This is a genomic window from Streptomyces sp. 4F14, from assembly GCF_048159485.1.
Taxonomy (GTDB): Bacteria; Actinomycetota; Actinomycetes; order Streptomycetales; family Streptomycetaceae; genus Streptomyces.
Map to the genome: position 1 here is coordinate 169,509 of NZ_JBLRVY010000018.1, position 49,864 is coordinate 219,372.

Annotated in this window: 45 protein-coding genes (1 of these 45 running past the window's edge); 30 read left to right on the plus strand and 15 right to left on the minus strand. The window is 70.6% G+C overall.

What is annotated here, in order from left to right:
* Positions 1 to 264, minus strand: the 5' end (the start) of a protein-coding gene (locus tag ACLZOT_RS29075) for a serpin family protein (RefSeq protein WP_416972071.1). Its footprint begins 900 nt before the window's first position; 264 of the gene's 1,164 nt are visible here — the first part of the coding sequence; the start codon lies at positions 262 to 264; its stop codon lies beyond the left edge, outside the window.
* A gap of 84 nt (positions 265 to 348) precedes the next feature.
* Between ACLZOT_RS29075 and ACLZOT_RS29080 the strand changes: the two genes are divergently transcribed.
* The 8 genes from ACLZOT_RS29080 (at position 349) to ACLZOT_RS29115 (ending at position 9,433) form a co-directional block, all read left to right on the plus strand.
* Positions 349 to 1,542, plus strand: coding sequence for a DUF4190 domain-containing protein (locus ACLZOT_RS29080; protein WP_416972072.1), 1,194 nt, complete (start codon positions 349 to 351; stop codon positions 1,540 to 1,542).
* 154 nt (positions 1,543 to 1,696) lie between these two features.
* Complete coding sequence (locus ACLZOT_RS29085) at positions 1,697 to 2,449, plus strand: GntR family transcriptional regulator (RefSeq protein ID WP_416972073.1); 753 nt, start codon at positions 1,697 to 1,699, stop codon at positions 2,447 to 2,449.
* 297 nt (positions 2,450 to 2,746) lie between these two features.
* Complete coding sequence (locus tag ACLZOT_RS29090) at positions 2,747 to 2,941, plus strand: SPOR domain-containing protein (RefSeq protein WP_416972074.1); 195 nt, start codon at positions 2,747 to 2,749, stop codon at positions 2,939 to 2,941.
* Positions 2,942 to 2,968: 27 nt separating this feature from the next.
* The gene (locus ACLZOT_RS29095) at positions 2,969 to 3,364 is read left to right on the plus strand and encodes a (deoxy)nucleoside triphosphate pyrophosphohydrolase (protein ID WP_416972075.1); all 396 of its coding nucleotides are present in this window, start codon (positions 2,969 to 2,971) and stop codon (positions 3,362 to 3,364) included.
* Positions 3,365 to 3,511: 147 nt separating this feature from the next.
* The gene (locus tag ACLZOT_RS29100; protein ID WP_416972076.1) at positions 3,512 to 3,943 is read left to right on the plus strand and encodes an ATP-binding protein; all 432 of its coding nucleotides are present in this window, start codon (positions 3,512 to 3,514) and stop codon (positions 3,941 to 3,943) included.
* Positions 3,944 to 4,159: 216 nt separating this feature from the next.
* On the plus strand, positions 4,160 to 6,991 hold the full coding sequence (locus ACLZOT_RS29105; RefSeq protein ID WP_416972077.1) for a SpoIIE family protein phosphatase: 2,832 nt from the start codon (positions 4,160 to 4,162) through the stop codon (positions 6,989 to 6,991).
* A gap of 418 nt (positions 6,992 to 7,409) precedes the next feature.
* On the plus strand, positions 7,410 to 8,381 hold the full coding sequence (locus tag ACLZOT_RS29110) for a phosphotransferase family protein (RefSeq protein ID WP_416972078.1): 972 nt from the start codon (positions 7,410 to 7,412) through the stop codon (positions 8,379 to 8,381).
* Positions 8,382 to 8,509: 128 nt separating this feature from the next.
* On the plus strand, positions 8,510 to 9,433 hold the full coding sequence (locus ACLZOT_RS29115; protein ID WP_416972079.1) for a class I SAM-dependent methyltransferase: 924 nt from the start codon (positions 8,510 to 8,512) through the stop codon (positions 9,431 to 9,433).
* A 9-nt stretch (positions 9,434 to 9,442) separates the two neighbouring features.
* Here the strand turns inward: ACLZOT_RS29115 and ACLZOT_RS29120 are convergent, their stop codons facing one another.
* Genes ACLZOT_RS29120 through ACLZOT_RS29135 form a run of 4 tightly spaced genes read right to left on the minus strand, consistent with a single transcriptional unit; the run spans position 9,443 to position 13,311 of the window.
* Entirely contained in the window at positions 9,443 to 10,213 is a 771-nt protein-coding gene (locus ACLZOT_RS29120) for a succinate dehydrogenase/fumarate reductase iron-sulfur subunit (RefSeq protein ID WP_416972080.1), read from the minus strand.
* Positions 10,210 to 12,177 carry a fumarate reductase/succinate dehydrogenase flavoprotein subunit gene (locus ACLZOT_RS29125; protein WP_416972081.1) on the minus strand — a complete coding sequence of 656 codons (1,968 nt, stop codon included), beginning with the start codon at positions 12,175 to 12,177 and terminating at the stop codon, positions 10,210 to 10,212. The genes ACLZOT_RS29120 and ACLZOT_RS29125 overlap by 4 nt, the downstream gene beginning before the upstream one ends.
* Positions 12,177 to 13,010 (minus strand): hypothetical protein, encoded by an 834-nt coding sequence (locus tag ACLZOT_RS29130; protein WP_416972082.1) that lies wholly within the window; start codon positions 13,008 to 13,010, stop codon positions 12,177 to 12,179. The genes ACLZOT_RS29125 and ACLZOT_RS29130 overlap by 1 nt, the downstream gene beginning before the upstream one ends.
* 19 nt (positions 13,011 to 13,029) lie before the next feature.
* The gene (locus tag ACLZOT_RS29135; protein ID WP_409117672.1) at positions 13,030 to 13,311 is read right to left on the minus strand and encodes a hypothetical protein; all 282 of its coding nucleotides are present in this window, start codon (positions 13,309 to 13,311) and stop codon (positions 13,030 to 13,032) included.
* 346 nt (positions 13,312 to 13,657) lie between these two features.
* Here ACLZOT_RS29135 and ACLZOT_RS29140 point away from each other — a divergent pair, with 346 nt between their 5' ends.
* The 8 genes from ACLZOT_RS29140 (at position 13,658) to ACLZOT_RS29175 (ending at position 24,946) form a co-directional block, all read left to right on the plus strand.
* On the plus strand, positions 13,658 to 15,850 hold the full coding sequence (locus tag ACLZOT_RS29140) for an ABC transporter substrate-binding protein (protein ID WP_416972083.1): 2,193 nt from the start codon (positions 13,658 to 13,660) through the stop codon (positions 15,848 to 15,850).
* Positions 15,851 to 16,156: 306 nt separating this feature from the next.
* Positions 16,157 to 18,064, plus strand: a complete 1,908-nt coding sequence (gene typA, locus ACLZOT_RS29145) for a translational GTPase TypA (RefSeq protein WP_416972084.1) — start codon at positions 16,157 to 16,159, stop codon at positions 18,062 to 18,064.
* Positions 18,065 to 18,630: 566 nt separating this feature from the next.
* A complete protein-coding gene (locus ACLZOT_RS29150) occupies positions 18,631 to 20,262 on the plus strand; it encodes a peptide ABC transporter substrate-binding protein (RefSeq protein ID WP_416972085.1) in 1,632 nt (543 codons plus the stop codon).
* A gap of 139 nt (positions 20,263 to 20,401) precedes the next feature.
* Positions 20,402 to 21,334 (plus strand): ABC transporter permease, encoded by a 933-nt coding sequence (locus ACLZOT_RS29155; protein WP_416972086.1) that lies wholly within the window; start codon positions 20,402 to 20,404, stop codon positions 21,332 to 21,334.
* Positions 21,327 to 22,271: an ABC transporter permease gene (locus ACLZOT_RS29160; protein WP_416972087.1), complete on the plus strand. Its 945-nt coding sequence runs from the start codon at positions 21,327 to 21,329 to the stop codon at positions 22,269 to 22,271. Before ACLZOT_RS29155 ends, ACLZOT_RS29160 begins: the two co-directional genes overlap by 8 nt.
* 14 nt (positions 22,272 to 22,285) lie before the next feature.
* Complete coding sequence (locus ACLZOT_RS29165) at positions 22,286 to 23,335, plus strand: ABC transporter ATP-binding protein (RefSeq protein ID WP_416972088.1); 1,050 nt, start codon at positions 22,286 to 22,288, stop codon at positions 23,333 to 23,335.
* Positions 23,328 to 24,476, plus strand: a complete 1,149-nt coding sequence (locus tag ACLZOT_RS29170) for an ABC transporter ATP-binding protein (protein ID WP_416972089.1) — start codon at positions 23,328 to 23,330, stop codon at positions 24,474 to 24,476. Before ACLZOT_RS29165 ends, ACLZOT_RS29170 begins: the two co-directional genes overlap by 8 nt.
* 77 nt (positions 24,477 to 24,553) lie before the next feature.
* A complete protein-coding gene (locus ACLZOT_RS29175; RefSeq protein ID WP_416972090.1) occupies positions 24,554 to 24,946 on the plus strand; it encodes a VOC family protein in 393 nt (130 codons plus the stop codon).
* Here ACLZOT_RS29175 and ACLZOT_RS29180 read toward each other — a convergent pair.
* From ACLZOT_RS29180 to ACLZOT_RS29205, 6 genes are all read right to left on the minus strand, one after another.
* A complete protein-coding gene (locus ACLZOT_RS29180; protein WP_416972091.1) occupies positions 24,886 to 25,893 on the minus strand; it encodes an oligopeptide/dipeptide ABC transporter ATP-binding protein in 1,008 nt (335 codons plus the stop codon). The genes ACLZOT_RS29175 and ACLZOT_RS29180 overlap by 61 nt on opposite strands.
* Complete coding sequence (locus tag ACLZOT_RS29185; protein WP_416972092.1) at positions 25,890 to 26,846, minus strand: ABC transporter ATP-binding protein; 957 nt, start codon at positions 26,844 to 26,846, stop codon at positions 25,890 to 25,892. Before ACLZOT_RS29185 ends, ACLZOT_RS29180 begins: the two co-directional genes overlap by 4 nt.
* Positions 26,843 to 27,727 carry an ABC transporter permease gene (locus ACLZOT_RS29190; RefSeq protein WP_416972093.1) on the minus strand — a complete coding sequence of 295 codons (885 nt, stop codon included), beginning with the start codon at positions 27,725 to 27,727 and terminating at the stop codon, positions 26,843 to 26,845. The genes ACLZOT_RS29185 and ACLZOT_RS29190 overlap by 4 nt, the downstream gene beginning before the upstream one ends.
* The gene (locus tag ACLZOT_RS29195; protein WP_416972094.1) at positions 27,724 to 28,755 is read right to left on the minus strand and encodes an ABC transporter permease; all 1,032 of its coding nucleotides are present in this window, start codon (positions 28,753 to 28,755) and stop codon (positions 27,724 to 27,726) included. Before ACLZOT_RS29195 ends, ACLZOT_RS29190 begins: the two co-directional genes overlap by 4 nt.
* Positions 28,752 to 30,548, minus strand: coding sequence for an ABC transporter substrate-binding protein (locus tag ACLZOT_RS29200; RefSeq protein ID WP_416972095.1), 1,797 nt, complete (start codon positions 30,546 to 30,548; stop codon positions 28,752 to 28,754). The genes ACLZOT_RS29195 and ACLZOT_RS29200 overlap by 4 nt, the downstream gene beginning before the upstream one ends.
* Before the next feature lie 232 nt (positions 30,549 to 30,780).
* Positions 30,781 to 31,320 carry a hypothetical protein gene (locus tag ACLZOT_RS29205; RefSeq protein WP_416972096.1) on the minus strand — a complete coding sequence of 180 codons (540 nt, stop codon included), beginning with the start codon at positions 31,318 to 31,320 and terminating at the stop codon, positions 30,781 to 30,783.
* Positions 31,321 to 31,719: 399 nt separating this feature from the next.
* Here ACLZOT_RS29205 and ACLZOT_RS29210 point away from each other — a divergent pair, with 399 nt between their 5' ends.
* From ACLZOT_RS29210 to ACLZOT_RS29235, 6 genes are all read left to right on the plus strand, one after another.
* Entirely contained in the window at positions 31,720 to 32,070 is a 351-nt protein-coding gene (locus ACLZOT_RS29210; protein WP_416972097.1) for a helix-turn-helix domain-containing protein, read from the plus strand.
* 130 nt (positions 32,071 to 32,200) lie between these two features.
* Complete coding sequence (locus ACLZOT_RS29215) at positions 32,201 to 33,841, plus strand: peptide ABC transporter substrate-binding protein (RefSeq protein WP_416972098.1); 1,641 nt, start codon at positions 32,201 to 32,203, stop codon at positions 33,839 to 33,841.
* 6 nt (positions 33,842 to 33,847) lie between these two features.
* The gene (locus ACLZOT_RS29220; protein WP_416972099.1) at positions 33,848 to 34,771 is read left to right on the plus strand and encodes an ABC transporter permease; all 924 of its coding nucleotides are present in this window, start codon (positions 33,848 to 33,850) and stop codon (positions 34,769 to 34,771) included.
* Complete coding sequence (locus ACLZOT_RS29225) at positions 34,764 to 35,720, plus strand: ABC transporter permease (protein WP_416972100.1); 957 nt, start codon at positions 34,764 to 34,766, stop codon at positions 35,718 to 35,720. The genes ACLZOT_RS29220 and ACLZOT_RS29225 overlap by 8 nt, the downstream gene beginning before the upstream one ends.
* A gap of 6 nt (positions 35,721 to 35,726) precedes the next feature.
* Positions 35,727 to 36,701: an ABC transporter ATP-binding protein gene (locus ACLZOT_RS29230; RefSeq protein ID WP_416972101.1), complete on the plus strand. Its 975-nt coding sequence runs from the start codon at positions 35,727 to 35,729 to the stop codon at positions 36,699 to 36,701.
* Complete coding sequence (locus ACLZOT_RS29235) at positions 36,694 to 37,755, plus strand: ABC transporter ATP-binding protein (protein ID WP_416972102.1); 1,062 nt, start codon at positions 36,694 to 36,696, stop codon at positions 37,753 to 37,755. Before ACLZOT_RS29230 ends, ACLZOT_RS29235 begins: the two co-directional genes overlap by 8 nt.
* Positions 37,756 to 37,965: 210 nt before the next feature.
* Here the strand turns inward: ACLZOT_RS29235 and ACLZOT_RS29240 are convergent, their stop codons facing one another.
* The gene (locus tag ACLZOT_RS29240) at positions 37,966 to 40,125 is read right to left on the minus strand and encodes a prolyl oligopeptidase family serine peptidase (RefSeq protein ID WP_416972103.1); all 2,160 of its coding nucleotides are present in this window, start codon (positions 40,123 to 40,125) and stop codon (positions 37,966 to 37,968) included.
* 184 nt (positions 40,126 to 40,309) lie between these two features.
* Here ACLZOT_RS29240 and ACLZOT_RS29245 point away from each other — a divergent pair, with 184 nt between their 5' ends.
* From ACLZOT_RS29245 to ACLZOT_RS29280, 8 genes are all read left to right on the plus strand, one after another.
* The gene (locus ACLZOT_RS29245; RefSeq protein WP_010350549.1) at positions 40,310 to 40,504 is read left to right on the plus strand and encodes a hypothetical protein; all 195 of its coding nucleotides are present in this window, start codon (positions 40,310 to 40,312) and stop codon (positions 40,502 to 40,504) included.
* 140 nt (positions 40,505 to 40,644) lie between these two features.
* Entirely contained in the window at positions 40,645 to 41,520 is an 876-nt protein-coding gene (mshB, locus tag ACLZOT_RS29250) for an N-acetyl-1-D-myo-inositol-2-amino-2-deoxy-alpha-D-glucopyranoside deacetylase (protein ID WP_416972104.1), read from the plus strand.
* A gap of 2 nt (positions 41,521 to 41,522) precedes the next feature.
* Entirely contained in the window at positions 41,523 to 41,924 is a 402-nt protein-coding gene (locus ACLZOT_RS29255; protein WP_416972105.1) for a DUF6113 family protein, read from the plus strand.
* A gap of 155 nt (positions 41,925 to 42,079) precedes the next feature.
* Positions 42,080 to 44,191 (plus strand): hypothetical protein, encoded by a 2,112-nt coding sequence (locus tag ACLZOT_RS29260; protein WP_416972106.1) that lies wholly within the window; start codon positions 42,080 to 42,082, stop codon positions 44,189 to 44,191.
* 118 nt (positions 44,192 to 44,309) lie between these two features.
* On the plus strand, positions 44,310 to 45,218 hold the full coding sequence (locus tag ACLZOT_RS29265) for an ABC transporter ATP-binding protein (RefSeq protein ID WP_416972107.1): 909 nt from the start codon (positions 44,310 to 44,312) through the stop codon (positions 45,216 to 45,218).
* Positions 45,215 to 45,955: an ABC transporter permease gene (locus ACLZOT_RS29270; protein WP_416972108.1), complete on the plus strand. Its 741-nt coding sequence runs from the start codon at positions 45,215 to 45,217 to the stop codon at positions 45,953 to 45,955. Before ACLZOT_RS29265 ends, ACLZOT_RS29270 begins: the two co-directional genes overlap by 4 nt.
* The gene (locus ACLZOT_RS29275; protein ID WP_416972109.1) at positions 45,952 to 47,094 is read left to right on the plus strand and encodes a sensor histidine kinase; all 1,143 of its coding nucleotides are present in this window, start codon (positions 45,952 to 45,954) and stop codon (positions 47,092 to 47,094) included. The genes ACLZOT_RS29270 and ACLZOT_RS29275 overlap by 4 nt, the downstream gene beginning before the upstream one ends.
* Positions 47,091 to 47,708: a response regulator gene (locus tag ACLZOT_RS29280; RefSeq protein ID WP_416972110.1), complete on the plus strand. Its 618-nt coding sequence runs from the start codon at positions 47,091 to 47,093 to the stop codon at positions 47,706 to 47,708. The genes ACLZOT_RS29275 and ACLZOT_RS29280 overlap by 4 nt, the downstream gene beginning before the upstream one ends.
* A gap of 1 nt (position 47,709) precedes the next feature.
* Here ACLZOT_RS29280 and ACLZOT_RS29285 read toward each other — a convergent pair whose 3' ends face one another.
* From ACLZOT_RS29285 to ACLZOT_RS29295, 3 genes are all read right to left on the minus strand, one after another.
* Entirely contained in the window at positions 47,710 to 48,537 is an 828-nt protein-coding gene (locus tag ACLZOT_RS29285; protein WP_416972119.1) for an isocitrate lyase/PEP mutase family protein, read from the minus strand.
* A gap of 123 nt (positions 48,538 to 48,660) precedes the next feature.
* Entirely contained in the window at positions 48,661 to 49,458 is a 798-nt protein-coding gene (locus ACLZOT_RS29290; protein ID WP_416972111.1) for a tetratricopeptide repeat protein, read from the minus strand.
* Positions 49,455 to 49,864, minus strand: a 410-nt coding sequence (locus ACLZOT_RS29295; RefSeq protein WP_416972112.1) for a GNAT family N-acetyltransferase, incomplete at its 5' end; no start/stop codon positions are given. The genes ACLZOT_RS29295 and ACLZOT_RS29290, both read right to left, overlap by 4 nt.

Sequence of the window (49,864 nt, forward strand, 5' to 3'; positions counted from 1 at the left end):
CCGCGCCCACACCCCGGCCGCGCTGTCCACCCCGGCGGCTTCGCCGAGCCCGCCGAGCAACTCCCGTGCCAGGGACGCCGCCCGCTCCGCCGGCACCCCGGTCGCCGCCGCCAGCTCCTCGCGCGCCGCCCCGCCCGCCCCGTCCGCGAGGAACGCCAGCAGGGGCCATACCCCGGCCGCCGAGAAGGCCGTACCGTGCGAGACGTCCACGGCCTCGGCCCACCGCGCGGTGAGCCCGTTCACCGCCCGCACGACCGCCCGCATACCCGCCCCCGTTTACCGCTCGCTTACGATGCGCCCGCACGCCTGTGTGAAAAACGGACCATCCGAACCAGGAGCACGCTACCCGTGTCGACACCCCCGCCGCCCGACCCCCAGGGGCCTCAGGACAACCCGTTCCGCGCCCCGGAGCCGGGACAGGTGCCGCCGGTCGCCCCGCCGGCGCCGCCGGGCTGGGGCCAGGGGCAGGGCCAGGGCTGGGGACACGGCTGGCCGCAGGGCCCGTACCGCCCGGCCCCGCAGGTCAACGGCGTGGCCATCGCGGCACTCGTCCTCGGGCTGCTCTGCTTCCTGCCCGCCGTCGGACTCGTCCTCGGCGTCATCGCCCTGGTCCAGATCAAGCGGCGCGGCGAGCGCGGCAGGGCGATGGCGGTCGCCGGGGCCGTCCTGTCGTCCCTCGGCCTCGCCCTGTGGGTCCTCGCGCTCACCACGAACGGCGCCTCCGACGCCTGGCAGGCCATCGAGGACATCACCGACACCACCACCGTCTCCGCCCTCGACGTCGGCGACTGCTTCGACCTGCCGCCCGGCGACACGATCGGCGACGACGTGTACGACGTCCACGAGACGGACTGTGAGGGCCCGCACGACGCCGAGATCTTCGGCGTCGTACCCGTCGGCGGCGACGAGTTCCCGGGGCGCGCGAAGCTGCGGGACGTCGGCAACGAGAAGTGCTTCGCCCTCAAGGCCCGCTACACGATGGACCCGTGGGCCGTCCCGGACGACGCCGACTGGTACACGCTGCTGCCCGAGCGCGCGGGCTGGGAGTCCGGCGACCGCGCCGTCACCTGCGTCTACGCGCACAAGGACCTCGGCCGCACCCTCCACGGCTCGCTGCGCCGCGACGAGTCGAACCTCGACGCCGACCAACTCGCCTTCCTGAAGGCCATGTCGGCGATCGACGACGTCCTGTACACCGAGCCCGACACCTACCCGGAAGAGGACCTGGAGCTCAACAAGACGTGGGCCGGCCAGGTCCGCGACGTGCTCGCCCAGCAGGCGAAGGCGCTGGACGCGCACGTGTGGTCCGGCCCCGCCGGATCCGCCGTCGACCTCCTGGCCGAGGACCTGCGCACCGCGCGGGTGGAGTGGCGCAAAGCCGCCGTCGCCGAGGACACGGACGCGTACTACGAGCACTACGACGCCGGGTACGAGTTCGTCGACGGCCCCTCGACCGTCGGCGCCCGCGCCGCGCTCGGACTCGCGGTGACCGCACCCTCGTACGACGACGGCAGTGGCAGTGACAGCGGGTTGGACGTCTGAGGTGTGAACGCGGCTATAGCGGGGAGAAAGTGCCTGCGTAAAGCCCCGCCCCCGGTTTTGTCATCACATCGAGTGATTCTCTGGCCTTTGCTTGCATGGAGGAACCCACGGTTGCCAGGCTGTAGCTGTCTGTAAAACCTGATGGGAGCGGCCAGTGAGTTTCGGTGAGCAGCCGGCGTATCTGAGGGTCGCGGGGGATCTGCGCAAGAAGATCGCCGACGGTTCGCTCCCGCCGCACACCCGCCTGCCCTCCCAGGCGCGGATCCGCGAGGAGTACGGCGTCTCCGACACGGTCGCGCTGGAGGCACGCAAGGTGCTGATGGCCGAGGGCCTGGTCGAGGGGCGCTCCGGGTCCGGGACGTACGTGCGGGAGCGGCCCGTGCCGCGCCGGATCGCCCGCTCCGGGTTCCGCCCGGCCGGCGGGGCGACGCCCTTCCGGCAGGAGCAGGCCGAGGCGGACGTGCGCGGGAGCTGGGACTCCAGCAGCGAACAGACCGAGGCGGACGCCGCCGTCGCCGCCCGCCTCGGGATCGAGCCGGGCGAGCGCGTCATGCGTACGCGGTACGTCTTCCGGGAGGCGGGGCGGACGATGATGCTGTCCACGTCCTGGGAACCCCTCGCGCTCACCGGGCGCACGCCCGTCATGCTGCCCGAGGAGGGGCCCCTCGGAGGGATGGGGGTCGTGGAGCGGATGCGGGCGATCGACGTCATCGTCGACAACGTCGCGGAGGAGGTCGGCGCCCGCCCGGGGCTCGCGGACGAGCTGTCCGCGCTCGGCGGGGTGCCGGGGCACGTGGTGATCGTGGTGCAGCGGACGTACTACGCGTCGGGGAGAGCGGTGGAGACGGCCGACGTGGTCATCCCGGCCGACCGGTACCGCGTGGCGTACCACCTGCCGGTGCGCTGAGGCGGAGGCGGGAGCCGGGGCCGATGCGGGGCCCGGCCCGCGCCCGTGTGCCGTCATTTCCGGTCGTTTCCCGTTCGTCCCGCGGCCGCGCGCATTTCCCGGCCGGGCGGGCGGGAACGGGCGGATCTCCGCGTCGCCGGGGTCGGTCGGGGGGCGTACGCCCCCTCCTGGCTGGCTTGTTGCATGTCTGTTGGTGAAAAGGCGTGTTCGGTGCGTGAAGGTTGGGCGTAGGCTCGGGCATATGCGTACTGCGGTTTCCTCAGCGGGTGGGGCGTGCGGGAGAGGCGGAGGGGCGCGATGACCGACAACAACACCATCTCCCTGCCCTGGCTCGTCATACGACAGGACGACAACGGGAACCGGTACCGCGTGGGGCGTTACGCGACTCGGGCCGAGGCGCAGAAGATCGCCGACAGCCTCGACAACACCGGTCATCGGCAGCTGTATTGGGTCGAGCAGGCGGGGCAGCACGGAGACCCGACCCGGAACTGACCCCCGCGCGGGCGTAGGCTCCGGTGCGTGACTGAGCGGATCGTGGTGGTCGGGGCGGCACTGCTCGACGGGGGCCGGCTGCTGGCCGCCCGCCGCAGCGCGCCGCCCGAACTGGCCGGGCGCTGGGAGCTGCCCGGGGGGAAGGTCGAGCGCGGGGAGAAACCCGAGGACGCGCTCGCGCGCGAACTCCGCGAGGAGCTCGGGGTCGACGCGGAGGTCGGGGACCGGGTCCCGGGGGAGTGGCCGCTGCGGCCGCCGTACGCGCTTCAGGTCTTCGTCGCCCGGCTGCGCCCCGGATCGCCCCGGCCCGCCCCGCTGGAGGACCACGACGAGCTGCGCTGGCTGACGCCGGGTGAGGTGTGGGACGTCGCGTGGCTGGAGCAGGATGTGGCCGCCGTGCGGGAAGTGGTGGGGCTGATGTGAGGCGGGGCGGACCGCGCGGGCTCGGGGGACGTGTGTGCCGGAGTGTGGGTGACGGGGTGTGCGCCGTTCGTGCCATTGTGCGCCAGACCGGGCGGTAAGGGGTATGTGATATCGGGTATGTGGCTATCAAGCCTATGAAACCGGGACATGCTGTACCTCGCTGGGCGGGAAGTGATCGGCGTGATCGACACCGAAGGCGACTGCGCCGAGTGGACGTTCCCCGCGGATCCGGGAGCGGTGCGCGGAGCGCGCGCGGTCGTCCGGAGGCAGCTGCGGGGCTGGCGGCTGGAGAGCCTCAGCGATGTCGCGGTGCTGCTCGTCAGCGAGTTGGTGACCAACGCACTGCGGCACGCCGCCGGGCCGATCGGACTACGGCTGATCCGCCCCGCCGGCCTCGGTGACGTCCTGCTCGTCGAGGTCTCCGACCCGCTGCCGGACCCGCCCAGGGAGCGGGCGGCGCGGCCGGACGACGAGAGCGGGCGGGGGCTGCAACTGCTGGCGTCCGCCGCGAACCGCTGGGGCACGCGCCCCGACGCCACCGGCAAGACCGTCTGGTTCGAACTGGCGGTGCCCGAATGACCTGCGCAAACGCCGGTACGGGGGCCTCGCCGGCGCCGTATGACGATTTTCGGCCACTGACTCGTGATGATTCGGGTGGTTCGAGGGTGTGCTCGCTGGTTAGAAGAGTGGAAGTGTTGGAACGGAACGGTCCAAAAAACGCCTGGACCGTGCTGTGATCGTGAACACCGTGCCGAGCGGCCCCGTAGTGCTGGATACTGCGGGCAGCCGCCCCTGGTGACCGGTACCGGGCGCGGTGAGCTGGAGGGGACGGTTCGCGTGAGCGAGATACCAGCGAAGGCCACGGGGTCGCAGGACCCGTCGGACGCCGCGGGCGCCTTCGGCGATGGCGCCTCCGGAGGGGGGACGGGCCCGACCGGCGCCGGTCACCCGCACCGGACGATGCCGGACGGCATACGGGAGACGGGCACCCCGCAGGACGAGCCCGGCCGCACCGGAACCCCCGCGAGCCCCTCGCGCACGGAAGCCCCCGCCGACGCCTCCCGGCTCTCGCGTTCCGGCAAACTCACCCCCGTCACGCCCTCCGCCCTCTCCGACATCCCGCCCGCCGACGCCGTCTGGCAGAGCAACCCCCCGGGGTCCATCTACGACTACATCCGCGTCGCCTCCTTCTCCATCGGCCCCGACGGACTGGTCGACCAGTGGAGCCTGCGGGCCGAGCAGATCTTCGGGGTCGCCGCCGAGCGGGCCGTCGGCCTGGACCCGATCCAGGCGTTCATCGACCCCGACCTGCGCGAACGCGGCCAGCGGAAGATGGCGGAGATCCTGGACGGCCGGGAGTGGACCGGCGTGGTGCCGTTCAAGGCGCCGGACGGCGGGGAGCGGGGCCTCGCCGAGGTCTATGTGATGCCGACGACCACACCGGAAGGCGACCGGGCCGCCGTCTGCATCGTCGTCGACGTACGCACCCTGCGCAGCATCGAGACCGACCTCGCCGCCTCGCAGTCGATTTTCGGCCAATCGCCGTTCGGGTTCCTGCTGATCGACCCTGATCTGAGGATCCGGCGGGCGAACGAACGGTTCGCGTCACTGTTCGGGGGGACGCCGGACGACCACCGGGGGCACGGGGTCGCCGACTACCTCCAGCGGTCCGAGGCGGAGCGGGTCACCGCGATACTGAAGCGGGTCCTCCAGACCGGCGACTCGATCACCGACATGCACGTCACCGGCTTCACCCCGGGCTCGGAGGAACGCCGGCACTGGTCGATCAACCTGTACCGCGTGCACAGCGGCAGCGGCCGCCCGATCGGCATCGCCTGGCTCGGCATCGACATCACCGCCCGCCGCGCGGCGGCCCGCGAAGCTGCGGCGGCCCGCCGCAACCTCGCCCTGCTGAACGAGGCCGGCGCCCGCATCGGCAACTCCCTCGACCTGGAGACGACGGCCCGCGAACTCCTCGACGTCGTCGTCCCCGGCTTCTGCGACCTCGCGACCGTCGACCTCTACCAGGGTCTCCTGGCCGGCGACGAGACCCCGCCAGGGCTCGCCGACGGCAGCGCCGAACTGCGCCGCGTCGCCTTCGCGTCGGCCGTCTCCGACGTCCCCTTCACCGCGACCGGCGGCACGCCCGTGCCCGTCGGCGCCGTCCACCACTTCCCGTTCACGTCCTCCCGCGCGGACGCCCTGCGCACCGCACGCCCCCAGCACATCCCCGGCGCGGAGGGCGGCCTCGTCCAGTCCACGCTGGCCGTGCCGATGGTCGCGCACGACACCGTCGTCGGACTCGCCCAGTTCTCCCGTACGAAGGGCAGCGAGCCGTTCGGCGACCGGGACAGGGACCTCGCGGTCGAACTGGCCGCGCGGGCCGCCGTCAGCATCGACAACGCGCGGCTGTACCGGCGCGAGCGGGAACGCGCGCTGATACTGCAACGGTCCCTGCTGCCGCCCGGCGACCCGGTCGCGTCGGGCCTCGACATCGCCTGCCGCTACCTGCCGGGCAACGCCTCCACGGGGCGCCCCAGCGAGGTCGGCGGCGACTGGTTCGACGTCATCGAACTCCCCGGGCACCGCACGGCGCTGGTCGTCGGCGACGTCATGGGACGCGGGCTGCGGGCCGCCGTCGCGATGGGCGAACTCCGCACCGCCGTACGGACCCTGGCGCTGCTCGACCTCGAACCCGCCGAAGTGCTCTCCGCGTTGGACGAGATCGCCCGCGGTCTCGGTACGCCGGGAGGCGTCCAGCAGGCGACCCGCGCGGCCCGGCGGCCCCGCGAGGCGGACCTCTCCGAGGTGTACCTCGCGACGTGCGTGTACGCCGTGTACGACGCCGTCACCCGTCGGTGCACGTTCGCCAACGCGGGCCATCTGCCCCCCGTGCTGGTCGAACCGGGCGAGCCCGCGCTGATGCTGGACGTGCCGCCCGGCATGCCCCTCGGTGTCGGCGGGGAACCCTTCGAGGAGGTCGAGGTCGAGCTGCCCGAGGGGGCGTTGCTCGCGCTCTACACGGACGGCCTCGTCGAGTCCCGGGACCATCCCCTCGACGAAGGGCTCCAGGCGTTCGTCGGTGCGCTCACCGATCCCGCGCAGCCCCTGGAGGACGTCTGCGACCACGTCCTCAACACGCTCGACTCCCACCACGGCGAAGACGACATCGCGCTGCTCATGGCCCGGATCCAAGGGCTTCCCGCGGAGTCCGTCGGCGACTGGACACTGCCCCGCGAGCCCCGCAGTGTGGGGCGGGCCCGCGAGTACGCTCGCGCTCAGCTGGTGAGCTGGGACCTCGAACCCCTTGTCGACACGACCGAGTTGCTGGTCAGCGAACTGGTCACCAACGCGCTGCGCTACGGCGAGGGCGAGATCCGGCTCCGGCTTCTGCTCGACCGGACACTGGTGTGCGAGGTGTGGGACGCGGGGTTGGTCCAGCCTCGGCGTCGCCGGGCACGGGACACGGACGAGGGGGGCCGGGGGCTGCAACTGGTGGGCCTCCTCTCCGCCGCGTGGGGCTCCCGCCGGACCCCTCGGGGGAAGACGGTCTGGTTCGAACTGCCGTTGCCGGACGGGGACTCGACGCCGATCGATCCTGCGGAGGCGTTGCTGAGCCTGTTCTAGGGGGTGGATGGGGCGAGTTCGGCGGCTGCGGGCCGGTGGGGCCCATTCGCGCCCACGCGGCGGAGCCGCATATCGATACAGCCCCGCGCCCCTGAAAGACATGCGGTTGCCGCGCTTCGAGAGTTGCCCAGCGACCTTGCACCGCTAAAAGGCGTCCAACCACCACGCTTCAAAACCGACCGACCCCACCCTCCCGAAGGACGGCCAGCCCGCCGGGCCTCAAGCGCTGCCCGTCCCGCGCCGCTCCCGAAGGGCGGCCAGCCCGCCGGGCCTCAAAAGATCCGGTGCCCCCCAAACCCCGTGACTGCCACCCCGTCACGGCTCCCCGAACCCCGGCTCCCGGCGCACGCCGCCCCCCACCGGGCCTAATGCAATAAATCCCTTGGGCCCGACCAGCCCGCTCCGGAAGACTCCGGCGGTGACCTCACCCCGCACCCACCTCACCACCTCCGACCTGACCCCCCTCACTCACGAAGCTTTCGGAAGGCAGCGCCGGCTCCTCCACACCGAACGTCTCCGCGGCGGCACCAAGAAGGGTGTCTACCGGCTCCACTTGGACGACGGCCGCACAGCCATCGCCTACGTCTGGTCCCCCGACGAGAACTACTGGGATCAGACCCGCCCTCCGGACCACCGCCACCCGTTCTCCGCGGCGACGGGCCTCGACCTTCTTGTGGCCGCCCACGACCGGTTGACCGCCGTAGGGGTCCGCACCCCGCGCATTCTGTACGTCGGGACGGACGCGGTCGTGGCCGAGGACGTCACGGGAGGCACCCTGGAGGACGCGCTCCAACGGGACCCCAGGCACCCGGCGTTGGACCGTCTCGCCGACGCCCTGAGGGTGATGCACGCGTACGAGAGCCCGCGCTACGGGAAGGTCGCCCTGGTCGACTCCGGAGGTGTCTCCGACGGGGCATCCTGTGAACAGGTCGTCTACGAAGGGGCGTTGAGGGAACTCGACAAGGGCGTGGCGCTGGAACCCCGCCTCGCCGCCGTGCGCGAAGCACTCGCCGAGCGGATCGAGAACCTCTACGGAGCCGTCCAGCCGCGCAGCGCACACGCGTTGATCCATGGCGAACTCGGCGCGGACCACGTGCTGTTGACGACGGACGGCGAACCGGTGCTGATCGACATCGAGGGATTGATGTACTTCGACCTGGAGCAGGAGCACGTGTTCCTGAGGCTGCGCTTCGGGGACGGGTACGAACGCCTCCCGCACCCCGAACTGGACGTCGACAGGCTCCGGTTCTACCGGCTGTGCATGCATCTCAGCCTGGTCAGCGGCCCGTTGACATTGATCGGGGGAGATTTTCCCGACCAGCGGTTCATGCGGGACATCGCGGAGCACAATCTCGGAGAGGTCCTGCGTCTCCTGGACGACACCCGCTGAAACCGCCGGCCGCAGGCTTCACCGGAAGTTCACACCCGCTTCGCCGCCAGGGATCCACACGTTGGTTGTGCGGCAGATGTGCACGCCCTAGCGTCCACATCTCCGAACTCTGTGAGGGATCCTCCCTGATGCGATCGCTACTCACCAGCAAGGCTGTTCGTCGCGCGCTGCGCCCGGCGGCGGAACTCATCGACCAGCGCATCGAGCGCCAGGTCCGCAAGGCCGTGAAGAGCGCCGGCCCGGCGGCGGACATCCAGCGGGAACTGAAGCAACTGCGCGATCGTCAGCGCCCGATGGAACTGTTCTTCGACGGCACGGGACGCGGTGTCTCCCGGATGCCGGGCGGCGAGCACCTCGACAAGGCGATCAGGGAACTGACGGTGGTGACCGGCGACCGCGAGGGCGCCGAACGGGCCGTCGCGCAGGCGTTCCGGCTGCTGATCGCCGTGGAGGCGCTCGGCGTCGGCCGGATCGCGGGCGGCACGATGAACATCGTCGGCAAGCTCTCCGCCGTCCCCCTCCTGGACCCACCGAACGACGAGATCCTGGAGATCGGCACGCTGTACGGCATGTTCAGCGCGGCCCTGATCCGCATGATGGAGCGCGCGGGCCGCGACCCGAGGCTCACGATCGTCGACCCGCTGGCCGGGACGCAGCTCCAGCCGGGCACGACGATGGGCGACGACGCGACGGGCACCCCGGTGCGCGGCGCGGCCGTCCGCACCAACCTGGCGCTCGCCGGCGACGCGGGCACCTCCGCCCGGATCCAGCAGGGCTTCTCCGAGGACCCCGAGGTCCGTGCGCTGGTCTCCGACCGGAAGTACGGGGCGATCATCGTCGACGGCGACCACTCCGCGAACGGCGTCGCGCAGGACCTGGAGTGGGTGGAGGAGATCATCGCGCCGGGCGGGATCGTCGTCCTCGACGACTTCGGGCACCCCAAGTGGCCAGGGATCAAAGAGGCGTTCGAGAAGCACATGGCCGGTGAGACGCGGCTCGAATTCCTCGGTTCCGTGGCGCACTCGGGGTACCTGCGGGCCAAGAAGGACTAAGAAGCAGGCTCAGGACGTCCTGCGCCGGATCTTGTTCCCGAGCCACACCAGCGGGTCGTACTTGCGGTCCACGGCCCGCTCCTTCAACGGGATCAGCGCGTTGTCGGTGATGTGGATGCCCTCGGGGCAGACCTCCGTACAGCACTTGGTGATGTTGCAGTAGCCGAGGCCGTGTTCGTCCTGGGCCGTGGTCCTGCGGTCCAGGCCGGTCGCCTCGGCCGCGTCCAGCGGGTGCATGTCCAGTTCGGCGACCCGCATGAGGAACCGGGGTCCGGCGAACGCGGTCTTGTTCTCCTCGTGGTCCCGGACGACATGGCACGTGTCCTGGCACAGGAAGCACTCGATGCACTTGCGGAACTCCTGGGAGCGGTCCACGTCCTCCTGCATCATCCGGTACTCGCCGGGAGCGACTCCGGCGGGCGGCACGAACGCCGGAACCTCCCTGGCCTTCTGGTAGTTGAAGCCGACGTCCGTCACCAGGTCGCGGACGACGGGGAAGGCCCGCAGCGGGGTGACGGTGATGGTCTCCGTCCGCTCGAACACCGACATGCGGGTCATGCACATCAGCCGGGGGCGGCCGTTGATCTCCGCCGAGCACGAACCGCACTTGCCCGCCTTGCAGTTCCAGCGCACAGCCAGGTCCGGGGCCTGGGTCGCCTGGAGGCGGTGGATGATGTCCAGCACCACTTCGCCCTCGTTGACCTCGACGGTGAAGTCCTCCAGGCCACCGCCCCCGACGTCACCCCGCCACACCTTGAAACGGGCCTCGTAGCCAGTCACTCGTACAGCTCCTCTTCGGCGAGGTACTTGACCAGCTCCTCCTTGTCGAAGAGGGCGAGCAGGTCCGGGCGGATGGGGGTCGTCGTCTCCCGGGTCAGGGTGATCTGGTCGCGCTCGGTCAACTCGCCCTTGAGGTCGGTGAGTTGGCACAGGAGATTGACGTTGCGCCAGGAGCGCTCCATCGTCGGGTGGTCCTCGCGGGTGTGCCCGCCCCGCGACTCCGTACGCTCCAGCGCCGCCCGCGCGACGCACTCGCTGACCAGCAGCATGTTCCGCAGGTCCAGGGCGAGGTGCCAGCCGGGGTTGAACTGCCGGTGCCCCTCGACGCCGGCCCGGCGGGCCCGGACCCTCAACTCGGCGAGTTTCTCCAGGGCTTGGGCCATCTCGCCCTCACGCCGGATGATGCCGACGAGGTCGTTCATGGCCTGCTGGAGCTCCTGGTGGAGGGTGTACGGGTTCTCGGGCGCCCTCGGTGGGGGCTGCGGGGCGTTCTCCGAACCCCCGGTCCCCGCAAGGCCCTCCGCCGCCCCCTCCTCCGCCGAGAACGGCCTCAGCGCCTCCGCCGCCGCCGCGTCGATCGCCCGCTCCTCCGTCACCGGCCGAGCGTCGAGGTCGTCCACGTAGTTCGCCGCGTGCCACCCCGCCCTGCGCCCGAACACCAGCAGGTCCGAGAGGGAGTTGCCGCCGAGCCGGTTCGAGCCGTGCATGCCGCCCGCGACCTCCCCGGCCGCGAACAGCCCCGGCACCCCGCGTGCGGCGGCCGTGTCGGAGTCGACGGCGATGCCGCCCATGACGTAGTGGCAGGTCGGCCCGACCTCCATCGCCTCGGCGGTGATGTCGACGTCCGCCAGCTCCTTGAACTGGTGGTACATGGACGGCAGCCGGCGCCGGATCACCTCGGCCGGCATCCGGGTGGACACGTCGAGGAAGACCCCGCCGTGCGGGGAGCCCCGGCCCGCCTTGACCTCGGAGTTGATCGCGCGGGCGACCTCGTCGCGGGGCAACAGCTCAGGCGGGCGGCGGTTGTTGTCGGGGTCGTCGTACCAACGGTCGCCCTCCGCCTCGGACTCGGCGTACTTCTCCTTGAAGACGTCCGGGATGTAGTCGAACATGAACCGCCTGCCCTCGGAGTTGCGCAGCACCCCGCCGTCCCCGCGCACCGACTCCGTGACGAGGATGCCCTTCACGGACGGCGGCCAGACCATGCCGGTCGGGTGGAACTGCACGAACTCCATGTTGAGCAGCGGGGCCCCGGCGAGCAGCGCGAGGGCGTGGCCGTCGCCGGTGTACTCCCAGGAGTTGGACGTCACCTTGAACGACTTGCCGATGCCGCCGGTCGCGATCACCACGGCCGGCGCCTGGAGGACGAGGAACCGGCCCGTCTCCCGGTCGTACGCGAAGACCCCCGATATCCGGCCGTCCGGGGACTTCAACAGCCGGGTCACCGTGTGTTCCTGGAAGACCTTCAGGCCCGACTCGTAGTCGCCGGTCTCCTTGTGGTCCTCCTGCTGGAGGCCGACGACGCGTTGTTGCAGCGTGCGGATCAGCTCCAGGCCGGTGCGGTCGCCGACGTGGGCGAGGCGCGGGTACTCGTGGCCGCCGAAGTTGCGCTGCGAGATGCGGCCGTCCTTCGTGCGGTCGAAGAGGGCGCCCCAGGTCTCCAACTCCCAGACGCGGTCCGGGGCTTCACGGGCGTGCAGCTCGGCCATCCGCCACTGGTTGAGGAACTTGCCGCCGCGCATCGTGTCGCGGAAGTGGACCTGCCAGTCGTCGCCGGAGTTGACGTTGCCCATCGCCGCCGCGATGCCGCCCTCGGCCATCACCGTGTGCGCCTTGCCGAACAGCGACTTGCAGATCACGGCCGTCCGGGCACCGCGCTCGCGCGCCTCGATCGCGGCGCGCAGCCCGGCGCCGCCGGCCCCGATCACGACGACGTCCCACTCCTGGCGGTCGACCACGGACATTAAAAGAACCTCGGATCGTCGAAAGCGCCGGACGCGACCAGATACACGTAGAAGTCGGCGGCGGCCACACTGATCAACGACGCCCACGCCAGCAGCATGTGACGGTCATTCAGTTTCCCCACGAACTGCCACGCCTTGTACCGCACCGGATGCTTGGAGAAGTGCTTGAGCTTGCCGCCGACGATGTGCCGGCAGGAGTGGCAGGAGAGCGTGTAGGCCCAGATGAGCCCGATGTTGACGAGGAACACCACCGAACCGAGCCCCATATGGCCCCAGTTGTAGTGCTCGTCGCGGAACGACAGGACGGTGTCGTAGGTGAGGATGCCCGCGACCACCAGAGCGGCGTAGAAGAAGTACCGGTGCAGGTTCTGGAGGATGAGAGGGAACCGCGTCTCGCCCGAGTACTTCGCGTGTGGCTCGGCCACCGCGCAGGCCGGGGGAGAGGCCCAGAAGCCCCGGTAGTACGCCTTGCGGTAGTAGTAGCAGGTCAGCCGGAAGCCCAGCGGGAAGATCAGGATCAGGATCGCCGGGGAGATCCCCCACCAGCCCCCGAACAGCTCGGAGTTGGGCCCCGAGCGCATCGGTTCGCAGTTCTCCGCGAGGCACGGCGAGTAGAACGGCGAGACGTACGGCGCCGCGTAGTAGTCGGCGTTCGCGAACGCCCGCCACGTCGAGTACACGACGAACGCGAGCAGCCCCGCCGCGGTGGCGGCCGGCGCCAGCCACCAGCGGTCGGTGCGCAGGTGGGGCGCGGAGATCGCGGCGCGGGTCGGGGCGCGGACGCCGACCCGGCGCGGATGAGGGTCCGTACCGGGTTCCGTGTCGGTTGCCAAGGATGACTCCCGTCGGTGTTCAGGGTCGGTGGCGGTTGCCTACTCCCTCGTCGTCCGAGTCCGTCCACAGGGAGCTGTCGTACGGGGTGTCGGGGATGGGGACCAGGTCGGGGCGGCGGGCCGCGGGACCCGGGGTCGCCTCGCGCAGGAGCGCCAGGCTCTCGCGCAGGTGGTTCGTGTCGGAGCGGACCCGGCGCAGCTCCAGCGAGCCGGGGTCGCACTGCTTCTCCAGCCGGCCGAGGGCGCGCACCAGATCGTCGAGGCAGCGCTGGACCGACGTGAGTTCGTCGTGCACGGACATGACGCGACCTCACTTCCGTGGGCGGACATGACGTTCATGCGCCTGAGAGTGTTGCGCGTCACACCGGCCGGTGTGAAGCCGTGTGCACGGATTGGGTGACCCATGGGGCGCACGGGGTCGGATTTGCGCCGGAGCGCAGGGCGCGCGGCGCCCGGCGTCGCCGTATGCGCGCGCCCGCGTTTGCGCCGTGCGGGTGAGCTTCCCGCCCGCCCCCGTCGTGTCGGAGGACCTCCCCGCACCCCTTCCTCTTCAGTGGCGGCGTACGTCCGCCTGTACATCCGATCAGGAGTTGATCGGACTTTATGTCGATCCGCGTGAGCGGTCCGCGGAGCCGGAGGTAACAGCGATGTCCTACGACGGCGTCAGCACCCGCGCGGTCATGCGCTCGGTCGCCTTCCTCACCGCGGGGGCGCTCGCGGTCCCCCTCCTCACCGGCTGCGCCGGCGACGACGAGACGCCCAGGCCCCTCGCCGGCCAGCAGACCGGGGCGGCCGGCCGGGACCTCGTCGCCGACGGCGGCACCCTGCGCTGGGCCGTCGACGCGGTGCCCGACACCTTCAACACCTTCCAGTCCGACGCCGACGCCACCACCACCCGCGTCGCCCAGGCCGTCCTGCCGTCGATGTACCGCCTCGACGCGAACGGCCGCCCCGAGCGCGACGCCGACTACCTGGAGTCCGCGAAGGTCGTCGAGACCGAGCCCCAGCAGGTCGTCCTGTACCGCCTCAACCAGCAGGCCGTGTGGAGCGACGGCCGCGAGATCGGCGCCGCCGACTTCGCCGCCCAGTGGCGCGCGCTCTCCGGCAAGGACAGCGCGTACTGGACCGCCCGCAACGCCGGGTACGACCGCATCGAGAAGGTCGAGCGCGGCGCCAACGACCTGGAGGTCCGCGTCACCTTCAGCCGCCCGTACGCCGACTGGCAGTCCCTGTTCTCGCCGCTGTACCCGAAGGACGTCATGGGCACCCCGGACGCCTTCAACGACGGGGCCCGGCGCAGACTCAAGGTCACGGCAGGGGTGTTCGCGCTCACCGCCGTGGACCGCAAGGCCGACGAGATCCGCCTCACCCGCAACGCCCGCTGGTGGGGCCGGCCCGCGAAGTTGTCCGAGATCCGCCTCACCGCCGTACCCCGCGCGAAGCGCTCCGCCGCGCTCGCCGCGGGCGCCGTCGACCTCGCCGACATCGACCCCGCCGACGTCGGTCGCCTCGCCGAGGCCCGGCAGGGCACCGGCGGCCCGCTCGCCGGCGCGGGCAGCGGCCGTACCACCGTGAAGTCCCTGCGCACCGCGATGGCCGAGGCGTCGGCCGCCGCGAAGGCGGAGAGCGACGAGTACGAGGAGGAGGGCGCCGACCGCAAGGCCCGCGCCGCCAAGAAGCTCCGCAAGGCCATCGCCGGGTGGGAGAAGCAGCAGCACAACCTCCAGGGCTTCGAGGTCCGCCGGTCCCTGGAGCCCGCGTACACGCAGCTCGCCATGAACGGCGAGAGCGGCCCCCTCGCCGACGAACGCGTCCGGCGCGCGGTCGCCCGCGCCCTCGACCGTACGGAACTCGCCTCCGCCGTCCTCAAGCCGCTCGGCCTCCCCGTCGCCCCCGTCGGCTCCCACCTCGCCCTCTCGGGCCAGGACGCGTACGCCGACGGCAGCGGCGCCCTCGGCGGCCAGGACACGGCGGAGGCGCAGGCCCTGCTGGCCGACGCGGGGTGGGTGGCCGGGGGACCGGTCGTCGAGAAGAAGCCGGGGGAGAAGGGGGCGGGACCGCAGCGGGCGGCGGAACCGGACGGCGGGGACGACGGGACGTACATCGTGGGCGAGGACGACAAGGCCCCTTCCCGCAAGGCGAGTTCCGCCGGCAAGGCCCCGTCCGGGGACGCCTCGGCCCGCGCCCAGGACGGCAAGCAGTACGCGAAACAGGGCGGCGCCCCCGGCGCGTACGCCCCGAAGGGCACCCCCGCCCCGGGCGGCGCCGCCGGTCCCCTCGCCAAGGACGGCAAGGCGCTCACCCTGCGCTTCGTCGTCCCGTCGGGGCCCGGCTCGGAGTCCCTGCGGACCGTCGCCGAGCGGATCTCCGGGATGCTCGCGAAGGTCGGCATCCGCACGGACGTCACCAAGGTCCCCGACGAGAGCTACTTCAAGGACCACGTCGCCTCGGGCCAGTACGACCTGGCGCTCTACTCGTGGCCGACGTCGGCGTTCCCCGCCACCGACGCCCGGCCGATCTACTCCAAGCCGGTCCCGGCGGCCGACGGCTCCCTCAACGTCGAGCAGAACTACACCCGCGTCGGCACCGACCAGGTCGACCAGCTCTTCGACCAGGCCATCTCCACCCTCGACGCGGACGAGTCCCGCTCCCTCATCCGCAAGGCGGACTCCCGCATCTGGGCCGCCGCCGGCTCCATCCCCCTCTACCAGCGCCCCCAGCTCACCGCGGCCCGCAAGAACCTCGCCAACGCGGGAGCCTTCGGCTTCCAGACCCCGGTCTTCGAGGACATGGGCTTCCTGAAGAAGGGCGCCCGGGTCTCGGCGTCACCGACCCCCTGACCGCTGCGAGGGGATCGTCCACGGCGAGGGAGATTTCCGTTACACCCGAGCCTGCGGCACCTCCGCCCACGGGTACGCCCGCAGCTGGTCCGGCCGCGTCGGCGGGACGCTCAGCTGCGGGAAACCCCCCGACGGCGGGGGTGTCGCCGCTGCCGCCGCGCGTGCTGCCGGGGCCCTCCCGACCCCTCCCGCGAGCCGGGCCTCCGCAATGGCCGTAAAATAGGGTAAGGCCGTGGCATGTCAAGCCCGGCAGGGTCTGTGTCGTAGGCAGAGGCCATCCTCGATCTCCCAGGAGTACGCCGCACTATGGCCACGCGCCACGACATCCGCAACGTCGCCATCGTCGCCCACGTCGACCACGGCAAGACGACCCTGGTCGACGCCATGCTCAAGCAGGCCGGCGCCTTCGCGGCGCACGCCGCCGAGTCGCTCGACGACCGCATGATGGACTCGAACGACCTGGAGCGTGAGAAGGGCATCACGATCCTCGCCAAGAACACGGCGGTGAAGTACCACCCCAAGGACGGGGCGGACGTCGTGACGATCAACATCATCGACACCCCCGGCCACGCCGACTTCGGCGGTGAGGTCGAGCGCGGTCTGTCGATGGTCGACGCGGTCGTCCTGCTGGTCGACGCCTCGGAGGGCCCCCTCCCGCAGACCCGCTTCGTGCTGCGCAAGGCGCTCCAGGCGAAGCTTCCGGTCATCCTGTGCATCAACAAGACGGACCGCCCGGACTCCCGCATCGACGAGGTCGTCAACGAGACGTACGACCTCTTCCTCGACCTGGACGCCGACGAGGACCAGATCGAGTTCCCGATCGTCTACGCGTGCGCCCGTGACGGCGTCGCCTCCCTGACGAAGCCGGAGAACGGCACGGTCCCGCAGGACAGCGACAACCTGGAGCCGTTCTTCTCGACGATCCTGTCGCACGTCCCGGCCCCCGAGTACGACGAGGACGCCCCCCTCCAGGCGCACGTCACGAACCTCGACGCCGACAACTTCCTCGGCCGTATCGCGCTGCTGCGTGTCGAGCAGGGCGAGCTGCGCAAGGGCCAGACGGTCACCTGGATCAAGCGCGACGGTTCGATGACGAACGTGCGCATCACCGAGCTGCTGATGACCGAGGCGCTCACCCGCAAGCCCGCCGAGAAGGCCGGCCCGGGTGACATCTGCGCGGTCGCCGGTATCTCGGACATCATGATCGGCGAGACCCTCGCCGACACCGAGAACCCGATCCCGCTGCCGCTCATCACGGTCGACGAGCCCGCGATCTCGATGACCATCGGCACCAACACCTCGCCGCTGGTCGGCCGGGGCGGCACCGGCAAGGGCGCCGACGCGAAGGCGGCCGTCAAGGACCGCAAGGTCACCGCCCGCCAGGTCAAGGACCGCCTCGACCGCGAGCTGATCGGCAACGTCTCGCTGCGCGTCCTGGACACCGAGCGTCCGGACGCCTGGGAGGTGCAGGGCCGCGGTGAGCTGGCGCTCGCCATCCTGGTCGAGCAGATGCGCCGCGAGGGCTTCGAGCTGACCATCGGCAAGCCGCAGGTCGTCACGAAGGACGTCGACGGCAAGACGTACGAGCCCGTCGAGCGCATGACGATCGACGTCCCCGAGGAGCACATGGGCGCGGTCACGCAGCTCATGGGCGTCCGCAAGGGCCGAATGGACAACATGTCCAACCACGGCTCCGGCTGGGTCCGCATGGAGTTCGTCGTCCCCTCGCGCGGCCTGATCGGCTTCCGTACGGAGTTCCTGACCGGGACGCGCGGCACGGGCATCGCGCACTCCATCCACGAGGGCCACGAGCCGTGGTTCGGCACGCTGTCGACCCGTAACAACGGTTCGCTGGTCGCCGACCGCGCGGGCGCCGTCACCGCGTTCGCGATGACCAACCTCCAGGAGCGCGGCGTCCTGTTCACCGACCCCGGCACCGAGGTGTACGAGGGCATGATCGTCGGCGAGAACTCCCGCTCCGACGACATGGACGTGAACATCACCAAGGAGAAGAAGCTCACCAACATGCGCTCCTCCTCCGCGGACTCCTTCGAGGCGATCGTCCCGCCGCGCAAGCTGTCCCTGGAGCAGTCCCTGGAGTTCTGCCGCGACGACGAGTGCGTCGAGGTGACCCCGGAGGCGGTCCGCATCCGCAAGGTGGTCCTGGACCAGCGCGACCGCGCCCGTACGGCGAGCCGCGCGAAGCACAACTGACGCTCGGTCCGATCGAGCCGGGCCTCCCGCGGCGAGCGGGGGGCCCGGCTCGTGTGTGTTCGGTGGGGCCGAAGTGAAAAGCGTGACCGTAAGGGGGACGTAGGGAAAACCCTTCATCCTGCTCAGGAGGGAACGCGCGGGGTCTTTTCCCTATTAATCTGCTGGGAGCGAGAGTGTTCCGCGCGGCTTCGACGCGCCTCTTGCAGACGGTGACCGTAGCCGCAATCGATTTTTCTCCCGAGACTGTCCGGAATGCGGACGCCTGCCTCCGATAGATGTGTAACAAGTCCGTTTCGCAGGGATCTTTCTGCAAACCGTTTGTCCGGATTTTGGAAGAAGTACACGTCAGGTGTGATCGAACCGAGACCTTATGGGTGTGGTTCGGCCACTGCCGATGGCAGATAGTTAGGCGCGTAGAGCTCGGATCAACGGGTCTCGGCGTCTTCAGGTGACGCCGCTCGGCTCGCGAGCGCTGGGGGCACAGACCACTTAGTCACCGGAGACGGTGACCTTGTGCTGTGTGCTTGCCGTCGAAGAATCATCAGGACTCTCTGGAGGAGGAACCCATGCGCGGTGCGAGGAGCGCCAAGTGGGTCGCGATAGCCGCGGTTGTGGCGCTGGCCGCGACCGCCTGTGGTGGTAGTGACAGCGACAGCGGCAGCGGCAACGACAAGGCCGCCGTCGACCCGAACGGCACGTTCACCGTCGAGTCCGGCGAGCCGGAGAACCCGCTTCAGCCGGCGAACACGATGGAGTCCTACGGCTCGATCGTCATCGACTCGCTGTTCACCCCTCTGGTGACCTACGACGCCAGCGGCAAGATCGTCATGGAGAACGCCCAGTCCGTCGACACCACGGACAACAAGACGTTCACCGTCAAGCTGAAGGCCGGCTGGACCTTCCACGACGGCACCCCGGTCACCGCCGAGTCCTTCGTCAAGGCGTGGAACTGGGCCGCGAAGCCGGACAGCAAGCAGACCAACAGCTTCTGGTACTCGGACATCGAGGGCTACGACAAGGTCGCCCCGGCGGAGGGCAAGCCCACCGCGACCGAGCTCTCCGGTCTGAAGGTCGTCGACGCGAGCACCTTCACGATCACGCTCAGCAAGCCGATGCCGTACTTCATCTACAAGCTCGGCTACCGCGGCTTCGACCCGCTGCCCGAGTCCTTCTTCAAGGACCCGGCGGCGGCGGGCCAGAAGCCGGTCGGCAACGGCCCCTACAAGTTCGTGAGCTGGGAGCACAAGAAGTCGATCCAGGTCGCCAAGTTCGCCGGCTACAAGGGCGCCAACCCGGCCAAGAACGGCGGGGTGATCTTCAAGAACTACTCCACCCCCGAGACGGCCTACGAGGACCTGAAGTCCGGCAACCTCGACGTCACGACCCAGATCGCGACCAAGGACCTCCCGGTCTACAAGACGGACCTCGGCAAGCGCGCGATCGACCAGCCGTACTCCGCGATCCAGTCCATCGCCCCGGCGTTCTACGGCGCGCAGTGGAAGAACGCCAACCCGAAGGTCCTCCAGGGCCTCTCGATGGCGATCGACCGGAACACCATCACCAAGACGGTGCTCCAGGGCACCCGTGAGCCCGCCACCGGCTGGGTCGCCAAGGGCGTCCTCGGCTACCAGCCGAACGCGGCCGGCGACGTCACGACGTTCAACCCCACCAAGGCCAAGCAGCTGATCAAGGAGGGCGGCGGCGTTCCGGGCAACGCCATCTCCATCCAGTTCAACTCCGACGGCGGCCACAAGGAATGGGTCGAGGCGGTCTGCAACTCGATCACCAACGCCACCGGCGTGAAGTGCACGGGCGAGGCCAAGCCGGACTTCCAGGCCGACCTCCAGGCCCGCAAGGCCAAGCAGGTCAAGTCCTTCTACCGCTCGGGCTGGGTGCTGGACTTCCCGATGAACGCCAACTTCGTCCGTGACCTCTTCGGCACGCGGTCGGACGGCAACCAGAGCGGGTTCTCCAACGCGACCCTCGACAAGGAGATCGCCGCGGCCGACTCGGCGGCGAACCTGGACGCCTCGGTGAAGGCGTACCAGGAGATCGAGAAGCAGCTCCCGAACTACATGCCGAGCATCCCGCTCTGGTACTACAAGGTCAACGCGGGCTACTCGGAGCGGGTCCAGGGCGTCGCCTTCAACCAGCAGGGCGACCCGATCCTGACCGGCGTCGAGGTCAAGAAGAAGTAACCACCAGCCCGAACCCCGGGGCGCGTCTGCCCGCGCCCCGGGCAACGGCAGTGGCCGGGGGGCCCCTTCCGCGCGCACCATTCAGGGGTGCGCGCGGAAGGGGCCTGTTGGCGCTGCTGTGACTTTTTATGGAGGCACGATGGGGCGCTACGTCGCACGACGACTGCTCCAGATGATCCCGGTGTTCTTCGGGACAACCTTGCTCATCTTTCTCATGGTCTACGCACTGCCCGGTGACCCCGTGGCGGGCCTGTTCGGCGACAAGACGGGCAGCCCCCAGGTGATCGCCGCGCTGAGACACCAGTACGGCTTGGACCAGCCGATCTGGGAGCAGTACTTCAACTACATGAAGGGGATCCTCCTTCACGCGGACTTCGGTACGCAGATCGCCAGTGGCCGCCCGGTCACCGACGTGCTCGGTGACGCCTTCCCGGTGACCCTGCGCCTGGGCGGGCTCGCCTTCGCCATCGAGGTCGTCGCCGGTATCGCGCTCGGCGTCGTCGCCGGCCTGCGCGCGGGCCGCGCCGCCGACACCGGCATCCTGCTGCTCACGCTGCTGCTGATCTCGGTGCCGGTCTTCGTCCTGGGCTTCATCCTCAAGGTCGTCTTCGCGTTCGAGCTGAACTGGCTGCCGCCGAACGTCAACGACTCCACGAACTTCAACGAGCTGCTGATGCCGGCCATCGTGCTGGCCACCGCGTCACTCGCCTACGTGACCCGGCTGACCCGCACCTCGATCGCCGAGAACAAGCGCGCCGACTACGTCCGCACCGCCATCGCCAAGGGCCTGCCCCAGAGCCGGGTGGTCGGCGTCCACGTCATGCGCAACTCGCTCATCCCCGTCGTCACCTACCTCGGCACCGACATCGGCGCCCTGATGGGCGGCGCGGTCATCACCGAGGGCCTGTTCAACATCCAGGGCGTCGGCGGCACGATCTACCAAGCGATCATCCGCCGTGAAGGCACCACGCTCGTCGGCCTGGTGACCATCCTGGTCCTCGTCTACCTCATCGCCAACCTCCTCGTCGACCTGCTGTACGCGGTCCTTGACCCGAGGATTCGCTATGCCTGATATCACCAAATCCGTCGTCGAGGCCGCCCCCGAGGCCGCCGAGGCTCCCGAGAACGCCCCCCAGGCGGTCAAGCCCGAGAAGGCGCGCAGCCTCTGGGGCGACGCCTGGCAGGACCTGCGGCGCAACTGGATCTTCATCGTCTCCGCGGTGCTGATCGTGCTCCTGCTGACCATCACGTTCTTCCCCGGCTGGTTCACCAGCGCCAGCCCCACCTACGGCGACCTGGCCAACCACTACCTCCAGAAGCCGAAGTACGGCAAGGTCTTCTCGCCGGAGTGGCTGGGCTACGACCAGCAGGGCCGCAGCGTCTACGCCCGGCTCATCTACGGCGCCCGGGTCTCCATAGCCGTCGGCTTCGGCACCACGGTGGTCGTGACCCTCGTGGGCGGTCTGGTCGGCATGGTCGCCGGATACTTCGGCGGCATCGTCGACTCGCTCCTGTCCCGGGTCGCCGACGTGTTCTTCGGTATCCCGTTCCTGCTCGGCACGATGGTCGTCCTCAACTCCTTCGTGGACCGCACGACCTGGGTCGTCATCGGCGCGCTGAGCGTCTTCGGCTGGACACAGGTCGCCCGCGTCATGCGCGGCGCGGTGATCACCACCAAGCAGGCGGACTACGTCCAGGCGGCCAAGGCGCTGGGGGCGAGCACCACCCGCATCCTGTTCCGGCACATCCTGCCGAACACCATGGCGCCCGTGATCGTCGTCGCCACCATCTCGCTCGGTGTCTACATCGGCGCCGAGGCCACGCTGTCCTTCCTGGGTCTCGGCCTCAACGGCGTCTCCTGGGGCAACGACATCTCCGACGGCGGCGACCAGATCCGCATCGCCCAGTGGATCATGCTCTACCCGTCGATCATGCTCAGCGTCACGGTGCTGGCGTTCATCATGCTCGGTGAGGCCGTCCGCAACGCCCTCGACCCGAAGTCGCGCTGAGGGAGGCGTACGACGTGACCATCATCGAAGAATCCACCGTGCCGTCGCCCCGTGACGGCGACGACGCCCCGCTGCTCGAAGTGCGCGACCTGCACGTCGAGTTCCACACCCGCGAGGGTGTGGTCCGCGCGGTCAACGGCGTCAACTACAGCGTCAAGCCCGGCGAGACCCTCGCCGTGCTCGGCGAGTCCGGCTCCGGCAAGTCCGTGACCGCGCAGGCCATCATGGGCATCCTCGACATGCCGCCGGCGCGGATCCCGCAGGGGGAGATCCTCTTCCGCGGCCAGGACATGCTGAAGATGTCCGGCGACGAGCGGCGCAAGATCCGCGGCAGCAAGATCGCCATGATCTTCCAGGACGCCCTGTCCTCGCTGAACCCGGTCCTGTCCGTCGGCTACCAGCTCGGCGAGATGTTCCGGGTCCACCAGGGCCTCTCCAAGAAGGAGGCCAAGGCCAAGGCGATCGAGCTGATGGACCGGGTGAAGATCCCGGCCGCAGCCGCCCGCGTCAACGACTACCCGCACCAGTTCTCGGGCGGTATGCGCCAGCGCATCATGATCGCCATGGCGCTGGCCCTGGAGCCGGACCTGATCATCGCCGACGAGCCCACCACGGCTCTCGACGTGACCGTCCAGGCCCAGGTCATGGACCTGCTCGCGGAGCTTCAGCGCGAGTACAACATGGGCCTGATCCTCATCACCCACGACCTCGGCGTCGTCGCGGACGTCGCCGACAAGATCGCGGTGATGTACGCGGGCCGGATCGTGGAGCGGGCCCCCGTCCACGAGCTGTACAAGCGCCCGGCGCACCCCTACACCCGGGGTCTGCTGGACTCGATCCCGCGCCTGGACCAGAAGGGCCAGGAGCTCTACGCGATCAAGGGCCTGCCGCCCAACCTGCTGCGCATCCCCACCGGCTGCGCCTTCAACCCGCGCTGCCCCAAGGCCGAGGACGTCTGCCGGGAGAAGGTGCCGGCGCTGCTGCCGGTCACCGAGCAGGACGGCACCGAACTCGTCGGCCGCGCCTCGGCGTGCCACTTCTGGAAGGAGACGATCCATGGCTGAGCTCAGCAAGAAAGACGAGCCGCAGGACGCCACGCCGAACGTCTCCGACGTGGAGGTCGTCGACGCGGCGTCCGAGGCGGAGGCGGTCAGCGCCATCGAGGCGCCCGTCGAGCGCGGCGAGCCGATCCTCCAGGTCCGTGACCTCCAGAAGCACTTCCCGCTCACCCAGGGCATCCTGTTCAAGAAGCAGGTCGGCGCGGTCAAGGCCGTCGACGGGGTCTCCTTCGACCTGTACCAGGGCGAGACCCTGGGCATCGTGGGCGAGTCCGGCTGCGGCAAGTCGACCGTCGCCAAGCTCCTGATGAGCCTGGAGACGGCGACCGCGGGCGAGGTCTTCTACAAGGGCCAGGACATCACCAAGCTGTCCGGGCGCGCGCTGAAGGCGGTCCGCCGCAACATCCAGATGGTGTTCCAGGACCCGTACACCTCGCTCAACCCCCGGATGACGGTGGGCGACATCATCGGTGAGCCGTACGAGATCCACCCCGAGGTGGCTCCCAAGGGCGACCGGCGCAAGCGCGTCCAGGACCTCCTGGACGTCGTGGGCCTGAACCCGGAGTACATCAACCGCTACCCGCACCAGTTCTCCGGCGGGCAGCGCCAGCGCATCGGCATCGCCCGCGGCCTGGCGCTCAACCCCGAGATCATCATCTGCGACGAGCCGGTGTCGGCGCTGGACGTCTCCGTCCAGGCGCAGGTCATCAACCTGATGGAGAAGCTGCAGGACGAGTTCAACCTCTCCTACATCTTCATCGCGCACGACCTGTCGATCGTCCGGCACATCTCGGACCGCGTCGGCGTCATGTACCTCGGCAAGCTCGCCGAGATCGGCACCGACCAGCAGATCTACGACCACCCGACGCACCCCTACACCCAGGCGCTGCTGTCGGCGGTCCCCGTCCCGGACCCCGAGGCCCGCGCCAACCGTGAGCGCATCATCCTCACCGGCGACGTCCCGTCCCCGGCCAACCCGCCCTCCGGGTGCCGCTTCCGCACCCGCTGCTGGAAGGCCCAGGACAGGTGCGCCGAGGAGATCCCGGTGCTCGCGATCCCGGAGCGCTTCCAGGGCCAGGACACCCCGGCGGCCCACGAGTCGGCGTGCCACTTCGCGGAGGAGAAGGACGTCGTCCACGCGGCGTGACACCTGAACGCGACGGTTCCCGGCACCTTCCGAGGTGCCGGGAACCGGTGTTTTCCGGACGGTACGGAGATATGCGGATGCTGCACCACATCGAACTCTGGGTCCCCGGCCTGCCCCGCGCGGCGGGGGAGTGGGGCTGGCTGCTGGGCCGCCTCGGCTGGGAGCCGTACCAGGAGTGGGACCGGGGCAGGAGCTGGCGGAGCGGGCCGACGTACCTCGTCGTCGAGGAGTCCCCGGCCCTGACCGCTCCCCACCACGACCGTCTCCGCCCGGGCCTCAACCACCTCGCCTTCCACGCGGGTTCACCGTCCGACGTGGACACACTGGCGGCGGACGCGCCCGCGCACGGCTGGCAGCCCCTCTTCGCCGACCGGTACCCGCGTGCGGGCGGTCCCGACCACTACGCGGGCTACTTCGTGAACTCCGACGGGTTCGAGGTGGAGCTGGTCGCCCAGTGGCACGCCACCTGAGCCTCCCCGCCCCCGCCCAGCACCCCCGGATCCTCCGTCCGGCACCTCTCTGCCACCCCCGCCCGCTCGGCTTCTCCGCTCGCCAGCACCGGGCACCGCACCCGGAAGCGGCAGCCGGTGGGGATGCGGGAGGGGTCCGGGGGTTCGCCGGTGAGGACGATCGGGGTGCCGGGGGCTTCGGGGAGAACGGACAACAGGGCCTGGGTGTACGGGTGTCGGGGGGCCGTCAGGACCTCCTCCACCGTTCCCGTCTCCACGATCCGGCCCAGGTACATCACCGCGACCCGGTCGGCGATGTTCCAGGCGAGGCCGAGGTCGTGGGTGACGACGAGGGCCGCGAGGCCCAGGTCCTGGCGCAGGCGCAGGAGGAGGGCGAGGATCTCGCCGCGTACGGAGGCGTCGAGGGAGGCGACGGGCTCGTCGGCCACGAGGAGCTGGGGTTCGAGGACCAACGCCCCGGCGATGACGACCCGTTGACGCTGGCCGCCGGAGAGTTCGTGCGGGTAGCGCAGGAAGAACCGCTCGGGGGGCCGCAGCCCGGCCCGTGACAGGGCCTGAGACACGGCCGCGCGCTCGTCACCGCCGTAGCCGTGGATGCGCAGCCCCTCGGCGACCGCCTCGTAGACGGTGTGCCGGGGGTTCAGGGACCCGCTCGGGTCCTGGAGGACGAGCTGTGCCTTGCGGCGGTACGCCTTCAGGGCGCGGGAGGTGTACGCCAACGGCGCCCCCGAGAAGGTGACTTGGCCGGCGCTGGGGCGGACCAGCCCCAGCAGGGCCCGCGCGAGGGTCGTCTTGCCGCATCCCGACTCCCCGACGAGGGCGACGACTTCACCGGCGCGGACGGTCAACTCGACTCCGTCGACGGCCCGTACGGGCGGCCCGCCCCGGCGTCCGGGGAAGGTGACGTGGAGGGAATCGGCGGTCAGCAGGGTCTCGTCCACGGTCACAGCCCCTCTCCGACCCGTACGCAAGCGGCCACCCGTCCCGCTCCCGCCTCCCGCAACACCTGGTCCTCCTCGGCGCAGACCTCCAGCGCCACCCCGCACCGAGGGCGGAACGCGCACCCGGTCGGCAGGTCGGAGGGGTCCGGCGGATCGCCGGGCAGCCCTCGGGGCGCGAACCGGGCGGCGGGGTCGCCTACTTGGGGGAACGCGGACGCGAGGGCCCGGGCGTACGGATGCCGGGCCGCCGAGAAGACCTCCCGGGCCGGACCCTCCTCGACGATCCGCCCCGCGTACATCACGGCGAGCCGGTCGCAGGTCTCCGCGAGGACCGCGAGGTCGTGGCTGATCATGATGAGGCTGAGGTTCTCCTCGGTCACCAACCCCTCGATCAGCCGCAGGATCTGCGCCTGGACCATGACGTCCAGCGCCGTGGTCGGCTCGTCGGCGATGATCAGGCCGGGGTCGCAGGCGAGGGCCATCGCGATCATGACGCGCTGACGCTGTCCGCCGGAGAGTTCGTGGGGGTACGAGCGTCCGCGCGCCGCCGGCAGCCCGACCTGCTCCAGCAGCTCACCGGCCTTGCGGCGAGCGGCAGTCGGTGTCACCTTGCCGTGCAGGACGATCGGCTCGGCGATCTGGTCGGCGACGCGGTGGACGGGGTTGAGGGAGTGCATCGCGCCCTGGAAGACGATGGACGCGCCCGCCCACCGGACGGCCCGCAGCCGCCCCCACCGCATGCCGAGGACGTCCTCGCCGTCCAGCAGGATCCGCCCCTCGACCCGTGTCCCGGCGGGCAGCAGCCGCAGCAGCGCGAGGGCGAGCGTGGACTTCCCGCACCCCGACTCGCCCGCCACGCCCAGCTTCTGACCGGGCGTCAGATCGAGGTCGACGCCCCGGACCGCCGCGAACCCGCCCGCGTACGTCACCCGCAGGTCCCGTACCTCAAGGACGCTCAACGCCCCACCCCCAGCCGGGGGTTGAGCACCGACTCGACGGCCCGCCCGCACAGTGTGAACGCCAGCGCGACCCCCGCGATCGCGATCCCGGGCGGCACGAGGTACCACCAGTCGCCCGCACTCACCGCACCGGCCTCCCTGGCCTCTTGGAGAAGTCCGCCCCAGGACACGACCGTCGGGTCCCCGAGCCCGAGGAAGGCGAGGGTCGCCTCCGCGAGGATCGACGACGACACCATGAGCGTCGTCTGCGCCAGCACCAGCGGCATGACGTTGGGCAGCACGTGCCGGAGCATGATGTGCCCGTGCCCGCCCCCGAGCGCGGTGGCCCGCTCGATGTACGGCCGTGACTCGACGGCCAGCGTCTGCGCCCGCACCAGCCGGGCGGTCGTCGGCCAGGAGGTCACGCCGATCGCGACGATCACCGTCCCGAGGGAGCGGGACATGACGGTCGCGAGGGCGATCGCGAGGACCAGCGTCGGCATGACGAGGAACCAGTCGGTGACGCGCATCGCGACGGTCGCGTACACGCCCTTGAAGTGCCCCGCGGTCACCCCGATCAGCGTGCCGATCGCCACCGACAGCACCGCCGCGAGCAGCCCGACCAGCAGCGACACCCGCGAGCCCCAGATCACCAGCCCGAGCAGGTCACGGCCATAGCGGTCGGTCCCGAGCCAGAACTCGCCGCTCGGGCTCTCCAGGGGCCGTCCGGGCGCGTCGGTGACGCCGGTGACGTCCGCGCCGACGGTCAGCGGAGCGGTGAGGGCGACGAGCGCGAACGCCCCGAGGGCGGCGAACCCCAGCAGACCCGCGCGGTGCGTGCGGTAGGCGTTCCAGAAACGTACGGCGCCGAGGCGGCGGCGCTGCCAGGCCACGGTCGTCATCGGGCGGCCACCCTCGGGTCGAGCAGCGGATAGACGAGGTCGGCGAGGGTGTTCATGACGATCACCGCCGCCGAGAAGAACAGGAACAGGCCCTGGACCAGGGGGAGATCGGGGACGCTGAGCGCCTGGTAGAAGAGCCCGCCGAGGCCCGGCCAGGAGAACACGGTCTCCACCAGGATCACCCCGGCGACGGTCCGCCCCAGGTTGATGAAGACGAGCGTGACCGTCGGCAGCAGCGCGTTCGGCACGGCGTGCCGGCGGCGGACGGCCGCGTCCCGGAGTCCCTTGGCCCGCGCGGTCGTCAGATAGTCGCTGCCCATCTCGTCGAGCAGCGCGGACCGGGTCACGAGCAGCGTCTGCCCGTACTCGACGGCGACGAGCGTGACGACGGGCAGCACCAAGTGGTGGGCGACGTCCAGGACATACGCGAACCCCTCCTCACCGCCCGTCTCCATCCCGCCGGTTGGGAACAGGCCCGGGATCGGACCCGCCCCGACCGCGAACACGATGATCAGCAGCAGCCCCAGCCAGAACGACGGCACCGAGTAGAGGGCCAGCGCCAGACCGGTGTTGACGCGGTCGCCGAGCCCGCCGTGCCGCCAGGCGGAGCGCGTGCCGAGGACGATGCCGAGCACCGTGTACAGCACGAACGCCGTCCCGGTCAGCAGCAGCGTGTTCGGCAGCGCCTCGGAGATCTTGTCGACGACGGGCGCCCGGAACTGGTACGACGTCCCCAGGTCGCCGGTGAGCGCCTTGCCGCAGTAGTCCGTGAACTGCCGCCACACCGGCAGATCGAGCCCGAACTCCCTGCGGTACTGGGCGAGTTGCTCCGCCGACACCGGCCGGCCCCCGGTCATCGTCTTCACCGGGTCGCCCGGGATCAGCCGGAACAGGAAGAACCCGGTGACGAGCACGGCGAGCAGCGAGACGACCGCCCCGCCCACCTTGCCCAGTCCGTACCGGAGATAGCCGTCCGACGCCCTCGGCGCCCGCGCCTCCCCGACGACGACCGCCGCCGTGTCGCTCACTCCCGGTCCTCCGCCCCCGCGCGCCGCCGCAGCCCGAGGAACACCCCGGCCCCGGCGAGGAGCGCGGCCCCGGCGACGATCCCGGCGATCACCCCGCCGGACATCCCCGACGAGGAGTCCCCGGACGACGCGGCCGGCACCGCCGACCACCAACTCCAGTACCCGTCCTGCCCGTAGATGTTCCCGGCGGCCTTCGGCATCGTCTCGATGGAGGCGATCTGGTCGGTGCGGTACGCCTCCACGGAGTTCTGGTACGCCATGACGTTCATGTAGCCCAGGTCGTACAGCCTCGACTGCATCTCCCTCACCAGCGCGGCGCGTTTCGCCGGGTCGTACTCGGCCAACTGCCGTGCGTACAGGGCGTCGTACTGCTTGTCGCAGATGAAGTTGTCGGTGGCGCCGGTGTCCTTGGGGGTGGCGGGCAGGGCGCCGCAGGTGTGGATGGACAGGACGTAGTCGGGGTCGGGGTTGACGGACCAGCCGTCGAAGGCGAGGTCGTAGGTGCCGGCGAGCCAGGGGTCGGTGACGTTGTCGAGGCAGTCGAGGCGCACCCCGATGCCGAGCTCGTCCCACCACTCCTTGAGGTACTGGCCGACCGCCTTGTCGTTCGGGTCGGTCGCGTGGCACAGGATGCGGTACGTGATCGGCTTGCCGTCCTTGCCGAGGCGGCGGCCGTCCGCGTTCTTCCGGTAGCCCGCCTGGTCGAGGAGCTGGGCGGCGCGCTGGGGGTCGTACGAGAGTTTCTGGGTGGGGGAGGGCTTCCAGAAGTAGTCCGCGAAACGGGGCGGGATGTAGCCCTCTCCCTCCATGGCGTGGCCCTGGAAGACCCGGTCGATCAGCGCCGTGCGGTCCACGGCGCGGAAGAGGGCCTGGCGGACGCGCTGGTCGAGGAGGGAGGGGTGGCCGTCGCCGAAGCGGGTGCCGTCCTTCGCGCGGGCGCCGGGGTTGACGGCGAGGGCGTAGAAGCGGCGGCCCGGGGCGTCGTTGACCTTGATGTTCTCCTGCGTGGAGAGGGACTTGGCCTGGGCGGGGGTGAGGTTGTGGACGAAGGACACCTCGCCCTTCTGGAGCGCCGCGACCGCCGCGTCGCCGTCCTTGTAGTACTTGAAGAGGAGTTCGTCGAACTTCGGGGCGCCCCGCCAGAAGTCCTTGTTGGCCTTGAGTCGGACGTAGCTGTCGGCCTTGTAGTCCGTGATGACGAACGGGCCGTCGCCGACGATCGGGAACGACTTGTCGTTGTTGAACTTCGAGAAGTCGCCGACCTTCTCCCACACGTGCTTCGGGACGATCGGCATGTCCAGGGCGGTCATCGTCGACTGCGGGCTCTTCAGCCTGACGACCAGCTGGGTCGGCGTCGGGGCCGTCACCTGCGCGAAGTTGGTGACGTAACTCCCGTTCGCGGTGGCCGCCTCGGGGTCCGTCATCATCTTCGTGAACGTCCACGCCGCGTCCTCGGCGGTGACCTGCCTGCCGTCCGACCACTTGGCGTCCGAGCGGATCGTGTACGTCCAGGTCAGCTTGTCGGGGGAGGCGGACCACTTGGTCGCCAGGCCCGGGACCGCGTGCGCGTCGCCGGGGTCGTAGTCCGTCAGGTACTCGTACGTGAGGCGCAGGAGGCTCGTACTCACGAGGCGGGTGGCGAGGAAGGGGCTCAGGGAGTCGACGCTCTGGGCGACGGCGACGGTGAGGACTTTCGGTTCGTCCTTCGCGTACGCCTCGGGTGCTCCGGCGAACACGGGGAGAAGTGACGCGGTGAGGGCGGCGGCCGTCAGATGGCGCCCGGGTCGGTTCATCGCACATGACCTCGCTTCACACGACTCGCACAGGGACCGGTTGTCGGACGGTGTACCAGGGTGTCGAAGCCGCCGTCAACGATGCGTGCACCCCGTGTGGCCTGCGGAAACGTGGCGTTGATCGGATGGTCGTACGGCATTGGTCGAGACCGGTGAAGCGTGGCTGGTGAAACGTTGACGGCTCGCCGGTGTCCTCACCGGCGAGCCGTCTCAGGTCAGTGTCCCGTCAGGACTACTTCCACTCCAGGCCCCAGACGTTGCTGTCCTTCTTGACCGGAGCGGTGATCCACTTCGACCAGACCTTCTTCTCGACGTACTTGCAGCGCGCGTCGTAGTGGTACGCGTACTTCGTCGCGAGGAACTTCCTCGACTCGTGGAACATCGTCATGCGGACCTTGGTCTTGCCCGCCTTGTTCTTCGCCGGGATCGTGTACGACCAGCTGCTCGACTTCGTCCAGGTCTTGCCGAGCGTGACGCTGAACGAGGCGCTGGCCTTGGCGAAGATGACGCCGGCCTCGGTGCCGAGGGTCGCGGTGCCGCTCGCGTTGACCGCCGCCGTCGTCGTCTTGTTGTACGTGAGGGTGCCGCCGAGGTTGTCGTACATCCAGTCGCTGTGCAGGTTCGTGGACTGGCGGACCGTCGACTTGTTCGTGATCGTGTAGCGGGTGCCCGGGTCGGGCGGGCAGGCGGCGGAGGCGGGGCCCGCCGAGACGGCGACCACGCCGCCGGCGAGGATGGCGGACGCGACGACGGAGCTGGCGATTTTCCGCACGGTTTCGGTTCCCTTCGATGAGCGCCTCACCGGCGGCGGGGTTCCCGGCGCCGTGGCGAGGTGAAGGTTGGCGGCGGGGCGGGCGGGGTGACAACCGGGTTGTGCGGGAGGGGGGTTGGGGGAGGGGGTTGACACGAGGGCGGGTGGTGTCGGCAAAACGCCCATAGCGGCGGCGGGGGTGGCGGAGTTGGCGGCACTCTGCGGTGATTCGCCCCTATGTCTGGGCCGAATAATGTGGCCTGGATCACATCTTGAGGGTGTATGCCTTCCTCGGCATAAACGCCTTCCGGGGAACCTCAAAAGTTGCCCAAGCGAGGAACCGGCCCCCGCGCCGCCGGTGTCCCCTGGGCATCGGCGCACCTCTCGGTTCGCGCCGTCACCACGGGGAGATGAAGAAACATGGCCGTACGTTCCGGACCACGCGTCCCGCAGCACACTTCTCGCACCGACACCGGCTGGGACTGCCTCGGCACACCCCTCGGCGCCGCCGTCAAGGCCCGCCGCGTCGAACTCGGCCTCACCCAGGAGCGCCTCGCCGCCCAGGCCGGCATGAGCCAGGGCGCCCTCTCCCGCCTCGAACGAGGCAAGGCCGTCCCCACCCTGCCCCTCCTCGAACGCCTCACCTCCGCCATGTCCGCCAACCTCCTCATCGCCCTGTCCCCGACGGGAGCGGTCCAGGTGGCGTTCCGGGTGCCGGGGGCTCCGGTCCGCCGGGGGCTGCCGGTGGGGCGGATGGCGGGGGCTCACTGATCTCCCGGGGCGGGTGGCGTACGCGTCACCCGCCCCGTCCCGCGAACGGACGCCCTAAATGTGCTGTATGTCCCACCTCTCGCGATAGTGGCCGGTAACGGACAGACGCGGTACACAGAGGGAGGCATCCATGCGTGGAGCCACGCACGCCAAGTGGGTCGTAGGGGCGGCGGCGGTCGCCCTGGTGGCGACGGGATGTGGCGGGGACGACAACGACAGCGGGGGCGGGAGCGGGAGCGGCGGCGGGGTGCTGACCGCGTCCTGGGGTGATCCGCAGAACCCGCTGGAGCCCGCCAACACCAATGAGGTGCAGGGCGGGAAGGTCCTCGACATGACCTTCCGGGGGCTGAAGCGCTACGACCCCGAGACCGGCAAGGCCAACGACATGCTGGCCGACAAGATCGAGACGACCGACTCGCAGAACTTCACCGTCACCGTCAAGGACGGGTGGACGTTCAGCAACGGCGAGAAGGTGACCGCGAAGTCGTTCGTGGACGCCTGGAACTACGCGGCGAGCCTGAAGAACAACCAGAAGAACGCCTACTTCTTCTCCTACATCGACGGCTTCGCCAAGACGCACCCCGAGGACGGCAGCGCGCAGACCGCCGCCACCCTCTCCGGACTGAAGGTCACCGGCCCGCTGACCTTCACGATCAAGCTGTCGCAGAAGTTCTCGACGTTCCCGGACACGCTCGGCTACAACGCGTTCGTCCCGCTCCCGCAGACCTTCTTCACCGACCACGCCGGCTGGCTGAGCAAGCCGGTCGGCAACGGCCCGTACACGATCGACTCGTACACCAAGGGCTCCCAGATGGCCCTGAAGAAGTGGGACGCCTACCCCGGCCCCGACAAGGCCCAGAACGGCGGCGTCACCCTCAAGGTCTACACCGACAACAACACGGCGTACACCGACCTGATGGCCGGCAACCTCGACCTCGTCGACGACGTCCCCGCCTCCCAGCTCACCAACGTCAAGAGCGACCTCGGCGACCGCTACCTCAACACCCCCGCCGGGATCATCCAGACCCTCGCGTTCCCGTTCTACGACGCGGACTGGAACAAGGCGGGCTCCGAGAAGGTCCGCCAGGGCCTGTCCATGGCGATCAACCGGAAGCAGATCACCGACACGATCTTCCAGAAGACCCGGACCCCCGCCACCGACTGGACCTCACCCGTGCTCGGCGAGTCCGGCGGCTACAAGGCGGGCCTGTGCGGCGACGCCTGCGAGTACAACCCCACCGAGGCGAAGAAGCTGATCCAGGAGGGCGGCGGCCTGCCCAACGGCCAGGTCAAGATCAGCTACAACGCGGACACCGGCTCCCACAAGCAGTGGGTGGACGCCGTCTGCAACTCCATCAACAACGCGCTGGGCAACAACACGGCGTGCGTCGGCAACCCCGTCGGCACCTTCGCCGACTACCGCAGCCAGATCACCCAGCACAAGATGAGCGGCCCCTTCCGCGCCGGCTGGCAGATGGACTACCCGCTCATCCAGAACTTCCTCCAGCCGCTGTACTACACCGACGCCTCCTCCAACGACGGCCAGTGGTCCAACAAGGACTTCGACAAGCTCGTCGACGAGGCGAACGCCGAGACCGACACCGCCAAGGCCGTCGAGGACTTCCAGAAGGCCGAAGAGGTCCTGCGCGACAACATGGGCGCCATCCCCCTCTGGTACCAGAACGGCAGCGCCGGCTACTCGCAGCGCCTCTCGAACGTCAAGCTCAACCCGTTCTCCGTACCGGTCTACAACGAGATCAAGGTCGGCTGACCCGCCATGGGACGCTACGTCGTCCGGCGCCTGCTCCAGATGATCCCCGTCTTCGTGGGCGCCACCCTGCTGATCTTCCTCATGGTCAACGTGATGGGCGACCCCATCGCCGGCCTGTGCGGAGACCGGCAGTGCGACCCCGCGACCGCGGCCCAGCTCAAGAAGGAGTTCGGCCTCGACAAGCCGGTCTGGCAGCAGTACCTGACCTACATGGGGAACGTCTTCACCGGCGACTTCGGTACGGCGTTCAACGGCCAGAAGGTCACCGAGCTGATGTCGACGGCGTTCCCCGTCACGATCCGCCTCACGATCGTCGCCATCCTCATCGAGATCGTCGTCGGCATCGCGCTCGGCGTCGTCACGGGACTGCGGCGCGGCAAGCCGGTCGACACCGCCGTACTCCTCGTCACCCTCGTCGTCATCTCCGTCCCCACCTTCGTCACCGGCCTGCTGCTCCAACTGCTGCTCGGCGTCGAGTGGGGGTGGATCAAACCGTCCGTCTCCACGGACGCCGAGTTCGGCGAACTCTTCGTCCCCGGGCTGGTGTTGGCGTCCGTGTCACTGGCGTACGTCACCCGCCTGACCCGGACGTCCATCGCCGAGAACCGGCGGGCCGACTACGTCCGTACGGCGATCGCCAAGGGGCTGCCCCGGCGGCGGGTCGTCGTCCGGCACCTGCTGCGCAACTCCCTCATCCCCGTCGTCACGTTCATCGGCACGGACGTCGGGGCGCTCATGGGCGGCGCGATCGTCACCGAGCGGATCTTCAACATCCACGGCGTCGGATACCAGCTCTACCAAGGGATCCTGCGCCAGAACACGCAGACCGTCGTCGGCTTCGTGACCGTCCTCGTCCTCGTCTTCCTGGTCGCGAACCTCCTTGTCGACCTCCTGTACGCCGTACTCGACCCGAGGATCCGCTATGCCTGAACCCCAGGAACCCGAGGGGGTGATCGCCGGGACCGGGATGGGCGCGGCGATGGACCTCGCGGTGAGCGAGGGCAACAGCCTGGAGCCAGGTCCCGGCGGGGAGAAACCCCGCTCCCTGTGGTCCGACGCGTGGCGCGACCTGCGCCGCAACCCCGTCTTCCTGCTCTCCGCGCTCGTCATCCTCTTCCTGATCTTCATCTCCCTGTGGCCGTCGGTGATCGCGTCCGGCTCCCCCCTGAAGTGCGACCTCGGCAAGGCCCAGCAGGGCTCCTCCGCCGGCCATCCCTTCGGGTACGACGGACAGGGCTGCGACGTCTACACGCGTACGGTGTACGGCGCGCGCACGTCCGTCGCCGTCGGCGTCCTCGCGACCCTCGGCGTCGCCGTCCTCGGCAGCGTCCTCGGCGGCCTCGCCGGGTTCTTCGGCGGCATCTGGGACTCGGTCCTCTCCCGCGTCACCGACATCTTCTTCGCGATCCCGGTCGTCCTCGGCGGCCTGGTCCTGCTCTCCGTCGTCACCAGCAACACGATCTGGCCCGTCATCGGCTTCATGGTCCTGCTCGGCTGGCCCCAGATCTCCCGCATCGCCCGCGGCTCGGTCATCACGGCCAAACAGAACGACTACGTGCAGGCCGCGCGTGCCCTGGGCGCCTCCAACTCCCGGATGCTGCTGCGCCACATCGCCCCGAACGCGGTCGCCCCCGTGATCGTGGTCGCGACGATCGCGCTGGGCACGTACATCGCCCTGGAGGCGACCCTGTCCTACCTGGGCGTCGGCCTCAAACCCCCCAGCGTCTCCTGGGGCATCGACATCTCCGCCGCCTCCCCCTACGTCCGCAACGCCCCCCACGCCCTCCTCTGGCCCTCCGGCGCCCTCGCGATCACCGTCCTCGCCTTCATCATGCTGGGCGACGCGGTCCGCGACGCCCTCGACCCGAAGCTGAGGTGACTCGTCATGTTGCTCGAAGTACGTGATCTGCATGTGGAGTTCCGTACGCGGGACGGGGTCGCCAAGGCCGTCAACGGGGTGTCGTACGGGGTGGAGGCGGGGGAGACGCTGGCCGTGCTGGGGGAGTCGGGGTCGGGGAAGTCCGTGACCGCTCAGGCGATCATGGGGATTCTCGATATGCCGCCGGGGCGGATCGCGGGGGGCGAGATCCTGTTTCAGGGGCAGGATCTGCTGAAGCTGAAAGAGGAGGAGCGGCGGAAGATCCGGGGGGCGCGGATGGCGATGATTTTCCAGGACGCGCTGTCTTCGCTGAATCCCGTGCTGACCGTGGGGGATCAGCTGGGGGAGATGTTCGAGGTGCATCGGGGGATGTCCCGGAAGGACGCTCGGGCCAAGGCCGTCGAGCTGATGGACCGGGTGCGGATCCCCGCCGCCAAGGAGCGGGTGCGGCAGTATCCCCACCAGTTCTCCGGCGGTATGCGTCAACGCATCATGATCGCCATGGCGATGGCCCTGGAGCCCGCCCTGATCATCGCCGACGAGCCGACCACCGCCCTCGACGTGACCGTCCAGGCCCAGGTCATGGACCTGCTCGCGGAGTTGCAGCGCGAGTTCAACATGGGCCTGATCCTCATCACCCACGACCTGGGGGTCGTCGCGGACGTCGCCGACCGGATCGCCGTCATGTACGCGGGCCGGATCGTCGAGCAGGCCCCGGTGCACGACATCTACAAAGCACCGGCTCATCCCTATACACGCGGACTGCTCGATTCCATCCCCCGTCTTGACCAGAAGGGCCAGGAGCTGTACGCGATCAAGGGACTGCCGCCCAACTTGATGAACATCCCTACGGGTTGCGCGTTCAACCCCCGCTGCCCGATGGCTCAGGACGTCTGCCGGACGGACGTACCGCCGCTGCACGACGCCGGCGAACACCGCACCAGCGCCTGCCACTTCTGGAGGGAGTGCCTCAATGGTTGATTCAACAGTTGAGCCGATCCTCGAAGTGAGCGGACTGGTCAAGCACTACCCGCTGACTCAAGGAATCCTGTTCAGGAAACAGGTCGGTGCGGTGAAAGCGGTTGATGGTGTTGATTTCGCCGTCAACAGTGGAGAGACCCTCGGGATCGTCGGGGAATCGGGCTGCGGCAAATCAACTGTCGCCAAGATGCTCGTCAATCTTGAGCGCCCCACCGAAGGGTCGATCAAGTACAAGGGCGAGGACATCACCAAGCTGTCCGGCAAGGCCCTCAAGTCGGTGCGCCGGAACATCCAGATGGTGTTCCAGGACCCGTACACGTCCCTCAACCCCCGCATGACCGTCGGCGACATCATCGGCGAACCGTACGAGATCCACCCCGAGGTGGCCCCGAAGGGCGACCGCCGCAGACGCGTCCAGGACCTCCTGGACGTCGTCGGCCTGAACCCGGAGTACATCAACCGCTACCCGCACCAGTTCTCCGGCGGCCAGCGCCAGCGCATCGGCATCGCGAGGGGCCTCGCCCTGCGCCCCGAGGTGATCGTCGCGGACGAACCGGTCTCGGCGCTGGACGTCTCCGTACAGGCGCAGGTGATCAACCTCCTGGAGCGCCTCCAGAGCGAGTTCGACCTGTCGTACGTGTTCATCGCGCACGACCTGTCGATCGTCCGGCACATCTCGGACCGCGTCGGCGTGATGTACCTGGGCCGGATCGTGGAGATCGGCAGGGACGCGGAGATCTACGACCACCCGACGCACCCGTACACGCAGGCGCTGCTGTCGGCGGTCCCGGTCCCCGACCCGGCCGCGCGGGAGCACCGGGAGCGGATCATCCTGGCCGGCGACGTCCCGTCCCCCACGAACGTCCCCTCGGGCTGCCGCTTCCGCACCCGCTGCTGGAAGGCGCAGGAGAGATGCGCGCTGGAGGTCCCGCTGCTGGCGGTCCCGGCGGAGTTCAGGGACGTGAGCGGGCCTGCGGCGCACGACTCGGCATGCCACTTCGCCGAGGAGAAGCAGGTCGTCCCACCGGAAGACGATCAAGGAAATGCACCCTGAAACCGGCCCAAACGCACAGTAACCGCGTTAACACGCAGGCAACTTTCCCGACCCGGTTCCGATATACGGACGCGCGAGGCTGAACAGCGTACGGCCGTGCGGGTGCCGTAAACGGGCCGGAGCGCGCCATGTCGCTCCGGCCCGTTGCCCCTTTTTGCGCCTAAACCGGCGCCGCTCTCGCGGAGGTGGCCGGGGCATCGCCGTGGTTCCTCAATTGATGGTTGCGGTGCTCTGTGGTTTTTTCAGGCCCAGCGACCGCCGCAGGAAGTCCAGTTGGAGTCGCAGCAGGTTCTCCGCCACCTCCTCCTGGGGCGTCATGTGTGTCACCCCGGACAGCGGCAGCACCTCGTGGGGGCGGCCGGCGGCGAGGAGGGCCGAGGACAGGCGCAGGGAGTGTGCGACCACGACGTTGTCGTCCGCGAGGCCGTGGATGATCATCATCGGCCGGTGGGTGCCGGCCGCGTCGACCAGGCCGGCGTCGTCCACGAGGGAGTTGCGCCGGTAGACGTCCGGCTGCTCGGCGGGGTGGCCGAGGTAGCGCTCCTGGTAGTGCGTGTCGTACAGCCGCAGGTCGGTGACGGGGGCGCCGACGACGGCCGCGTGGAAGACGTCGGGCCGGCGCAGGACGGCCAGCGCGGCCAGGTAGCCGCCGAAGGACCAGCCCCGCACGGCGACCCGGCCCAGATCGAGCGGGAACTCCCCGGCGAGGGCGTGCAGCGCGTCGACCTGGTCCTCCAGGACGACGGCGGCGAGTTCGTCGCGTACGGCCTTCTCCCAGGCCGGCGAGCGCCCCGGCGTCCCGCGCCCGTCGGCGACGACCACCGCGAACCCCTGGTCGGCGAACCACTGCGAGGTGAGGTGGGCGTTGTGCGCGGCGACGACCCGCTGCCCGCGGGGGCCGCCGTAGGGGTCGAGGAGGACCGGCAGGAGAGTGTCACCGTCGTGGTCCCGGGGCATGAGCACGGCGCACGGAATCCGGCGTGCGCCCCCTTGAGTGAGCCGTACGCGCGGGGACAGGCCGGGGTCCTCGGCGTACGAGGCGACGGTCGCGACCGCCTTGCCGTCCCGCAGGACGCGCGCGACGGACCCGGGCCGCTCCAGGGTCGCCGACACGAGGACCGTGACGTCCCCGGAGCGCACCGCCGAGTGGACGCCGGGCTCCCGCGAGAGGCGCTCCACGCCCAGCTCGTTGACGCGGTAGACGTGCACCTCGCCGGTCTCGGGGTCGGCCGCCTCCTCCCCGGCGGAGGCCGACACCAGGACGTCGTCGCCGGAGACGTCCAGCACCGCTCGCACATGCAACTGCGCGGTCGTCAGCGGACGTTCCCCGACCGCCAGCACGCGCGCGCCACCCTCGTCGGCGATGCGGACGAGCTGTCCGGAAGGGCTCCAGCAGGGCACGCCGGGGAAAAGATCCAGCCAAATCCGATCTTCGTCCGCGTGCACCATCCGGGTCGCCCCGGAGTCGGTGTCGACGGCCAGGTACAGCTGGCTGCGCTGGTCGCGCGCCTGTACGAGCAGCAGTGGCGCACCCGCCGCTGACCAGTGCACACGCGCCAGGTACGGGAAGCGCGCACGGTCCCAGACGACCTCCGTGCGGGACCCGTCGAGGCCCAGCGCGAACAGGCGTACGATCGCGTTCTCGGTGCCCGCCTGCGCGTACGGAATGTGCCGTGGCTCACGTTCCGGATGGGCCGGGTCCGAGATCCACCACCGCTTCACCGGCGTGTCGTCCACGTGCGCCACGAGCAGCCGGTCCGACCTCGGTGACCACCAGAAACCCCGGTGCCGGTCCATCTCCTCGGCCGCGATGAATTCGGCCAATCCGTACGTGACGGACGCGGATTCGGGTTCGGCGAGCGCCCGGTCGCCGTCGCCGTCCGCACCGACGACCCGCAGGGCGCCGCCCGCGACGTACGCGACATGCCGTCCGTCGGGGGCCGGGCGAGGGTCGATCACCGGCCCCGAGGCGGGGAGTTCACGGGTCGTGCCGGCCCGCAGCTCGGCCGTGAAAAGCCGCCCTGACAAGGCGAAAGAGGCCAGCTCGACGGCCGCGTCGGTGGCATAGCCGACGATGCCGGCGCCGCCCTCACGGCTGCGCTCGCGGCGGGCGCGCTCCTCCGGCGGCAGGTCCTCGCCGGCGCCCCCGAGGAGGGCTACCGGGTCGGCGGCGAGGCGCTCGGAGCCGTCCGCCGGGTCGAGGACCCACAGGGCGTTCGCGCGGTCCGTGCCGGAGGACGAGCGCAGGAACACGACACGTTCTCCGCCCGGCGCGGCGGTGAACGAACGCGGCACGCCGAGGGTGAATCGCTGGGTACGGGCGTGTCGCCGGGGGAAGGAGCCGGCGGGAGAACCGCTCTCGATGGTCATGTCCCGACCCTACGAGGCATGTTGGCCGCGCGCCCCCTTGCGCGTCCGTGCGCCGAAGGATGCGCGCATATCCGTAGCTATGATCACTACCGCTGCGTGGGTATGAACCTGCTGGCTGTTGTATGGATTTACACGTTCTCCCGCTCTGTTCCCCTGGTACCCGGGTTCTTGGAGGTGAGCCGCCGTGGCACTCTCGATATCGGCGGTGGTGCTGCTGGCGATCGTCGTCTTCCTGCTCGTCAAGAAGTCGGGCCTGAAGGGCGGTCACGCCGTCGTCTGCATCCTGCTCGGTTTCTACTTGGCGTCTTCCACCATCGCTCCGACGATCAGTGATCTGACGACGAGCGTGGCGAGCATGATCGGCGACCTCAAGTTCTGACCCCCTTCCACCCAGGCTCCGGTCCCAACCCTGACCGGGGCCCCTTCTCCATGTCCGCCTTCCCGGATCGGCGCTGATCAGTCCTGTCCGTTTCGCACGCCCCCGAGGGATCGCGTTCCGGTCCCTCGTAGGGTGGTCCCATGACGGATCTCCCCTCCCGGCGGCTCCTCCTGGTGCACGCGCACCCGGACGACGAGTCGATCAACAACGGCGCGACCATGGCCCGGTACGCGGCCGCCGGCGCGCGGGTGACGCTGGTCACCTGCACGCTGGGGGAGCGCGGCGAGGTCATCCCGCCCGGCCTCGCCCACCTGTCCGGCGCGGCCCTCGGCGCCCACCGCCGCCAGGAGCTGGCCGAGGCGATGCGCGCGCTCGGCGTGGACGACGTACGCCTCCTCGGCGGGGCCGGGCGCTACGGCGACTCCGGGATGATGGGGACCGCCGACAACGACGACCCCGCGTGCTTCTGGCAGGCGGACGTCGAGACGGCCGCCGGACAGCTCCTGGAGATCGTCCGCGAGGTACGGCCCCAGGTCCTCGTCACGTACGACGAGAACGGCGGCTACGGCCACCCCGACCACATCCAGGCCCACCGCGTCGCCCTGCGCGCCGCGGAACTCGCCGAGGCCGAGGGCGTACCCGTCGCGAAGGTCTACTTCAACCGCGTCCCGCGCGCGGTCGCGGAAGACGCCTTCGCGCGGCTGGAAGAAGACCTCCCGGCGCTGCCGTTCGACAAGGCGGGCGAGATCGGCGACGTCCCCGGAGTCGTCGACGACGGGCTGATCACCACGGCGATCGACGGCGGACCGTACGCGGACGCAAAGGCGACCGCCATGCGCGCGCACGCGACGCAGCTCGAAGTGGAGCCCGGCGGGCGGTACTTCATCCTGTCCAACTACCTCGCGCAGCCGCTGTTCACGACCGAGTACTACCAACTCGTGCGCGGGCGGCGCGGGGAGAGCGGCGCGGACGCTCAGGGCCGTGAGAGCGACCTCTTCGCCGGGCTGGAGGTCTGACGGTGTCGGTCGACCTCGCCCAGCCCCTCAAACCCCCGTCCGCGGCCCGTGTCGTGGCCTACGTCGGCCTCCTCCTGCTCGGCGCGGTCACCGGCGCCGCCGGATCGCTCGTCCAGGCGGGCTGGTTCCCCGGCGGGCTGCTGCTCGCGCTCGCCGGATCGGCGGGCCTGTTCCTCGGCGGTGCGCGAGCCGTCGGCACGCGCGCGGGGGCCGTCGCTCCCGCCGCCGGGTGGATGATCGCCGTCGTGCTGTTGACGGCCGGCCGTCCCGAGGGCGACTTCCTGTTCGCGGCGGGCGGTGGCTCGTACCTGTTCCTGCTCGGCGGCATGGCAACGGCTGTGATCTGCGCCACCCTTGGCGCGGGGAGGCAACCGATCGGCGCCGACGCCCGACTTGGGAAGTGACGTACCACTTCGCCATGGCGTGAGCGTGCGTATCCCGTGTGGGTTTCCCCAGCGGTCGTGGGATGGGGGGCAGAAGTGGCCAGTATGGTGGTGCGCGCCGCCGAGCTGCCCGTGAGGTCGTGGCGGGCGGCGGAGCCAACCTGGAGAAGCCTGCCTTGAGTCGTGAAACTGACACTCCGTCCTCCGGGCCCAACGGGCGCGGTGGAGGTGCCGCGTACCCCTCGGGCACGCCCCCGTACGGGACACCGATGGTGTCCGACGGCGGTGCGGACGCGGGCCGTTCGGCCGCCCAGCCGGAGGAACGCAAGACCGAGACCACGGTGACGACCCGGATCCGCATCAACATCCCCGGGTCCCGGCCCATTCCGCCGGTCGTCGTGCGCAAGCCCGTCGGCGAGGGCGAGGGCGACGAACCGGCCGCCGAGCCGCAGCCGTCCGTGCCCGCGCAGGCCACCGAGGCGCCCGCGCCCGAGCCCGCCGCCGAGAAGAACGACTGGTTCGCGCCGCGCAGACCGTCCGGCCCGAAGACCAACGGCGCGGGCATGCCCGGCGCTTCGTCCGGGACGAACGGCGGACAGCCGTCCGCCCCGGGTACGGCTCCCGGTACGGCGGGCGCACGACCGGCGGGGGGTGCCATAGGCGGCGCCCGCCCCGGCGGCGTGGTCGGCTCGATGTCCGCGCCCGGCAAGCGGCCCGGCGGGACCAACGGCTCCGGGCTGCCCGGCGGCGCGACCGGCGGCCCCGTCGCCCCCGGCCACGGCGGCGGCACCGGCTCCTTCGACGTGACCGAGGTCCTCGCGGCGACCTCCCCGCGCGCGAGCGCGCCGGAGCCCACCCGCGACGAGCTGCCGTACTTCTCGGAGCCCGAGAGCAGCACGACGGCCCAGCACGACTTCTCCGACCAGCACAACTTCTCCGCGCCGAACGGCGGTTACCCGGACCCGGCCGGCAAGGGCGGCCCGAACGGCCCCACCGCGGGCCCGGTGACCGGCGGCACGGCCGTGCCCCAGGCGGGCCCCGGCGCCCCCGGTACGGCCCCCGGACCCGGCGGCCCCGGCCTCATGAACGGCCTCACCGCGCCCGGCGCGAACCCCGGCCCCGGCACCGGCCGCCTCCCCGGCGGCGGACTGAGCGACGACACGGCGATCCTGACGCCGCAGAAGCTCGCCCCCGCCCCCGGCCCCGGCGGCTTCCGCCCCGGCGGCCCCGGCCCCGAAGGCCCCTCCGGGCAGACCCTCACCAGCGGCATCCCGGTCGTCCCCCCGGCGAGCCAGAGCGCCCCGCCGAAGCAGACGGCCCCCGCGAAGGGCAAGAAGCAGAAGAAGGGCCGCAGCAAGCTCGGCCTCCTCGTCGGCCTCGCCGTCGTCGGCGGCGCGGGCGTGTACGGCGCGGGCCTGCTGATGAACCACTCGGACGTCCCCAGGGGCACCACCGTCCTCGGCGTCGACATCGGCGGCTCCACGCGCGACCAGGCCGTCCAGAAGCTCGACGACGCCTTCGGCACGCGCGCGCTGAACGCGAAGCTCCAGATCAAGGTCGGCGACCGGCAGGTCACGCTCCAGCCCGACCGGGCGGGCCTCCAGTTCGACATCCCGGCGACCGTCGACTCGGTCGCCAAGAGCGACTACAACCCGGTCTCCGTGGTGGGCGCGCTCTTCGGCCAGAAGCGGGTCGTCGAGCCCGAGATGCCGGTCGACGAGGAGAAGCTCCAGGCGGCCCTGGAGAGCGCCTCGGGCGGCTCGGCCACCTCCTCGGACGGCACGATCAAGTTCGAGGACGGCAAGGCCGTCGCCGTCTACGGCAAGCCCGGCGCGGGCATCGACACCGCCAAGGCGCTGCCCGCCGTCGAGGAGGCGTACCGCAAGCAGGTCGAGACCGGTACCGCGACGCCGGTGACCGTCCCGACGACGACCAGGCAGCCGACGATCTCCAACGCCGAGGTCGACCGGATGATGAAGGAGTTCGCCGAGCCGGCGATGTCCGAGCGAGTCACGATCCAGGCGCCGAACGGGAAGGGCCTCCAGTTCGGCTCGAAGTCCCTGCCGAAGATCATCGGCTTCAAGGCCGTCGGCGGGAAGCTCGTCGACACCTACGACCTCGAAGCGCTCAAGGAGATCTACGGCTCGGCCTTCGACGGGGTCAAGGTCACCACGGCCACCGGCAAACGCGACGTCCTGCCCCAGGACGTGGTGAACGCCCTGCGCAAGGCCCTGGTCGGCAAGACCACGGCGGAGCGCACGGTCGTCATCGAGACCAACCCGAGCTGACCTGCGGGAACGTCCTCGCGGAGGACATGCGTACCGGGATGCCGCATGACTTCTGTCATGCGGCATTCCGTACGTCCGGCACTGTGCGTGACGAGGTCCGCGAAGCGACCATGGACGCATGACAACGACAGCTTCGGTGGTCGCGTTCGACCAGGTCGGCAAGGCGTACGGCGAGGTCCGCGCCGTCGACGGACTGACCCTGGACCTGCGTCCGGGGGAGACCGTGGCGCTGCTCGGGCCCAACGGCGCGGGGAAGTCCACGACCCTGGACCTCCTGCTCGGCCTGAAGACCCCGGACAGCGGCAGCGTCCGCCTGTTCGGTACGACGCCGCGCGAGGCCATCGTCGCCGGCAGGGTCGGCGCGATGCTCCAGAGCGGCGGCCTGATGGACGAGGTGACGGTCGCCGAACTCGTCCGCCTCGCCTGCGACCTGCACCCGAGGCCCTACCGCCCGGCCGACGTGATGGCCCGCGCCGGCATCACCGCCATCGCCGGCCGCAAGGTCAACAAGCTCTCCGGCGGCCAGGCCCAGCGCGTCCGCTTCGCCTTCGCCACGGCCGGCGACAGCGACCTGATCGTCCTGGACGAACCGACGACGGGCATGGACGTCACGACCCGCCAGGGCTTCTGGGCGACCATGCGCGAACAGGCCGACCAGGGCCGCACGGTCCTGTTCGCCACGCACTACCTGGAAGAGGCCGACGCGATCGCCGACCGCGTCCTCGTCCTGCACCGCGGCCGCCTCCTCGCCGACGGCACGGCCGCCGAGATCAAGGCCAAGGCGGGCGCCCGCCGCATCTCCTTCGACATCGAGGGCGAGATCCCGCCCACCCTGCGCGACCTGCCCTTCCTCACCTCGCTCGACGTGTCGGGCCGCACGGTCCGCATCCAGTCCACCGACGCCGACGCGACGGTCCACGCCCTGTACGGCACGGGCCTGTACCCCAGGAACCTCGAAGTCACCGGCCTCGGCCTGGAGCAGGCGTTCGTGGCGATCACCGAAGCCGAGGAGGCCCGTACCCGATGACCAGCCTGATCCGGCTCGAACTGACCCGAGCCCTGCGCAACCGCAAGTTCCTCTTCTTCTCGGTGATCTACCCCGCCGCCCTGTTCCTCCTGATCGCGGGCAGCGCGAGCAACACCGCGAAGGTCGACGGCACGGGCCTCACCCTCCCCACCTACATGATGGTCTCCATGGCCTCCTTCGGCGCCCTCACCGCCGCCCTCACCGGCAACAGCGAGCGCATCGCGAAGGAACGCGAGAGCGGCTGGACCCGCCAACTGCGGCTCACCACGCTCCCCGGCCGGGGCTACGTCCTCGCGAAGACCGCCAGTGCGGCCGTCGTGAGCCTCCCCTCGATCGTGGTCGTCTTCGCCGTCGCCGCCCTCGTCAAGGGCGTACGGCTGGACGCCTGGCAGTGGCTCCTGCTCACCGCCGCGATCTGGGCCGGCAGCCTCGTCTTCGCCGCGCTCGGCGTCGCCCTCGGCTACGCCGCGACCGGGGACGCGGTCCGCCCGATCACGATGATCACCTACTTCGGCCTGTCCATCCTGGGCGGCCTGTGGATGCCGACGACGACCTTCCCGGGCTGGCTCCAGGACATCGCGAAGTGGGTCCCCACCCACGCGTACGCCGCGCTCGGCCGCGCCATCGAGCAGAGCGAGCTGCCGCACGCGTCGGACGCCGCCGTCCTCGTCGTGTCCTTCGCCCTCTTCACGGGCGGCGCGGCCTGGCTGTACCGGAAGGACACGCTGAAGGCGTGAACAGCGTCGGCATCGGGCAGCGCCCGCGGACCAGGAGACAGAAGGCCGTCAAGCTCCTCTGGATGAGCATCTGGCTCGCCTACCTGAGCGCGCCGATCAGTGACCTCCTGCACGGCGGCCACAGCCCCGGTGTCCGGGTCCTCGGCGCGATCGGCCTGCTCGCGTTCGTCGCCTGGTACTTCACCCTGATCTTCCGCACCGGCCGGGGCGAGAGCAACGCGCTGGTCCTCGGCTCCCTGGCGGTCCTGGCCACCCAGTCGGCGGTGCTCGCGCTCACGCTGGGCCGGGAGTGGCTCGTCCTGTTCGTGTACGTGTCGATCTCCTCCGGCGCCGCGCTCCCGTTCCGGCTGGCCCGCTGGTCCGTCCCGGTGGCCTCCGCGCTCCTGACCGCGATCGCCTTCCTGGTCCCCGGCGGGCGGGCGTACCTCGCCGGACTGCTCCTGCCGGCCCTGCTCGGCGGCTTCTCGATGACCGGCATCCGCCAGCTGATCCGGACCACCGTCGAGCTGCGCGAGGCCCGCGCCGCCGTCGCCCAGCTCGCCGCCAACGAGGAACGCCTGCGCCTCGCGCGCGACCTGCACGACCTGCTCGGCCACTCCCTCTCCCTGATCACCCTCAAGAGCGAGCTGGCCGGGCGGATGCTCCCCGCCCACCCCGACAGGGCCGCCCAGCAGATCGCCGACATCGAGCAGGTCAGCCGACAGGCGCTGGTCGACGTCCGGGAAGCCGTCACGGGCTACCGCAGACCCCGGCTCGTCGCCGAACTCGCGGGCGCGCAGGTCGCGCTGAAGGCCGCCGGCGTCGAGGTGCGGCTCCCGGAGGACGTCCCGCTCGACGGAGTCCCCGAGGAGAGCGAGTCCGCGCTCGCGTGGGCGCTGCGCGAGGCCGTCACCAACGTCGTACGGCACAGCGGGGCCGGCCGGTGCGCCGTCGACCTGGTCCGCCGGCAGACCCTCGACGGGCCCACCCTCGAACTCTCCGTCGAGGACAACGGCTCGGGCGACTCCCCGGGCACCCCCGGCAACGGACTCACGGGGCTCACCGAACGCCTGGCGAAAGCGGGCGGCACCCTGGAGACGACCTGCACGAGACACGGCTTCCGGCTCGTCGCCCGCGTCCCCGTAGGATCCGCCCCATGACCCGCACGATCAAGGTCCTCCTCGCCGAGGACCAGTCGATGGTCCGCGAGGCCCTCGCCGCCCTCCTCGGCCTGGAGGACGACATCGAGGTGATCGCCCAGGCAGCGCGGGGCGACGAGGTGGTGGCGGTGGCCCGCGCCCACCCCGGCCTCGACGTCGCCCTCCTCGACATCGAGATGCCGGGCGCGACGGGCATCGAGGCGGCGGCTCAACTGCGCGGCGAATTCCCGGAGCTGAAGCTCGTCATCCTCACGACCTTCGGCCGCCCCGGCTACCTGCGCAGCGCGATGGAGGCGGGCGCGGACGCGTTCCTCGTCAAGGACGCGCCCGCCGCCCGGCTCGCGGACGCCATCCGCAAGGTCCTCGCGGGCGAGCGCGTCATCGACCCCACGCTGGCCGCGGCCGCCCTCGCCGACGGCGCGAACCCCCTCACCGACCGGGAACGCGAGGTGCTCCGCGCGGCGGCCGACGGCCGGACCAACGCCGAACTCGCCACGGAACTGCGGCTGTCGCAGGGGACCGTCCGCAACTACCTCTCCATGGCGATCCAGAAACTGGCGGCACGCAACCGGACGGAGGCGGTACGGATAGCGCGGGAGAAGGGGTGGCTGTGAATCACCGCAGGTTCCGCTCCAGCAGCGCGATCGACTCCGGCACCCCCACCCCGCCGCCCTCGGCCGCGGGGAGCCGTCCCGCCGAAGCCTCCAGCTCCGCCAGCGCCTTGTCGATCGCGCTGTGCGCGGCGAACAGACACGGCGTGCTGTAGATCGCGACATCCACCCCCAGCTCCGCCAGCTCCGGCAGCGACAGCCGGGGCGAGCGGCCCCCGGCGATCTGGTTGAACAGCAGCGGCTTGTCGCCGGCACAGGCGCGGATACGGCGGATCGCGTCCGCGTCCCGCACCCCGTCCACCAGCACCACGTCCGCGTCGGTCGCGGCGAGCGCCTTCGCGCGGACCAGGATCTCGGCCTCGTCCGTCGCGTCGGTGCGCGCGACGACCACCAGGTCGCCACGGCACGCCAGCACCCGTTCCAGCTTGTCGAGGTACTCGTCGAGGGGCAGCACCTGCTTCCCGTCGACGTGCCCGCACCGCCGGGGCCGCTTCTGGTCCTCCAGGATCACCCCCGAGGCCCCGGCCCCCTCCAGCCGCCGTACGACATGGCAGGCGACCTCGGGATCGCCGTAGCCGTCGTCGATGTCCACGAGCAGGTGGTGCCGGGGGAAGGCGCCGCGCAGCCGCTCCGTGAAGGCGACGATGTCGGGCCAGGCGATGAACCCGATGTCGGGCAGGCCGTAGTGGGACGCGGCGAAGCCGAACCCCGAGACGAACAGGCCGTCGTAGCGGGCGGCGGCGATCGACGCCGAGTACATGTCGTACACGCCGATCAGCGGGGTGGTTCCGGGGGCGGTGATCGCTTGGCGCAGCGAACTTCCGTGCGGCATCGGGACGGCCTTCCAGCGTTGCTCCGAGTCGTCTGTCGCGCGCATAACGATCGGTACGATCCGCTGGTCACGAGCGTTGCCCCGCGCTCTCGGCGCACTGTCCCCGGCACGAACGCGCCCCGCTCAGTTCAGCAGCGCCCGCGCCCCCAGCGCCTCCCCCCGCACCTTCCGCGCCGCCCCCTCGTCGACCGCGCCCACGACCTCCGCGTACCCCTCCAACTCGGCGGCGCCGCCCAGGTAGTCACCCCGCTGGACCAGCAGCTTCCCCCGCTCGTACCGGAGTTGGGCCGGATGCGAGGGCAGCAGCAGCCCCAGTTCCACGGCCCACAGCGCGGCCTCGCTGCGGTCCAACTGGCCGCCCGCCCAGGCCCGTACGTTGTTGAGGATCCGCGCGACGACGGCCAGCGGGTCGGCGGCGCCCACCTCGCGCGCGGCCGACCGGGGCCCGCCCTCCACGACCCGGCCCCCGTCGAAGGGGTCGGCGACGACCCGCTCGGCGCGGCTCCCGAACCCCACGACGAAATGCCCCGGCGCGGCGATCCCGTACACCGGAGCCCCCGCCCGCCGGGCCACCTCGATCCACACGACGGACAGCAGGATCGGCAGCCCCCGCCGCCGTTCCAGGACCTGGGGCAGGAGGGACGAGTCGAGGCGCTGGTAGTCGGCGGCGTCGCCCCGGAACCCGTAGCGCTCGCCCAGCAACCCCCGTACGGCCTCGGCCCATGCGCGGGCGCCGCCGGGGCGGTACGGCAACTCCCCGGCGAGCCGGTCCAGTTCGACCTGGAGGGCGTCCAGGTCCGAGGGTCCGAGCGAGGGGTCCGCCTCCGCGCCGATCAGGAAGCACAGGGTCGCCAGGTCGGGCCGCTCGGCGCGGGCCTCCTCGGCGAAGAGGCGGCGTACCTCACCGGGCGGATAGCTCACGCCGGCTCCCGGTAGTGGTGGTAGGAGTGGTGGACGGTGAACCCGAGCCCCTCGTACAGCGCGAGCGCGCCCGCGTTGTCGGCCTCGACCTGGAGCCAGGCCGCCGAGGCGCCCTCCGCCAGCGCGCGCCCGGCGAGCACCGCCATCACGTCCGTCGCGAGCCCCCGCCGCCGCGCGCCCGGATCGACCTCGACGGCGGAGAACCCGGCCCACCGCCCGTCGACGACACAACGCCCGATGGCGACGGGCCTGTTCACGGCATCCCGCGCGGGATCTTCGACACCGCCCGCGGAGGCGTCCCGCAGGGCACTGCCGGCGCCGTCGCCCACGGCGTCCCGCAGGGCACTGCCGGCGCCGTCGCCCACGGCGTCCCGCAGGGCACTGCCGGCGCCGTCGCCCACGGCGT

Excerpts from the sequence above, each read along its gene's own strand:
- ACLZOT_RS29265 (WP_416972107.1), top strand. The coding sequence starts at position 44,310 with ATGACAACGACAGCTTCGGTGGTCGCGTTCGACCAGGTCGGCAAGGCG.
- ACLZOT_RS29160 (WP_416972087.1), top strand. The coding sequence starts at position 21,327 with ATGCCTGATATCACCAAATCCGTCGTCGAGGCCGCCCCCGAGGCCGCC.
- ACLZOT_RS29090 (WP_416972074.1), top strand. The coding sequence starts at position 2,747 with ATGACCGACAACAACACCATCTCCCTGCCCTGGCTCGTCATACGACAG.
- ACLZOT_RS29155 (WP_416972086.1), top strand. The coding sequence starts at position 20,402 with ATGGGGCGCTACGTCGCACGACGACTGCTCCAGATGATCCCGGTGTTC.
- ACLZOT_RS29140 (WP_416972083.1), top strand. The coding sequence starts at position 13,658 with ATGTCCTACGACGGCGTCAGCACCCGCGCGGTCATGCGCTCGGTCGCC.
- ACLZOT_RS29100 (WP_416972076.1), top strand. The coding sequence starts at position 3,512 with ATGCTGTACCTCGCTGGGCGGGAAGTGATCGGCGTGATCGACACCGAA.
- ACLZOT_RS29115 (WP_416972079.1), top strand. The coding sequence starts at position 8,510 with ATGCGATCGCTACTCACCAGCAAGGCTGTTCGTCGCGCGCTGCGCCCG.
- typA (WP_416972084.1), top strand. The coding sequence starts at position 16,157 with ATGGCCACGCGCCACGACATCCGCAACGTCGCCATCGTCGCCCACGTC.
- ACLZOT_RS29200 (WP_416972095.1), bottom strand. The coding sequence starts at position 30,548 with ATGAACCGACCCGGGCGCCATCTGACGGCCGCCGCCCTCACCGCGTCA.
- ACLZOT_RS29215 (WP_416972098.1), top strand. The coding sequence starts at position 32,201 with ATGCGTGGAGCCACGCACGCCAAGTGGGTCGTAGGGGCGGCGGCGGTC.
- ACLZOT_RS29285 (WP_416972119.1), bottom strand. The coding sequence starts at position 48,537 with ATGCCGCACGGAAGTTCGCTGCGCCAAGCGATCACCGCCCCCGGAACC.
- mshB (WP_416972104.1), top strand. The coding sequence starts at position 40,645 with ATGACGGATCTCCCCTCCCGGCGGCTCCTCCTGGTGCACGCGCACCCG.
- ACLZOT_RS29220 (WP_416972099.1), top strand. The coding sequence starts at position 33,848 with ATGGGACGCTACGTCGTCCGGCGCCTGCTCCAGATGATCCCCGTCTTC.
- ACLZOT_RS29135 (WP_409117672.1), bottom strand. The coding sequence starts at position 13,311 with ATGTCCGTGCACGACGAACTCACGTCGGTCCAGCGCTGCCTCGACGAT.
- ACLZOT_RS29125 (WP_416972081.1), bottom strand. The coding sequence starts at position 12,177 with ATGTCCGTGGTCGACCGCCAGGAGTGGGACGTCGTCGTGATCGGGGCC.
- ACLZOT_RS29280 (WP_416972110.1), top strand. The coding sequence starts at position 47,091 with ATGACCCGCACGATCAAGGTCCTCCTCGCCGAGGACCAGTCGATGGTC.
- ACLZOT_RS29190 (WP_416972093.1), bottom strand. The coding sequence starts at position 27,727 with ATGACGACCGTGGCCTGGCAGCGCCGCCGCCTCGGCGCCGTACGTTTC.
- ACLZOT_RS29150 (WP_416972085.1), top strand. The coding sequence starts at position 18,631 with ATGCGCGGTGCGAGGAGCGCCAAGTGGGTCGCGATAGCCGCGGTTGTG.
- ACLZOT_RS29270 (WP_416972108.1), top strand. The coding sequence starts at position 45,215 with ATGACCAGCCTGATCCGGCTCGAACTGACCCGAGCCCTGCGCAACCGC.
- ACLZOT_RS29225 (WP_416972100.1), top strand. The coding sequence starts at position 34,764 with ATGCCTGAACCCCAGGAACCCGAGGGGGTGATCGCCGGGACCGGGATG.
- ACLZOT_RS29170 (WP_416972089.1), top strand. The coding sequence starts at position 23,328 with ATGGCTGAGCTCAGCAAGAAAGACGAGCCGCAGGACGCCACGCCGAAC.
- ACLZOT_RS29210 (WP_416972097.1), top strand. The coding sequence starts at position 31,720 with ATGGCCGTACGTTCCGGACCACGCGTCCCGCAGCACACTTCTCGCACC.
- ACLZOT_RS29175 (WP_416972090.1), top strand. The coding sequence starts at position 24,554 with ATGCTGCACCACATCGAACTCTGGGTCCCCGGCCTGCCCCGCGCGGCG.
- ACLZOT_RS29240 (WP_416972103.1), bottom strand. The coding sequence starts at position 40,125 with ATGACCATCGAGAGCGGTTCTCCCGCCGGCTCCTTCCCCCGGCGACAC.
- ACLZOT_RS29230 (WP_416972101.1), top strand. The coding sequence starts at position 35,727 with ATGTTGCTCGAAGTACGTGATCTGCATGTGGAGTTCCGTACGCGGGAC.
- ACLZOT_RS29235 (WP_416972102.1), top strand. The coding sequence starts at position 36,694 with ATGGTTGATTCAACAGTTGAGCCGATCCTCGAAGTGAGCGGACTGGTC.